Raw genomic sequence first — 56,896 nt, 5'->3', positions numbered from 1 at the left:
GCCCAGGCCCAGGGGAACCAGAACGAAGTTGTTCACCACGAAGCACACGGCGGAGGCCAGGCCCATGACGAAGGTCACGGCGATACCCATGCCCACGGCGGTGTCGACCTTCTTGGAGACGCCCAGGAAGGGGCAGATGCCCAGGAACTGGGAGAAGATGAAGTTATTCGCCAGAATGGCGCCCAGCGTGATCGCCAGGAGTTCAAAAATCTGATCCATAAATTTCTCTCCTCCTTATTTCTTGGACTTGGACAGAGCCCACTGCATGGCGGCGATCAGGCAAGCCAGTGTCAGGAAGCCGCCCACAGGCAGAGTCAGCATACCGGCGGGGAACTGAGAGGGCAGGATCTGGATGCCCTTGCCGTCCAGGCCCAGCAGGCCGCCGCCAAAGGTGCCGGCGCCCAGGAACTCACGGATGATGCACATGGCCAGCAGGACCACGGTGTAACCGATGCCCTGGAAGATGCCGTCGAAGAAAGAGGCGGCAACGCCGTTCTTGTAGGAGAAGGACTCCGCACGGCCCAGGATGATGCAGTTCACCACGATCAGGGGAATGAACACGCCCAGGGACTCAGCCAGAGCGGGGACGAACGCCTGCAGGAACAGATCCACCATCGTGACGAAGCCCGCGATGACCACGATGAACATGGCGATACGGATCTTGTCGGGAACGATCTTGCGGATCAGGGAGATGATGACGTTGGACAGGGTCAGGATCACCAGAACGGCGACGCCCATGCCCAGGCCGTTAAAGAAGGAGGTGGTGATGGCCATGGTGGAGCACATACCCAGCACCTGCACCAGAACGGGGTTCTGGGTCAGGAGGCCTTCCATAAACTGTTTTTTCAGATTCATAAGTCAGCTCCTCCTTTCTTAGCCCATGACAGCGGCGACGGCCAGAGCGGCGTTGACGCCGGTGGTGACGCCCTTGGAGGACACGGTAGCGCCGGAGATGGCGTCCACATTGGTGCCCACGGTCAGGGTGCCGTCCGCGGCGCTCTTGCCGACGAACTGGCTCAGCACGCCCACGCCGGCGGCGGTGGGCTCGTTGGCCATGACCTTGGAGCCGATGCCGGCAGTCTCAGAGTTCTTGACGATGGAAACGCCGGTGACGACGCCCTCGGCGTCCACGCCGACCATCATCTCGATGTTGCCCTGGGAGCCGGAGGACACGATCTTCAGCGCGTAGCCCGCGGCAGCGCCGCCAGCCTGGACCTCATAGGCCTCGGTGACCTTGGCGCCGGCGGAAGCGGCGGCATCATTCATGGCAGCGGTGATCTCCAGCGAGTCGGAGAAGGTGCTGCCCTCGGGATCGGCCACGACCTGCTGCATGGCAGCCTCGGTCTTCGCCTTGTTGGCAGCGGTAATGTTGGGTTCCGTGACCTTGTTGACCAGGCCCAGCAGGCCGGCCACAACTACGCAGGTCAGGAACAGGGTAACGGTCAGCTTGATGATGTACTTCGGATCCAGGTTGATCTTTTCCTTGGTCTGCACTTCGTTACTCATTTCGCAGCCGCCTCCTTCTTATCGGATTTCACGACGCCAAAACGAGTGGGCTTGGTGTACTTGTCGATCAGGGCCACGCACAGGTTCATGACCATGATGGAGTAGCAGACGCCCTCGTTATAGGAGCCAAAGTAACGGATCAGGACGGTGAAGAGGCCGCAGCCGATGCCGAAGATCAGCTGGCCCTTCTTGGTGACGGGAGAGGTGGCATAGTCGGTAGCCATGAAGAAGGCGCCCAGCATCAGGCCGCCGCCGAAGACGCTGTACAGCATCCACTCCAGGCTGGAGCCGGCCTTGGGGAACAGGAAGCTGAGGATGGCCACGGTGGCGATGTAGGCCACGGGGGTCTGCCAGTTGATGACCTTGCGCCAGATCAGGTACAGGCCGCCCAGGATCAGCATGGCGGCGGAGATCTCGCCCAGGGAGCCGCCGGTCTTGCCCAGGAACATGTCCATCACGGAATAGGTCTCGGTCAGGCCGGCCATGTTGCCGGTCTTCATGTAGGCCAGGGGGGTGGCCGCGGTGACGATGTCAGCGGTGGAGCCCATCAGGGGAGCCTTGTTCTGGGTGGCGTCGATCCAGGTGGTCATGACGCCGGCATAGCTGCCCAGCAGGAAGGCACGGCCGGCCAGGGCGGGGTTTACAAAGTTCTTGCCGATGCCGCCGAACAGCTGCTTGACCACGATGATGGAGAAGAAGCCGCCGATGATGATCATCCAGTAGGGGGTGGTGACGGGGCAGACGAAAGCCAGCAGCATGCCAGTGACGACCGCGCTCAGGTCGCCCACGGACTGGGGCTTCTTCATCAGCTTGCGGTACAGCCACTCCCAGAACATGCAGCCGATCACGGACACGGCGGTCAGGGTCAGGGCCTTGACACCGAACCAGATGACGGCCCACACCAGAGCGGGCAGCATGGCGATGATGACGTCCAGCATGATGGAACGGGTGGTCTCACTGCTACGGATATGAGGATTGGAAGTGGCAATGAGCTTCAGATTCTTATAATCGGTCATTTGTTCACAGCCTCCTTCTCTTCCTTGGCCTTCTTGGCCTCGGCGGCAGCCTTGTCGGCCGCGGCCTTGTCCTTCACCAGCTGCTTGCCGGTCTTGAACATCTGGGTCAGGTGCATGCGGGCGGGGCAGGCGTAAGCGCAGGCACCGCACTCCATGCAGTCCATGATGTGGGCCTCGTTCAGCTCATCCACCATGCCCTTGGCTGCGTACTGATACATGAACAGGGGCTCCAGGTGCACGGGGCAGGCGGAAACGCACTTGCCGCAGCGGATGCACTGGGGATGCTCGACGGTCTGCTCTTCCTTCTCGCAGAAGGCCAGCATGGCGCCGGTGCCCTTGCCCACGGGCACCTCGGCGGTGTACTGGGCCATGCCCATCATGGGGCCGCCGGCGATGATCTTGTAAGTACCGTCCTTCAGGCCGCCGCAGGCGTCGAACAGGCAGGAGACAGGGGTGCCGATGGGGCACTCGATGTTCTTGGGCTCGATGACGCCGGAGCCGGACACAGTGACGATCTTGTTCACCACGGGCATGCCCTTGGTGATGGCCCGGTAGATGGCGCAGGTGGTGTTGATGTTGAACACGGCGCAGCCGATGTTGCTGGGCAGGCCGCCGGGAGGCACCTGCTTGCCGGTGATGGCCTGGCAGAGCTGCTTCTCACCGCCCTGGGGGTAACGGCAGCGCAGAGGCTCCACCACCACGGGGGCGTTGGTCTCGGCGATAACCTTGTTCATGGCGTCGATACCGTTCTGCTTGTTGTCCTCCACGCCGATGATGACCTTGTCCACGCCGAACATCTTGGCCAGATACTTACAGCCGCCGATGATCTCCTCGGGGCGCTCCAGCATGGTACGGTGGTCGCCGGTGATATAGGGCTCGCACTCGGCGCCGTTGATGATGACGGTGTCAACTTTGCCGATACCGCCGGAGATCTTCACATGGGTGGGGAAGGTCGCGCCGCCCATACCCACGATACCGGCGTTCTTGACGGCCTCCACCATTTCGTCAACAGTGAGAGCGTCGGGATCTGCGGGAGCATCAACTTCCTCGCTCAGTTCGTTCTGGAAGTCGTTCTCGATGACCACGGAGGTCATGTTGCCGCCCATGGAATAGGGGCGGGGCTCCACGGCCTTGACCGTGCCGGAAACACTTGCGTGGATCGGAGCGCCCAGACCGCGGAACTCACCGATCTTCTGACCCACCTTTACATGGTCACCCGCCTTGACAAGGGGGGTGCAAGGTGCGCCAAAGTGCATCGACATGGGGATGACCACCTCTGCCGGGGGTGCCAGCTGTTCGATGGCCTTTTCATTGGTCGCGGCCTTCATATCATGGGGATGAACGCCGCCAAAGAAAGCTTGTGCCATTGTCTTCACCTCATTTTTACTCCTGATAGCGCCCGGAACGCGGGGCCGCCCCGTCACCGGCTGGGACGGAAAACACACTCCGGACACACTACCACATACTGCGCTTCATTCTACACCAAAAATCAAAAAATGTCTATACTGTGAACACGGTTTTTTGTCAAAATACGTTGTGATTTTCCCCAATTTTTTAGAGCTTTTCCATGGTGTTCCGCCGCAGGAAACGATTGCTTCTTTCAAAAGTACGCTCCGTTCCCGCTTTTCCGGCCCCGGTTCTCTTTCCGGCCGATGGGATTGCTTCTTTCTCCAAAACATGATAAACTGCTCTCGAATCTGTGTTCATTGATATGAATCGACATATTGTTTTGGAGGACTTCCTTTATGATGGCTTCACTGATCGACCGCAAGCAACTGAAACAGGATATGAAAGACCTGCTGGCAGACGCCCAGGTCTCCCCCAGGTCCATGACGGTTCTGTATTTGGGCCTGAGTCTGGTCCTGAGTATGGTGGATACCCTGGCCGGCAATTCCGGTCTGCTGTCCACCTTCCTCACCATCCTCACCTCCCTGCTGGGGATGGTGCTGAGCGCCGGCTTTGTGCTGTACTGCATGGCCATCCGCCGTGGGGAACGGGCGGAATTCCTGACGCTGTTCGACGGCTTCTCCTTCGTGGGAAAGCTCATCGGGCTCAACATCGTCATGTATTTCTTCATTACCCTCTGGTCCATGCTGTTCGTGGTCCCCGGCATCATCGCCGCCTACCGCTACCGCTTCGCCCTGTACAACCTCTATGAAAATCCCGGCATCAGCGTATTCGAGGCGCTGAACATGAGCAAGCGGCAGACCTATGGCTACAAGTCCCAGCTGTTTATGCTGGATCTCAGCTACTTAGGCTGGACCCTGCTGGCCTCCGCGCCCTCCCTTCTCTACGGCAGCCTGCTCTCCCAGGAAACACTGATAGAGGCCATGGATACCGTGGGCTTCGGCACCATTGCCTTTACCACCGGCTCTCTCAGCACCGCCGCCCTGCCTGTCTGGGGCTGGACCTTGCTGATGGGCCTGTGGCAGCTAGCCGTGGCGATCTTCTACCTGCCCACCTATCAGTGCGTGGAGCTTGGCTATTTCGAGATCGCCAAGAGCACCTCCGGCGTGGGGGAAGGCGCCTCTCCCAACCGTCAGGACACCTGGCGAAACGGCCCCGACGACATGGGCGGCTTCTGATCTTCTAATAACGTACAACGCCCCCGCGGTTTTCAGAACCGCGGGGGCGCCAGCTTGTCGAAAAGACTTTTCGACAAGCTGGCGCAAGTTTTTCTGGCCTGAATGTCCAGAAAAACTTATGATTGAAAACGAAAGACACCCCTCCTGGGTTTCTTTCGTAACTATCTTCCTTCCCGTCGCACAAGTCTTGCGGGACCATTGAAAGTTTACGCCCCCGCGGTTTTCAGAACCGCGGGGGCGCTTATCTGTTCTGTTGTTCTGTCCCGATCTTAACACATTACAGGCGGGGGAACTGCTTGCGGACGTAGCTGCTCTTGCGGAGCGCCAGGGCCAGCAGGGTGGACGCTGCCAGGCCGAAGGCGGCCTGGACCAGATTGCTGGGGATGCCCGTCAGGCCCACGGCCAGGTTGCCCGCCAGGAAGCCGTCAAACAGGGCATAGCCCACCACCATGATGGCCTCCGCCACCACGCCGCAGACCACCAGCGCCCAGCCCTTCTTGTGCAGCGCCTGATACAGCACAGCTGCCGTCAGGCCCATGAGGGCCTTGATGACCAGGGTGGCGGGCACATAGATGCCGTAGCCCCCCAGCAGGTCCGCCAGGGCGGGGCCCGCGCCGCCGGCCACGGCGCCATAGACCGGACCCAGCAGATAGGCGCCCAGCAGCACCACCGTGTCACCCAGATTCATGTAGCCGCCGGTGGGAGAGGGGACCATGAGCACCGTGGTAGCCACGTATCCCAGGGCGATAAAGAGGGCCGTCATCACCAGCATTTTGACCTTGTAAGCGGCGGTCGTTCCAGTTCGTTCCATCACATGTTCCATTTTGAAGCTCTCCTTTCGGATGATCTTTGGTGTTGCTATCATATCCCGAATGTGATATGTTTGAAATATCCAATTCCCGTCTTTTTTATAAGGTCAGATCGGAGGACCTCATATGTTGACCTATTCTATGGAAGACCGGGGCGGCCTGTCCCTGTATGAATACCTGTACCAGCGCATCCGGGCGGACATTCTGGAGGGCGTTCTGGCTACCGGCGAGCGGCTGCCCTCCAAGCGGGCTCTGGCGGAGCACCTGCGGGTGTCCGTCATCACCGTGGAAAACGCCTATCAGCAGTTGGAGGCCGAGGGCTACGTCCACACCCTGCCCAAGCGGGGCTTTTTCGTCAGCCCTGTGGACCGGGTCCCGGCGGCCGCCGCACCCGCCACCATCGCGCCAGAGCCCCCCGCCCCCGTCTGGCGGCTGGACCTGAGCCGCAACCGGGCCGACACCTCCCGGTTTCCCGTGGCAACCTGGGCTCGCCTCACCCGGCAGGTGCTGTCGGAGGGCGTCTTTCTGGCCCCGGCTCCCCACCAGGGGCTTCTGGAACTGCGGCAGGCCATTGCCGGCGACCTGCGGGACTTCAAGGGCATGGCGGTGCGGCCGGAGCAGATCGTCATCGGCGCCGGTGCCGAATATCTCTATTTGCTGCTGGCGCAGTTATTGGCACCGGACGGCAACGCCGTCTTCGCCGTGGAGGACCCCGGCTACCCCAAGATCCGCCAGGTCTACGGCAAATGCGGTGTCCGCTGCCGCCCTGTGCCGCTGGACCGGCAGGGCATGGACCCGGAGGCTCTGACCGCCTCCGGCGCCGCCGTGGCCCACATCTCCCCCGCCCATCACTATCCCACCGGCCTGGTGACGCCCATTGGCCGGCGGCAGGCCCTGCTGCGCTGGGCAGAGGACCGGGGCGGGTACATCATCGAGGATGACTACGACAGCGAGTTCCGCTTCACCGGCCGTCCCATCCCCACCCTCCAGAGCATCGACAGCGGCGGCCGGGTGATCTACATGAACACCTTCTCCCAAACCATCTCCCCCTCCATGCGTGTGGGCTTCATGGTTCTGCCGCCCCGGCTGCTGGAGCAGTACCGGCGAGAGCTGGATTTCTACGCCTGCACCGTCCCCGTTCTGGACCAGCACATTCTGGCCCGGTTCCTGTCCGGCGGCCATTATGAGCAGCACCTCTCCCGGATGCGGAAGGAATACCGCACCCGCCGGACCGCCGTCATTGAGGCCTTCCAGAGCAGCGCTTTCGCTGACCGGGTCACCTTCTCCGAGCAGGACGCCGGTCTTCATTTCCTGCTGCGGCTGAACACGCCCAAAAGCGACCAGGCGCTCCGCCAAAAGGCAGAGCGCCTGGGTGTGAAACTAGCTTTTCTGTCGGAATACGCGGCGACCCCTGACCCCGCCTACGCCCACACGCTGGTGGTGAACTACGGCGGTCTGGAGCCCGCCCGGCTGGAGGAGACCGTCTCCCTGCTGGAGGCCGTCTTCTCTGAGGACTGATGCAGTCAGTGCTCCTTCCAGAGGAAGATGGGCATGGGCGGCTCTCCCCGCCGGTTGGCCCAGTCGCAGCAAAGCACGGTATATGCCCGGTCATCCACGGTCTTCAAATATTCCAGCACGGTGTCCCGCTCCTCATATCCGTTCTCCCCGCCATAATACAGGGCGATGGCCATGACCCCGCCGGGCCGCAGCAGCCGAAGCCCGGCACCGATGGCCGCCATCGAGGACTCCGCCCGGGTGAAGATACGGGGGTCGCCGCCGGGCAGGCGGCCGAAGTTGAACACCACACAGTCCACAGCCCCCGGCTGGGCATACCGCTCCATGTTGGCGTGGCTGTCCAGAATCACCTCCGCCGTCAGGCCCTCCCGCTCCAGCAGCGTCCGGGTCTGGTCCACGGCCTCCTGCTGGATGTCAAATGCCAGCACCCGGCCGGTTGGCCCCGCCAGACGGCACAGCAGGGCCGTGTCCCGGCCCTTGCCCGCCGTGGCGTCGATGCAGAAAGCCCCCGCTTTCACATGCTGCCGCAGAAATTCATGAACCAGTCCCAGCGTATTCAGCTGCATACCGTTCTCTCCTTATCCGTCAAAATCTCCCGAAAAAAGGGCTCCTGTCAGAACAGGAGCCTTTTCGTATCAGGTCAGCAGTCCCCGGTCCCGGGCCAGGGCCTCCACGCTGCGGTCATAGGTAGCCTCCGCCTCGGGGGAGAAGAAGCAGCCGGGAACGCCCTCTCCGTGGTCCCGGTGGTGGGCGACGCACTCACAGCATTTGCCATGCCGGGGACAGGCAGCGGTACAGGGGCAGGGACGGGTGTTGTCACAGCTCATAGGGAAGCCTCCTTTTTTTATGTGCTCCCAGTATAACACGGCCAGTCCAAAAAAGGAAGAGCGTACCTGTCCGGCACGCCCTTCCTTTTTTAATGTTTACAGATTGCTGTCCAGCACGGCGGTGAAGGCGCCGGCGGGCATCAAGCCTACCTTCCGGTCGAACTCCCGGCCGTTCTTCAGAAATACCACGGTGGGGATGCTCATGACCCCGAAGGCCCGGGCCAATTCCGGCTCCTCGTCCACGTTGACCTTGGCCACCAGGACCTTGCCCTCGTACTGCTCCGCCAGGGCCTCCACCGTGGGGGAGAGCATCTTGCAGGGGCCGCACCAGCTGGCCCAGAAATCCACCATAGCCAGAGGAGCCGCCTCTACTGCCGCCTCAAATTCCGCTGTCTTCAAATGCTTGATCGCCATAACGATTCTCCTTTATTTTCATAATTTTATTGGTTTTTTCTTGCCAGCTCCGCCGCGAAGGCCGCCGCGCTCTGTCCGGCGACCAAGCCCTCGCCCACCGCCTTGGAGACCTGCAGCGGTCCGCCGGTGCAGTCGCCCGCCGCGAACACGCCGGGCAGGTTGGTTGCCATTTTCCGATCCACTGTCACATAGCCCTTGTCCACCGCCAGCCCCGGAAACAGGTCCGTGGGAGCCATGGTGGGCCGCAGAAGAAACACACCGTCTGCCCGCACCGTCTCGCCATCGCAGGTGACCTGCTCCACCGTTTTACCGCCGCTGATGGTACAGCTCTTCGGCTTGTCAAAATAGGTTACATCGCAGCCGATACCGCTCAGGAAGTCGGCCTCCTTTTTGGCGGTGTCGCTGAAGCCCAGAACTGCCACCGGCCGGTTCCGGTACAGCATGCCGTCGCAGGTGGCGCAGTAGCTGACGCCCCGGCCCAGGAATTCGGTCTCACCGGGATACTTTTTCCCCCGGGCCACGCCGCCCGCCAGCACCAGTGCCTTCGCGTTCTCCATGTCGCTGCCGATGCCCACATACCAGGTCTCGTCCATTCGGACGGTGTTCAGCACCTTTCCCTCCAGGAACGCCGCGCCGGCCTCCTCTGCGTGGCGGCGGAACGCTTTCAGCAGCTCCGCGCCGGACAGGGCGGGCATGCCCAGATGGTTGTCCACCTTTTCCGCCCGCCACAGGGGATTTTCCTCCAACGGGTTGGAGACCACCAGAACGCTGCGGCCCCTGGCCCGGACATTCAGGGCCGCGGACAGCCCGGCGGGCCCGCCGCCGATCACCAGTACGTCATAGGACATAGACCGTTTCCTCCTCTCCCATCAGTGCCGCCATCAGCGCAGCCACATGCCGGGACGACGCCCGGTAGTAGACCTCGTTGCCGCTGCGCTCCGCCGTCACCACACCGGCTGCCCGCAGCCGCTGCAGATGCTGGGAAATGCCGGACTGACTCATGCCCAGATGCTCCTCGATGCAGCGGACGTTCCGGCAGCCGGCGGTCAGCAGGCTATGGACAATTTGCAAGCGGGCCGGGTGGGCCAGGGCTTTCAGCAGTTCCGCCTGCTCCTGGTAGTCTATGCGGTTTTCCATGGTCTGCCGCCCCCTTTCTCAGTTTTCTTTTAGCGACATTAGAATATCACGATATTCTAACAAAGGAAGTGACTTTTGCCACAGCCGCAAAAATTATCCCGCCCGGTTGCTTTTGGGGGCGGAGTTTGGTACACTGATGCTGACGCAAAAGGGGAGCCGGCGGGCGGACCCACCGGCTCTCTATATTCAAAAAAGCGGCGGCGCCATGCCCAGGGGCGGACGCTGCGCGGATCAGTTGACTGGGGGCGTCCCGGCCGCTTGCACCATCCTATGCGGTCCCGCGCCCCTCCGCCACCGGGTCCGCGGAGCCTGTCCGGACTCCGCCGCCGCAATACCGACAGAAAAGAGGGCTTTCACATGATCAAAATTGCTCCTTCCATCCTCTCCGCTGATTTTGCCAATCTGGAGAGGGATATCCACCGCATCTCCACCGCCGATTACGTCCATGTGGACGTGATGGACGGCGTGTTCGTCCCCAACATCTCCATCGGTCTCCCCGTCCTCCAGTCCATCCGCAAGGTGACGGACATGTTCCTGGACGTGCACCTGATGATCGTGGAGCCCGTCCGGTACGTGGAGCGGTTCTGTGACGCCGGCGCCGACCTGGTGACGGTCCATGTGGAGTCCGACACGCCGGAGAACATCCACGCCGCCATCGACAAGATCCACGCCAAGGGCAAGAAGGCCGGCATCGTGCTGAAGCCCGCCACCCCCGCCGAGGCGGTGCTGTCCTATCTGGAGAAGGTGGAGCTGATTTTGGTCATGACCGTGGAGCCGGGCTTCGGCGGTCAGAAATTCATGGCCGATATGATGCCCAAGGTCACCGCCATCCGCAAGCTCATTGACGAGAAGAACCCCGCCTGCGAGCTGGAGGTGGACGGCGGCGTGGCCCCCGACACCTGCAAGACCTGCATTGACGCGGGGGCCAACGTGCTGGTGGCCGGCAGCGCCGTCTACAAGGCCCCCGACATCCCCGCCCGCATCGCGGAACTGAGAGGTTAATACGATGAAGGATATCCTCTCTCTGCCCAGACTGCCCCTGGGCGTATACCCCACTCCCTTTTACAAGCTGGAGAACATCAGCGCCAAGTACGGCAAGAACATCTGGATCAAGCGGGATGACCTGTGCGGCGTGGCGCTGGGCGGCAACAAGGTCCGCAAGTTGGAATTCCTGCTGGCAGACGCCAAGGCCCAGGGCTGCGACACGGTGTTCACCACCGGCGGCGCCCAGTCCAACCACGCCATGCTCACCGCCGCCTGCGCGGCCCGCCTGGGCATGCAGTGTATCCTGCCCCTGAAGAAGCGGGGCGTCACGGAGCACAAGGGCAACCTGATTCTGGATGACATCTACGGCGCCCAGGTGAAATTTATCGACACCGACAAATACGATGATATTTACGCCGAGATGGACCGCATGAGTGCGGAGCTGGCCAAGGAGGGCCGCAAGGCCTACCACATCCCCGTGGGTGGCTCCACCCCTCTGGGTGCCCTGGGCTATGTGAACTGCGTCCGGGAATTTACCGCACAGGCCCAGGATGCCGGTATCCAGATCGGCCACATTGTCTCCGCCACCGGCTCCGGCGGCACCACCGCCGGACTGCTGCTGGGCGCCAAGCTGTACCAGCCCGGCGTGAAGGTCACCGGCATGGGCGTGGACGACGACCCCTTCGAGGAGATCGTCCCCACGCTGGCAGCCGGGGCCGCAGAGCTGCTGGATACTCCTTTTGAGCGTACTCCCGACGACTTCCAGATGGTCTACCATCTGGGCCAGGGCTACGCCATCCCCAACGCCGAGGATACCCCGTACATTGAGGAGCTGGCCCGGATGGAGGGCATCCTGCTGGACCCCGTCTACACCGGCAAGGCCTGGACGGGCATGCTGAAGCTGCTGCAGGAGGGCTACTTCGACGGTCAGGACAACATTGTGTTCGTACATACCGGCGGCGCCGCAGCGCTGTTTGCAATGAACCTGCCCCGCTGACCAGATTCCAACACCGCATGGTAAGGAGCTAACCGATCATGGAATACTTCCCCGCGCCTCTTGAAAAACTGGTGGAGCAGTTCGCCCGGCTGCCGGGCATCGGCGGCAAGTCCGCCCAGCGGCTGGCATTCCACGTGCTGGGGCTGCCCGAGGAGGAGGCCAAGGAGTTCGCCGACGCCATTCTGGACGCCAAGCACTCCGTCACCTGCTGCCCCGTGTGCCAGAACTTCACCGCCGGGGGGCTGTGCCCCATCTGCGCCTCCCCCAAGCGGGACGGCTCCACCATCTGCGTGGTGGCGGACCCCCGGGACGTGGTCGCCATCGAACGCAGCCGGGAGTACAACGGACACTACCACGTGCTCCACGGCGTCATCTCCCCCATGAACCATGTGGGGCCCGACGACCTTGCCATCAAGCCCCTGCTGGAGCGGGTAGCCAAGGGCGGGGTCCAGGAGGTCATTATGGCGACCAACCCGGACACGGAGGGCGAAGCCACCGCCATGTATCTGGCCCGTTTGCTAAAACCCTTCGACGTGCGGGTCACCCGTCTGGCCTACGGCATTCCCGTGGGCGGGCATCTGGAATTTGCCGATGACGCCACGCTGATGCGGGCCCTGGAGGGACGGAGAGACATCTGAATTCAAACAAAACTGCCGCCCGTCGGGCGGCAGTTTTGTTCCTTTCGTCTTTCGTTTCGATATTCAGGATCCGCCAGTCCCAGATGATTCTTTGTACAATGCTGCGTCTGACGAAAACGGGCTATCCCGCTCTTAGAACGGCCCGACAAACCGGAAGTCATCACTCCTGGAAATAAAATAATTCTTCAAATTTCTTGTCCAAGGCGATACACAATATCAGCGCCAGCTTGGCGGTAGGGTTAAACTGCCCGGTTTCAATGGAACTAATCGTATTTCTGGATACACCGACCAGTTCAGCCAGCTGTGTTTGCGACATACCAGACTGCGCCCGTGCTTCTTTTAACCTGTTTTTCAGTATTAATTCATCATTCATCTGTTTATCCCACCAGTCTGATCAGAAACAATACGGCAAACATGATAAACAACACCGTATAAAGGACTGCAACCCATAATTCGTGCTTACTGTGAAGTTTTACATATTTTACTATGAAGGTCGCAGCCAAAATACTGAAATAAATCATCCAGCTTTCAAAGCTGATGGCGTCAGTAAAAATCACCTGCAGAATTGCCACAATACAGCATACAAGCATCCCGACCTTGGCCGCAATTTTACCGGCAGCAGCCATTACATACTGCTCCATCTCGTCGGGACCTTTGTTCTCCCGTCTGCTCTTTTCCAGAATATCATCTTTGTTCATGGAATGACCTCCTTGCCAAGTTTTATGTGCAAATCAAATGTACCATTGCCAAGTACACTTGTCAAGTCATTTTACCAAGTTTTGTTTGCAGCAAAAAACAAGCTTTATCAAGTCTGCCTTTCCTCTCTTAACCCTCTCTCCATTACGGGATATCCGCATCCGTTGTCCGCCGAAATATAACAAGAGTCCCGGCGCGTTGCGCCGGGACTCTTGTTTTCAAAAATCACATGAGATTATACAGAATCTTCGCCATCTGACCCCGGGTAATGGGGTTGTTGGGCTTGAAGCTGCCGTCGGCGTAGCCGCCGATGACACCCTGGGCCGCCATGGTCTGGATATAGAAAGCGGCGTAGGCGGGGATCTTCCCGGCGTCCGTGAAGGTCAGCTCCACCGTGGCATAGCCCTTCTCCTGAGTGCGGCCGATCATGGTGGCCGCCTGGGCGCGGGTCAGGCTGTTGTTGGGATTGAAATACAGCTTGCCGTCCTTACCGGTAGTGCCGTTGATGACGCCCTCGGTATACAGGGCCTTGATGGCAGGCACCGCGTAGTCGGCGATCTTGTTGTTGTCGGCAAAGGGCAGGACCACGTCGGCGTACTTGCTCTCATCCAGACCCAGGTAGCGGTAGAGCATCACAGAGAACTGGGCCCGGGTGATGTTCTGGCCGGGGCGGAAGGTGCCGTCGGCGTAGCCCGTGGTAATGCCGGAGGTGTACAGGAACTCCACGTAGTTGGCACCCCAGTAGCCCTTGGTATCGGTGAAGGAGAATTCATAATCCTCCGCCACCGGCACGTCATAGGAGGCCCGACCAATGTTGCCGGAGGCATCCTTCGCCGTAATGGTGACGCGGTGGGGTCGTCCGTCGGAGACCAGAGAGGTGGTCAAGGCACCGGTGGAGGTGTTGTAGGAGAAGTCCTGCTCCTGGCCGTCCCAGGTGACGGAGACGGCGGACCAGGGCAGGACGCCGTCCACCAGGTCGGAAACGCTGGCTCCCAGGGTGGTCTCGCCCACCGTCAGGGTCACCTTGGGCGCCTCATTGTCCACGGCGCCGCCGAAGGAAGCCACCATCTGATCCAGATAAAGGGTGCCGCTGTGGGGCGTGTCAGGATACTCCTGGATCAGGTTCCCTAGGCCGTCGTCATAGACCACCGGCTCGGGGGCGCTGATCCGCAGGCCCTGGATGGCAAAGCCGGTGCCCAGCTCCACGGAGACCTGCTTCCAGCCGGTGAAGTCCAGGGTGGCAACGGGCTTGGCCTGATAGCCCAGGTCGCCGTCGCTGTACAGCAGGGACAGGGTATTGCCGGAGTTGTCGCCGTACACCCACAGGTTCACGCTGCTGTATACCTTGGGGCTGACGGTGATGTCACTGTCGGTGGTCCACTGGGCGGTCATATCCGCTTCCTCGTTGAGGGTGTAATCCAGGCGGGCGGCGCCCCGGCCCATGCGGACCTGATCGGCGGCACTCACATGGCTCAGCTTCACGCCGTCTCCGGCGCCATCAGTGAAGACGGTGCGGGCCTGTTCAAAGTCCTCCACAGTCTTGAGGGCCAGGCGGGAAACCGTCACCGGGATGGAAACGCTCCTGCCGCCAGCGGTGACGGTAATGGTGCCCTGGCCGGGCGCGCCGGCAGTCAGGATGCCGTCAGCGCTCACGGTGCCGATATCGCCGCTGACAGACCAGGTAAAGGCCTCCGGGTCTGCCTTCAGGGGCAGGTGCTGATAGGCGGCTGTGGCCGTCAGGGTGGTCTTGGAGCCGGGGGTCACCGTCAGGGAAGTCAGGATAGTGCCGCTGCTGTTGCGGATGGCCACATCGTCCGGAGTCTCAATGGCGTAGACAGTGGCGGTGCCCTTCTTGCTGCCGCTCTTTGCGGTGACAGTGATCTCACCGCCGTGGGCGGGGGTGGTCAGCACATGGCCGTCCAGCTCACCGTCGGAAACGGTCAGATCGTAGCTCTTTGCCATGGGAATATAGTTGGTGTCCACCGCCGCGGCGGAGATGTTCACCTTGCTGCCCGCCAGCACGTAGGTATAGTCGGGATTCACATAGAAGTGGGACAGGCGGCCGGTGGGCTCGCCGCTGGCCACCAGGAAGATCTGGTTGGTGACCGCCCGCTCACTGCCCTCGGAGGGCCGGTTGATGGCCTTGGCAGTCAGCTCGTCCGGCTCCGTGATGGACAGGGTGGTGGAACCGCCGCCGTCCAGGCAGACGGCAGTCTCGCAGCCCAGCTCAATGAGCCGCTGGGCCACCTGGGTCATGGAGGCACCGATGGAGTGGCCGGATTTCCGGCCGTCAATGGTGTAGAAGATCAGGGTGCCGTCCGCCTTCTGGCCCACGGCGGTGCGGGGGTTGGCCCCCGCCTGGAGACCGGAGATTACCTGGCCGTTTTCCACCAAAGCGTACAGGGTGCCCACGGCGTATTCCACATCCTCCCATTCATCGTTGGAGGTCTCGATCTTCAGGGTGATCTCGCCGCCCTCGGACAGGCCCCGCAGGGCGTCCACATGGTAGGCGTCGGACTTCAGATTGACGGACAGCACCACCTGGTCCGGCTGGATGGCGGTGGCCGCCGCAGCCTCAATGACCCGCTCCACCCGCAGGGTGACGGTCTCACCAATGGCGATTTCACCGTTCTCCACAGAGCAGACCACGTCAATGCCCGGCTCCGTATTGCCGGTGGTGTGGCGGTCGTTGAAATCATAGGTATAGAGGTAGATGCCGCCGGTGGAGACCCGGGCCTTGTTGACACCGAAAACAGGGCGCACATACTCCGTGTAATTGCCGAAGCCGTCATTCACACCGTAGCCCAGGCTGGCGGTCACCTTGACGCCGGGCTTGCCCATGACGGCGCTGCCGTCCTTTTTGAAGCCCACCGCGTAATAACCGGCGTCGCTGCTGCGCAGCAGGCCGTCGGTGACCACGATGCCGATGGGCAGGCCGGTGCCCACGTTGTAGAAGTCACCGTTGATGCCGGCCACTACACGATAGCCCTCTGCCTCCAGCGCCTTGGCGGCGGCAGTGACGGTGCTGCGCTGTGTCAGAACGCCGCCGAAGGTGACGATGGGCTTTACATCCCGGTTGGGCGTGTAGGTGATGAAGTTCTCCTGGCGGAGGTCAGAATAGGAGGTGCTCCAGAACACATTGGTGGAGAGCTGGGTCTCCTCGTTCAGGGTGATCTCCTTGCTGGTCAGGTCCTCTCCCAGGGCCTCCGACGCAGCGGCAGGCAGGGACAGGGCGCACAGCAGGGACAGCGCCAGCAGCAGGGACAGGGTTTTGCGGAAACAGTTTTTCATGGGTATCCTCCATCGGTCCGAAACGAAAGGTCTACATAACGCCTATCAGCATAACACAGACGCAAAGCAAAGTAAATGTCAATTTGGAAACAATTTTCCCCAGGCTTTCCTGATCTTAGACGGAAAACTGCCGCAAAAGGTTTCACCGGGACTTGGAGAACGGCTCAAAATGTAGTATCATAGAGAAAAAACGAGGAGGACCCGCCATGACCATCACCGTCGACACCACCCGCTGCATCGGCTGCGGCATGTGCGCCTACGCCGCCCCGGAGGTTTTTCGGATAGTAGGCAAGTATTCCACCGTCATTTCCCAGCCGGAAGGCAGCCGGGACCCCAAGGTCTCCAACGCCGAAAACGGCTGCCCCGTCAATGCTATCTCTGTCATACGCTGAACCCGGGAGGGGCAGCAACGATAAAAAGAGCGGGCCGCTTTCGCGGTCCACTCTTTTTTTGCGTCTAGGGGGAGCCTGCTCCCCCTGGAAGTTCTCAGCACTTCTCCACAACCACGGCGGTACCCATGCCGCCGCCGATGCAGAGGGTAGCCAGGCCCTTCTTGGCCTCGGGGCGCTTCATCATCTCGTGCACCAGGGTGACGATGATACGGGCGCCGGAAGCACCAACGGGATGGCCCAGGGAGATGGCGCCGCCGTTGACGTTGACCTTGCTCATGTCGAAGCCCAGCTCACGGGCCACGGCGATGGACTGGGCGGCGAAGGCCTCGTTGGCCTCGACCAGGTCGATATCGTCGATGGTCACGCCGGCCTTGGCCATAGCAGCGCGGGAAGCGGGAACGGGGCCGACACCCATGATCTTGGGATCAACACCGCCCTGGCCCCAGCCGATCAGCTTGACCATGGGCTTCAGGCCGTACTTCTCAACAGCCTCGCCGGAAGCCAGCACGATGGCGGCAGCGCCGTCGTTGATACCGGAGGCGTTGGCGGCGGTGACACGCTGCTGGCCCTTGTCCTCAGCGTCCTTGCAGCCGGTGGGCTCAAAGGTGTGAACGACCTCGGGGTTGGGGGACTCGGGACCCACGGGGAAGGCGCCGCGCAGCTTGGCGATGCTCTCGGGAGTCACGCCGGCCTTGGGGAACTCGTCCTTCTTGAACTCCACCATGTCCTTCTTGACCTTGATCATCACGGGAACGATCTCGTCGTCGAACTTACCGGCGGCCTGAGCGGCCTCGGTCTTCTGCTGGGAAGCGGCGGCGAACTCGTCCTGCTCCTTGCGGGTGATGCCCCAGATGTCGTTGATGTTCTCAGCGGTGGTGCCCATGTGATAGTTGTTGTAAACATCCCACAGACCGTCGTTCACCATGGTGTCGACCATCTTGTTGTTGCCCATGCGGGCGCCCCAGCGGGCGGCGGGCAGAGCGTAGGGAGCGGCGCTCATGTTCTCGGTGCCGCCGCAGACCACGATGTCGGAGTCACCGGCCAGGATGGAGCGGGCGCCCTCGATGACGGACTTCATGCCGGAGCCGCAGACCATGCCCACGGTGTAGGCGGGAACGGAATAGGGGATGCCAGCCTTGATGGAGACCTGGCGGGCCACGTTCTGGCCCAGACCGGCGGTCAGGATGCAGCCGAACATCAGCTCGTCAACCTGCTCGGGCTTCACGCCGGCGCGGTTCAGAGCTTCCTTGACAACGATAGCGCCCAGGTCAGCAGCGGGGGTGTTCTTCAGGGAGCCGCCGAAGGAGCCGATAGCGGTTCTGCAGCAATTCACGATGTACAGGTCTTTCATGGTGATCCTCCAATTTTCTCATGTTTTTTGATGGCGGCCATTCCTGCCGCCTTGGTTCACATTCCTTGTGCGGATCGTCAAAGTTTGAACAGATTGCTATTTTTTTGACAATCTTATTCCATTCAAATCCTCACGAGTTTGATTATAGTGGGTTTTCAGTTCTGCGTCAATGGAATTTTGCTCGCCTTTTTATTTTTTGTTAAATCTTTGACAAAACCTCTCTTGTTTTCGTCAGATTGACGAAATATTAACAATGGGTCGTTTGCAGAGGTGTTATTCCTCCATCCGCGCCTGTTCCCAGGCATGGTCAAAGGCCTCCGGGTCCAGTTCGTCATAGGCCGGAGCAGTGGTCACCTCCGCCGCCTCCGCCAGATCCAGCAGACAGCTGTCAAAGTACGGTTCTTTCAGCGTCTCCGGGTCCGTCTCCAGCCGCCGCAGGATGGAGAACCCCTCCTGGGATTCCAGAATTCCGGAGCACTGGCCCGCCTGCAATTCCCGGGCGGCGGCCAGCAGCTCCGCGTCCAGCTCCGTGCTGTCGGGAGTCAGAGTGCGGGGGCCCGCCTGGTCACTCCCCTCCGCCGCCAGGGCGGAAAAGGCCGCGCCCTGGTCTTCCGCCCCGTTGAGGCGGGAAAACATCTCCGCTGCCCGCTTCCGGGCCGCCTCCCGGTCCTCCCCGGCGGGGATGAGGATGCGGTCCAGGGTCAGGAAACCCCCGGCTTCTCCGTAGGCCTCCAGCTCCTCCCGGGTAGGAGTCAGGCTTCCCTCCCCGGCGCAGTAGCCGTCATACAGCCAGCCGTACATCTGCCCTACCGCTTCCAGCTGCGCCATCTGGTTTTCGCCCAATCCCATGTCCGGCAGGACCGCTTCGGACACGTCCTCTTCCGATGGGGCATACCCGGCCTGCTCCGCCAGGTTTTCCACCACGGCATACAGAACCGTGTCCGCCAGGGCTTGGTCCTTCACATACTGGGCCAGGGTGCCGCCGGAAACAGGCGTGTCCCAGTCCAGCGCGGTCCCGGAGGCCGCATACCGTTCCCGCATCTGCTGGCAGGTCCAGGCCAGCCAGTAGAGATACCGCCAGGCAGGCACCTCACGCCCATCCACAGTCAACAAAATCGCTTCCTCCTCCAGACCGGCAGCTTCCCCCAAAAGCGAAGTCCGGCCCTGGCTGTCCGGCTCCTTTCCGCCGCAGGCGGTCAGCAGCAGGCACAGCAGCAGGGCCAGACAGGTCATGCGCATCTTCATGGCTCCACACTCCTCCCCAGGTTGTCCTTCCATGTATATGCCCGGAGGAAGGGGACCATGACTGCCTTATGTGGTTTTCCCGGAGGCCAGCTTCAGGTCCTCCACCAGAGTCAGGGCCGTTTCCAGCACATCCTCGCCTGGCTTTAGCTTCAATGTCAGGGCTGGGGTGTCGCCCGCCGCGATGGTCAGGCGGTACTTGTACTTGGCCTGGCCGCAGACGGCCACCAGGGCCTCGGGCCGGAAGATGGCCAGGGTAAATTTCAGCACGTCCTTCTTCTGGGAGATGTCGGACACGCCGGCCTTGGCGGCCGCTGCCCGCAGCAGAGCCACGTCCAGCAGCGCCATGACAGACCTGGGTGCCTCGCCGTAGCGGTCCAGCATCTCGTCCAGCAGGTCGGAGGCGTCCTCGTCGGTGCGGATGGCGGCGATGCGGCGGTACAGGTCCATCCGCTGCTCGGAGGAGGGCACATAGCGGTCCGGGATGTTGGCGTTCACCGTCAGGTCCGCCGAGCACTCGGTCTCGATCTGCTTCTCCTCGCCCTTCTCCTCCAGGACCGCCTCCTCCAGCAGTTTCAGATAGAGGTCGTAGCCCACGGTCATGAGATACCCGGACTGCTCCGGGCCCAGCAGGTTGCCGGCCCCCCGGATCTCCAGGTCCCGCATGGCGATGCGGAAGCCGGAGCCGAACTCTACGTACTCCCGGATGGCAGAGAGCCGCTTGGCGGCGGTCTCCTGCAGCACCTTGCCCTTGCGGAAGGTGAGGTAGGCGTAGGCCCGCCGGGTGCTGCGGCCGATGCGCCCCCGGATCTGGTGGAGCTGGGCCAGGCCCATCTTATCGGCGTCCTCGATGATGAGGGTATTGACGTTGGGGATGTCGATGCCGGTCTCGATGATGGTGGTGCAGACCAGCACATCTGCCTCGCCGTCCACCATGGCCTGCATGACCGCGGACAGCTCCTGCTCGGACATTTGTCCGTGGCCCGTGACGATGCGGACCTCCGGCCCCAGCATCTTCTGGATGCGGGAGGCGGTCATGTCGATGGACTCCACCCGGTTGTGCAGGTAATACACCTGCCCGCCCCGGCTGAGCTCCTTCCGCATGGCGTCCTCCAGAATGGCCCAGTCGTGCTCCAGCACATAGGTCTGGACCGGCTGGCGGTCGGCAGGCGGCTCCTCGATGGTACTCATGTCCCGCAGGCCCGAGAGGGCCATGTTCAGCGTCCGGGGAATGGGGGTGGCGGACAGGGTCAGTACGTCCACCTGTTTACTCATTTCCTTCAGCCGCTCCTTGTGGGTGACGCCGAAGCGCTGCTCCTCGTCGATGATGAGCAGTCCCAGGTCCTTGAACTCCATATTCTTCTGCAGCAGCTTGTGGGTGCCGATCAGCACATCCACGGCGCCCCGCCTGGCGGCGTCCAGGATGCGCTTGGACTCCTTGGCGCTGGTGAACCGGGACAGGACCTCGATCTTCACCGGGAAGTCCTTGAACCGGCCGCAGGCGGTGGCATAATGCTGTTGGGCCAGAACGGTGGTAGGCACCAGGATGGCGGCCTGCTTGCCGTCCAGCACGCATTTCATGACGGCCCGCAGGGCCACCTCCGTCTTTCCGTAGCCCACGTCGCCGCAAAGGAGCCGGTCCATGGGCCGGGGCTTCTCCATGTCCTTTTTGATCTCCGCGATGGCCCGCAACTGGTCGTCGGTCTCCGCGTAGGGGAAGGCCTCCTCAAACTCCTGCTGCCAGGGAGAATCGGGGGAAAAGGCAAAGCCCGGCTGCCGCTGGCGCTGGGCGTACAGGGCAATGAGACCCTTGGCCAGGTCCTTGGCGGCCTTCTTGGCCCGGGTCTTCTGCTTGGCCCATTCGGTGCCCCCCAGCTTGTTGAGCCGGGTCCGTTCCTGGTCCTCGCCGCCGCCGATGTATTTGCTCACCTGGTCCAGCTGGGTAGCGGGGACGTACAGGCAGTCGCCCCCAGCGTAGTCGATTTTGATGTAGTCCTTCTCCACGCCGTCCACTGGCATCCGCTGGATGCCCGCAAATCGGCCGATACCGTGGTGGGTGTGGACCACCAGATCGCCGGGGGACAGGTCCGTGTAGGACTGGATCTTCTGGCGATTGCTCTCCTTTTTCAGCTTAGCCCGCTTCCGGGCGGCAGGGGCCGTCAGCTGGCCCTCCGTCAGCACCGCCAGTTTCAAAACGGGCCACTCGCAGCCGGCGGAGAGAGCGCCCAGGGAGATGCGCACCTCCCCGGCCTTTGGCATGACGGCGTTTTTCAGGTCTACCACTGCGGGGATGTTCCGGTCCTCCAGCATGCGATGCAGGTTGTGGGCCCGGCTCTCTCCGGCGCACAGCACCAGGACGGCGCTGCCGCTGGTCCGGTACTGCTCCAGGTCCGCCACCGCCGTTTCCAGGCTTCCGCCGTAGGAACTGAGCTGCCGGGCGGTCATGCCCAGAAGCCCCCGGGGCTGCAGGGGGTAGCGGGAGGTGGGCAGGGAGTTTGCCATGATGACGGGAAAATCCTCCAGGGCGGCGTACAGTTCCTCCCCGGACAGCAGGAGCCTGGCGTACTCGCCCGCCATGAGCCCCGCCTCCAACAGGCTCTCCATGTCCTGCTTATTCTGCAGCAGGGTGTTCTTCACCCGCTCGTCCACCCGACCGCTTTCGCAGAGGAACACCACCGCGTCAGGGGGCAGGTAGTGGACACCGGCGGTGCCCTCCGGGTAGATGGCGGCCAGATAGCGGTCCATGCCGCCGGGGTCGGCACCATTTTTCAGTTTTTCGCCGTCCTCCCGCAGGCGGGCGGCAGCCGCTTCCGTCTTTTGCTTCTGGGCCAGCTTATCAGCCAGCTTTAAAAGTCTTTCGCCCAGGCCCTCCATGCCGCCCTCCGCGCTGCGGGGCAGCACCTCGGCGGCGGGCAGCAGCAGGGCCGTCTCCATGTTGGCGGTCCGCCGCTGGGTGCCGGGGTCAAAGGTGCCCATGGAGTCGATCTCATCATCGAAGAACTCGCAGCGCACCGGCTGCTCCATCAGGGGGGAGAACACGTCCAGAATGCCGCCCCGCAGGGCGAACTGGCCCACGCCCTCCACCTGGTCGCACCGGGCGTAGCCCGCCGCCAGCAGGTTTGCCGCCAGCTCCTTCAGGTCGGCCTGTCCCCCCACCTCCAGCGTGATGGTCAGGGACCGCAGCAGCCGGGGCGGCAGGGTCCGGGCCATGAGGGCGTCAGCGGTGGCAACCACCACGCCCGCCCCGCCCTGGGACAAGGCATACAGGGCCGCCAGGCGGCTCCGCTCCCAGTCCCGGGAGGCAATGGCACCGGGACGCAGCTGCCACTCCCGGCTCAGCAGCAGCACCGGCTTCTCTCCCAGCAGGGTCTCCAGGTCCCCGAAGAGCTGGCGGGCCTCCCGCTCGTCACCGCAGACGAACACTGCCGGACGGTCCGTTCCCCGGGCCACGGCCGCGCCTACGCAGGCCCGCTGCACCGGCTGGAGACCGGTGACCGCCGCCGGACAGCCGCCCTCTTCCACCCGGCGGACCAGCTCCGCCACCTCGGGGATGGTATTCAGTTGCTGCAAAAACCGTTCCATAGCGTGTATTCCTTGTAAAATTTTGGAAGTTATAGGCATGTACCCCCGCCACGTTCCGAACAAACGGGGGGAGAGGCTGTTTTTCATTGTATGCGCCAGGCCGGACGGCCATGCCCGGTCCGCCGGCGGTGCGGGGCACCGTTCAGTTGAACTGGTTCATGGCCTGCTGGCAGCCGTGCGCAATGATGCACTCCGCCGCCTGGATGGCCTTCTCAAAGCTCTCCACCAGCACCTTCCGCTCTGCCTGGGAGGGGGCACCGATGACCCAGTCCACCATCTCCGCGCCGCCGCCTTCCGGGGCGCCCACGCCGATCTTGACTCGGGGGAAGTCCTGGGTGCCCAGGTGGGCGATGATGTTCTTGATGCCGTTGTGGCCGCCGGCGGAGCCGGTGGGCCGCACCCGCAGCTTGCCCACGGGCAGGGAGATATCGTCGTAGATCACCAGCACATGGTCGGCGGGAATTTTATAGAACTGCACCGCCTCCCGCACGGCCTCGCCGGAGAGGTTCATATAGGTCTGGGGCTTCATCACCAGACACTTGCAGCCGGCAAAGTTCATGATATTGTAAGCGGCCTTGAACTTCACCTTATTCAGCTTCACGCCGGTCTTTTCCGCCAGCAGGTCCACCGTCAGAAAGCCCATGTTGTGGCGGGTGTGCTCATATTTCTGCCCGGGATTGCCCAGGCCCACGATCAGCCAGTCCACGGCTGAGGATTTGTTTCCGAACAGCATAACATGCTCCTTTGAAAACATCACAGTTTTGAAACGCCACAAGGGCGGGGAAGTCGCCTCCCCCGCCTTGTCGGTTTTGATTCAGATCAGGCGTTCCGGTCTCAGCGGAACAGCTTGGAGATGGAGACCTCCTGGTAGATGCGCTCGATAGCCTCGGCAAACATGGGGGCCACGGTCAGATACTTGATCTTGGGGCTGAGGGCGGGATCAATGGCAGGGATGCTGTCCAGAAGGGCCACTTCGGTAATAACGCTGTTGTTGATGCGCTCGATGGCGGGGCCGGACAGGACACCGTGAGAGGCACAGGCATAGACGTGATTGGCGCCGCCCACCTCCACGATGGCCTTGGCGGCGTTGCACAGGCTGCCGGCGGTATCCACCATGTCATCGAACAGGATGCAGTCCTTGCCGGACACATCGCCGATGACGTTCATGACCTCGCACTGGTTGGCCTTCTGGCGGCGCTTGTCCACGATGGCCAGGTTCATGTGCAGCTTCTGTGCGAAGGCACGGGCGCGGGCCACGGAGCCCACATCGGGAGAGACCACCACCATGTCCTCACACTTGTCGCCGAACTTCTTGGCGTAGTAATCCACGAACACGGGGTTGCCCAGCAGGTTGTCCACAGGAATATCAAAGAAGCCCTGGATCTGCGCGGCATGGAGATCCATGGTCAGCACCCGGTCGGCACCGGCAGCAGTGATCATGTTGGCCACCAGCTTGGCAGAGATGGGATCACGGGCCTTGGCCTTGCGGTCCTGGCGGGCATAGCCGAAGTAGGGGATCACGGCGGTGATGCGGCCGGCGGAGGCGCGCTTCAGCGCATCGATCATGATGAGCAGTTCCATCAGGTTGTCGTTGACGGGCTTGCAGGTAGACTGGACCACGAATACATCGCTGCCACGGACCGTTTCATACAGGGAGACAGACACTTCGCCGTCGGCGAAAGACTTTACTTCAGACTCGCCCAGCTTGGTCCCCATGAGCTTGCAGATCTCCTGCGCCAGCTTGGGATTCGAATTGCCGGAAAATACCTTAACATCCTTGCCGTGAGAAATCATTCCAAACGCCCTCTTTCTGTGTTCTATATTGTTATTGTTGTTATTTAATCCAAATTCTTTTATTTTTCAAAACTGCCCGACCTCACGCCGGCGGTCAGCCCCGCTCCCGCAGGATCGGCTCCAGCTCCGCGATGGTCTCCGGCCCAAAGACCGGCAGCCAGCCGGGCACCAGCTCTGCCGCCTGGACAGCGTTGGTCATCTTGACCTTCCAGGCCTCCTGCAGCTCATAGCCGGGTGCGGCGTAGGCAAAGCCCGGCCCAGCCTCCGGCATGGGGATGGCGGAGCGGTTCAGCACCAACACCGGGTCCGGCGTATTGAGGAATGCCGTCAGATCGCTCTGCAGGTCGGACACGGTCACGTCGGCGTCCGCCGGGAAGCAGGTTCTTGCCTCCTCCGCGAATTCCGGGCCGCAGACAACAAAAAACCGCTTCACGCCATCGGCCAGCAACTGATTGCTCATCCGTGTCAAGATTGGGCAAGAGAGAATGGCTTCCAGCATCAGCGGTTTCGCGGTCTCCGGAGAAACGGTCTCTTCCATAAAGAAAACGGCGCGCTCTACGCTTACCATGGACTCTCCCCTCCTTTTCAAACTTATTGCAGGCCTATTATATCAAATATTTCCCGGAAATCCAGTGTTTCCGGCGAATTTATCAAAGAAATTTCCTCCAAATCTCCCGGGGTTTCCGGCGGTTTTTTGTCAGAGCCAACAGAAAGCGTCAAAAATGATCGAAAATGCCGGTTTGTTTTCGGTTTTTTGCGGAAAGTCCCCTCTTTCCATGATCATTTTCTATGAAAAATCAAATTTCTTCACATAATATAGTTGAATTTGCGCAGGTAAAGGATTACAATAGTATCCTCTTGTAGAAAAGGAGGATGTTATGCTCAATATCGTACTGGTGGAGCCGGAGATCCCCCAGAACTGCGGCAACATCGCCCGCACCTGTGCCGCCACCGGCAGCCGCCTCCACCTGATCCGCCCCCTGGGCTTCGACATTTCGGAGAAGGCCGTCCGCCGGGCCGGGCTGGACTACTGGCATCTGGTGGAGGTCGCCGACTACGAAAACCTGGAGGACCTGTTCGCACGCCATCCGGAGGCCGCCGCCGATTTGTGGCTCACCACCACCAAAGCTCCCCAATCCTACGAGGAAGCCCGTTTTTCTCCGGACAGCTGGATCTTCTTCGGCAAGGAGACCGCCGGGCTGCCCCTGACCTTCCGGGAGCGGTTCCGGGACCGCTGCATCCGGCTGCCCATGATCGACCAGGCCCGGAGCCTGAATCTCAGCAATACCGTGGCTGTCTGCGTCTACGAGGCTCTGCGGCAAAACGGCTTCCCCGGCCTGCTGGATACCGGCGAGATGGCCGACTGACCTGGATACCCCGGCGCACAGCGCCGTTATTGTCTCACCAATTTTAACATTGATGGAGGAACTCACATGAATTACAACAAGAAAACTGTCCGCGACGTGGATGTGGCCGGCAAGAAGGTCCTGCTGCGCTGCGACTTCAACGTCCCTATGGCCAAGGACGGCAGCGGCGTCATCACCGATGACAAGCGCATTGTGGCCGCCCTACCCACCATCCAGTACCTGCTGGACCAGAACGCCGCCGTCATCGCCTGCTCTCACCTGGGCAAGCCCGCAGCCACCTTCGAGTCCTACGCCAAGAAGCAGGCGGAAAAGGGCAAGGACGCCAAAAAGGAGGACTGGGAGAAGTCCCTGAAGCAGCTCTCCCTGGCTCCCGTTGCCAAGCGGCTCAGCGAGCTGCTGGGCAAGGACGTGATGATGGCCGCCGACGTGGTGGGCCCCGACGCCCAGGCCAAGGCCGCCGCCCTGCAGCCCGGTCAGATCCTGCTGCTGGAAAACACCCGCTTTGAGAAGGGCGAGACCAAGAATGACCCCGCTTTGGCCAAGGCCATGGCTGATATGGCTGAGGTCTACGTGTCCGACGCTTTCGGCGCCGTGCACCGGGCCCACGCCTCCACCGCCGGCGTGGCCGACTACCTGCCTGCTGTGTCCGGCTTCCTGATCCAGAAGGAGCTGGAGATCATCGGCGGCGCCCTGGCCAATCCCAAGCGCCCTCTGGTGGCGATCCTGGGCGGCTCCAAGGTGTCCAGCAAGATCGGAGTCATCAACAACCTGCTGGAAATTGCCGACACCATCATCATCGGCGGCGGCATGGCCTACACCTTCTCCGCCGCCGAGGGCGGAAAGGTGGGCAACAGCCTGCTGGAAGCCGACTGGATGGACTACTCCAAGGAAATGATGGAAAAGGCCAAGGCCAAGGGCGTGAAGCTGCTGCTGCCTGTGGACACCGTCTGCGCCGACAAGTTCGCCCCTGACGCCAACAGCCAGGTGGTGAAGGCCGGCCAGATCCCCGACGGCTGGGAGGGGCTGGACATCGGCCCCGAGACCGTGAAGCTGTACTGCGAGGCCGTGCAGGATGCCGGCACCGTCATCTGGAACGGCCCCATGGGCGTGTTTGAGTTCCCCGCCTTCGCCAAGGGCACCGAGGCCGTGGCCGAGGCTCTGAGCAAGACCTCTGCCATCACCATCATCGGCGGCGGCGACAGCGCGGCTGCCGTGCAGCAGCTGGGCTATGCCGACAAGATGACCCACATCTCCACCGGCGGCGGCGCCAGCCTGGAATTTATGGAGGGTAAAGAGCTTCCCGGCGTGGCCTGCCTGCTGGACGCTTGAAAATGACCTCTGCGCCGACGACGGTGGAGATCATCCCAGAGGGGACCCCACGAAAAACCAGCGACTGCGCAGCCGTTGGCGGCTTTGCCGTTTACGGATGCGGCGTACCCCTTGCGGGTAAGCGTTTTTCGTGGGGAGAGGAGGAGCCGCGAAATGAGCGAGCTTTCGCCAGAGGGCGGAAGCGAGGGATATGGAGCCCGCTCCGACGAGGCGGCGGCGCCAGCCTGGAATTTATGGAGGGTAAAGAGCTTCCCGGCGTGGCTTGTTTGCTGGACGCTTAAAAGAAGTGGGGGGACTTTCTCCCCCTTCAAATTCCACCGCTTTTCAGTCCAAAAATTTGCGCGGCGATAAAAAAAGCGAAGATTTTGACCCAAAAATGTGTCAAAACTCTTGACAGATACGCATAATTCCGCTATAAATGAATAGGTTTGCGTACAGATCAGAAAAATGTCCGGCCGCAGCCAACATTTTTCTTCCATACAGATCACTCTGATACCCTGTATCAGTATTTTTGCACCATTTGACAGAACATAAAGGAGACAGAAGAACATGAATCGCAGATATCGCAAGACCGTCATCGCCGGCAACTGGAAAATGAACATGACCGCTACCGAGACCAAGAAGTTCGCCGAAGAGATCAAGAAGATCCTGCCCCGCGCCAAGTGGTGCGAGACCCTGATCTGCGTCCCCGCCTGCAACATTTCCACCGCCATGAAGGCCTTCAAGGACCTGCGCATCTCCGTGGGCGCCGAGAACGTCTACTTCGAGGAGAAGGGCGCCTACACCGGCGAAGTCTCCGCCGATATGCTGAAGGACCTGGGCGTCAAGTACGTCATCATCGGTCACAGCGAGCGCCGTCAGTATTTCTGCGAGACTGACGCCACCGTCAACAAGAAGGTCCACGCCGTCCTGAACGCCGGCATGAACCCCATCATCTGCGTGGGCGAGAGCCTGGAGCAGCGCGAGACCGGCATCACCAACGAGTGGATCGCCCTGCAGGTCAAGAGCGCCCTGTACGGCGTGCCCGCCGACAAGCTGCGCCGCTGCATCATCGCCTATGAGCCCATCTGGGCCATCGGCACCGGTAAGACCGCCACTGCTGAGCAGGCCGGTGAGGTCTGCTCCAACATCCGCGCCACCATCCGTTCCCTGTACGGCGCCCGCGTGGCCCGCAGCGTGACCATCCAGTACGGCGGCTCCATGAATCCCAAGAACGCCGCTGAGCTGCTGGCCCAGCCCGACATCGACGGCGGCCTCATCGGCGGCGCCGCCCTGAAGCCCGAGCAGTTCGTGGACATCATCAACGCCGCGAACCAGGAGTAAGATTACTTAGGAGGGGAGCAAGCTCCCCTCCTAACCACCCCACCACCAGTGACTTCGGTCACTGGTGTCGGCGCCCAAGGCGCCTGAGTCAACGTATTTTCGGCAGGCGCATGTCCTGCCGAAAATGATTTCATTTTCTTCATTCGCCTGCGGCGAATGAACTGGGGGAACCTATGGTTCCCCCTAGTCCCCTTCCTCTGGAGGGGATGGGCTTGAGCGAAACGAGGTTTTTATGAACAAAACACCCACTACCTTAATTATCATGGATGGCTTCGGAATGGCCCACGGCGGCAGCACCGCCGGCAACGCCGTTCTGGCCGCCAACACGCCCCGTCTGGACCAGTTCTTCCAGGAATTCGCCCACACGGAGTTGTCCGCCTCCGGCCTGGATGTGGGTCTGCCCGATGGCCAGATGGGAAACAGCGAGGTGGGCCACACCAACATCGGCGGCGGCCGCGTGGTGTTCCAGGACCTGCCCCGCATCACCAAGTCCATTGCCGACGGCGACTTTTTCACCAATCCCGCCTACAACCACGCTATGGACGCCTGCAAGGAGAAGGGCACCGCCCTGCACCTGATGGGCCTGCTGAGCGACGGCGGTGTCCACTCCCACCTGGAGCATCTGTTCGCCCTGCTGAAGATGGCCAAGGACAAGGGCCTGGAGCGGGTCTATATTCACGCCTTCCTGGACGGCCGCGACGTGTCCCCCACCTCCGGCGCCGACTTTGTGGCCCAGACGGTGGAAAAGTGCCGGGAGATCGGCGTGGGCAAAATCGCCACGGTGATGGGCCGCTACTACGCCATGGACCGCGACAAGCGCTGGGACCGGGTGGAGCAGGCCTATGACGCCATGGTCTACGGCGAGAGCGCCCATTTCAATCCCGTGCCCGTGGCCGCCGTGAAGGACTCCTACGCCGCCGGCATCACCGACGAGTTTGTGGAGCCCGTGGTTTGCGACAGCGAGGGCACCATTTCCGATAACGACAGCGTGATTTTCTTCAACTACCGGCCTGACCGGGCCCGGGAGATCACCCGGACCCTGGTGGACCCGGAGTTTGACGGCTTCACCCGTCAGTTCTTCCCCGTGACCTTTGTATGCAACACGGAGTACGACGCCACCATGCCCAATGTAGAGGTGGCCTATCCCCGCGTCACTGTCCGCAACGGCCTGGGCGAGTACCTGAGCCAGATGGGCATGACCCAGCTGCGCATCGCCGAGACGGAGAAGTACGCCCATGTGACCTTCTTCTTCAACGGCGGCAGCGAGACCGTCTTCCCCGGTGAGGACCGGGTGCTGGTGGCCTCCCCCAAGGTGGCAACCTATGACCTGCAGCCGGAGATGAGCGCCTACGAGGTCTGCGACAAGTGCGTGGAACGCATTGAGTCCGGCGCCTACGACGTGATCATCCTGAACTTCGCCAACTGCGACATGGTGGGCCACACCGGCGTGTTTGACGCCGCCGTGAAGGCCGTGGAGACTGTGGACGAGTGCGTGGGCCGCGTGGTGGACGCCACCCTCAAAATGGGCGGCATCGCCATGATCACCGCCGACCACGGCAACGCCGAGCAAATGGTGGAAGCCGACGGCAGCCCCATGACCGCCCACACCACCAACCTGGTGCCCTTCATCCTCTGCGGTGCTGGCACGGAGCTGCGGACCGGTGGCCGCCTGGCGGACATTGCCCCCACCATGCTGGATGTGATGGGCCTGGCCTGTCCCGAGGAAATGGACGGCAAAACGCTGATCGTCAAATAACATGGTTTTTGTAAGTGCCCGGCAGGTCTGCCGGGCACTTAGTCTGTCGATAAACGCGAAAATCTTGCGCGATGTGAAGGAAGGGTGTGCGCGGGGAACCCAGGAAGGGTGCCCTGCGCCATTCAAATCCATAGATTTCAGAACTTTTTGAAAGTTCTGAAATCGAAAGCAGCATGTCGAAAAGACTTTTTCGACATGCTGAGTGCCTGGCAGGTCTGCCGGGCACTTTTTGTATAAACTCTGGAAAATCCGTCCATACTTCCCTCATCAACCTTTGAGGGAGGAGCGATTTCATGCAACATAAATGGGAAGCCCTGCGGGGCAGTATCGGTTTTTACGTGACCCTGGCCGTCTGTCTGCTAGTGGCGGGCATCAGCGGCTACTTCCTGCTGGTAAACCGAGAGGAGCCCCCCGCAGAACCGGAGACGCCGGTCATGGACACAGCCACGGAAGCCCCCGCGCCTGTTGTGGAAGTGGCGGAGGAACCGGAGGTCATCGAGGTCATCTCCTCTGCCCCCAAGGCAACCGAGATCACCTCCATGCCGGAGGTGCCGGTGGATGACACCCCCGTGACGCCGGAGGCCCCCCGCATCATCGTATCACCGCTGAAGGGCGAAGTCCTCACTGCCTTCTCCGTGGACCAGCTGGTCTACAACCCCACGCTGGAGGACTGGCGCATTCACGACGGTCTGGACATCTCCGCTGATGCGGGGACCTCCGTGCTGGCCGCCAGTTCCGGCACCGTGCTCTCCGTGGAGGATGACGCCCTCATGGGCACCACGGTCACCCTGGAGCATGACGGCGGCTATCAGACCACCTACGCCAGCCTCCAGGCGGACCCGGCGGTGGAGGTTGGGGACAGCGTCTCCGCCGGACAGATCATCGGCGCCGTGGGCACCGCCCCCGCCGAAGCCGCCCAGGGGCCCCACCTGCACTTCTCCGTGGAAAAGGACGGCGACGCGGTAGACCCGGAGGAATATCTGAGCAAGTAAAGCAGCAGGCGCCCCGGAATCATCCGGGGCGCCCCAGCTTGTCGAAAAAGTCTTTTTCGACAAGCTGCTGCAAGTTTTTCGAACTTCAAAAAGTTCGAAAAACTTGTGATTGAAAACGAAAGACACCCCTCCTGGGTTTCTTTCGTAACTATCTTCCTTCCCGTCGCTCAGCTCTTACAGGTTTATCAGCAGACTAAGGCGCCCCGGAATCATCCGGGGCGCCTGGTCATATCTCCACGTCTCTCTGTCCGTCGGCTCACGCCTGTGCCGCTTTCATGCGGGCGTTGGCGCTGCGGACAGTGCGGCGGAGGAAGATGGCGCTGAGGGTAACGGAGGCGATCTCCGCAATGGGGAAGGACCACCACACCAGCTCCAGACGGCCTGTCTGGGCCAGGAGCCACGCTGCCGGCAGCAGTACCACCAGCTGGCGGCACACGGAAACCACCATGCTGTACATGGGGTTGCCGATGGCCTGGCACACGGAACCGGCGATGATGCAGAAACCCGCCAGCAGGAAGGAGATGCTGATGATCCGCAGGGCGGGAATACCGATGGCTGTCATCTCCGCTGAGGCGTCAAACAGGGACAGCAGCGTGGCGGGGATGGTCTGGAAGGCCAGGAAGCCCAGGAACATGATGGCGACAGCGGTGAAGATGGTCAGCCGCACGGTCTTCCACACCCGCTCCGGCCGGGCGGCGCCGTAGTTATAGGAGATGATGGGCACCATGCCGTTGTTCAGGCCGAAGATGGGCATGAAGATGAAGCTCTGGATCTTGAAATAGGCGCCGAACACCGCCGTGGCGGTGGGAGTGAACACGAACAGGATCTTGTTCATGCCGAAGGTCATGATGGAGCCGATGGACTGCATGACGATGGAGGGGATACCCACCCGGTAGATCTCCTTGACCGCAACCTTGTCCGGGCGGATCAGGCTGGAACGGATATGAATGTCGTGGTTGCATTTCAGATTCATGATGATCGCCAGGATGGCGCCCACGAACTGCCCCAGCACTGTGGCAACTGCGGCGCCCGCCACACCCAGCTTAGGCATACCCAGCAGACCGAAGATGAAGATGGGGTCCAGTACGATATTGGTAATGGCGCCTGCCAGCTGGGTGATCATGGCCAGGGTGGTGCGGCCGGTGGATTGCAGCAGCCGCTCAAAGCAGAACTGGCAGAAGATGCCCACGGACAGGCCCAGGCAGATGCGGGTATAGGCAGTGCCCATCTCCACGATCTCCGGCACGCTCTTGGCCTGGGCCATGAAGAAGGGCCAGGAGAGGAAGATGCCGATGAGCGCAAACACCACGGCGCTGCACAGGGACAGGAAAATGCCCGTGCCCGCGGCCCGGTCCGCCATATCCTGTTTCTTCTCGCCTAGGGAGCGGGACAGCAGGGCGTTGATGCCCACAGCGGTGCCAGCGCCTACGGCAATCATCAGGCTCTGGAGGGGAAAGGCCAGGCTCACGGCGTTGAAGGCGTTCTCACTGATGCGGGAGACAAACACGCTGTCCACCACGTTGTACAGGGCCTGGACCAGCATGGAGATCATCATGGGCACAGCCATGCCCGCCAGCAGGCGGCCAACCGGCATGACGCCCATTTTGTTTTCCTGAGGTGCCGCGCCGGCGGCGTGGGTTTGATCGTTCATTTCTGATATTCCTTTCTATGGTGAAAACTCGGAAGAAAAAGGACGCGGCTCTTACAGCCGCGCCTTTTCAGGTGCATTTACTTTTTCAGCTCGCCGGTGGCCAGCTGGGTCAGATAGGCGTTCAGGAACCCGTCCAGATCGCCGCACCCCACGCGCCAGAGACGCGCGGGGGCCCCGCATTTGACTCAAATGGCCGGGCAAAGCCCGTCCATTTCAAGGTTTTGCTTCGCAAAACGCTTGGACGCCGCATTCACGGCGGGGGACGGCTCGTTGCTTTCTGTTACTTTTTCAGCTCGCCTGTTGCCAGCTGGGTCAGGTAGGCATTCAGGAAGCCATCCAGATCGCCGTCCATCACGTTGTCGATGTTGCCGGTCTCGTAGCCGGTGCGGGTATCCTTCACCATCTGGTAGGGCATGAACACGTAGGACCGGATCTGGCTGCCCCACTCGATCTTCAGCTGGACGCCCTTGATGTCGGAGATCTTCTCCGCGTGCTGCTGCGCCTTCAGCTCCAGCAGCTTGGCCCTCAGCATCTTCATACAGTTGTCCTTGTTCTGGAACTGGCTGCGCTCCTGCTGTGACGCCACCACGATGCCGGTGGGCTTGTGGGTCAGGCGAACGGCGGAGGAGGTCTTGTTGACGTGCTGGCCGCCTGCGCCGGAGGCGCGGTAGACCTGCATTTCGATGTCCTCTTCCCGGATCTCAATGGAGTCGTCGTTCTCCAGCTCCGGCATGACCTCGATGGCGGCGAAGGAGGTCTGGCGGCGGGCGTTGGCGTCAAAGGGGGACACCCGGACCAGCCGGTGGACGCCGTTCTCGCTCTTCAGAAGGCCATAGGCGTTTTCGCCCTCGATGGAGATGGCAGCGGACTTGATGCCGGCCTCGTCGCCCTCTTCATAGTCCAGAATTTTATAGACAAAGCCGTGGCGCTCGGCCCAGCGGGTGTACATGCGGTAGAGCATCTGGGCCCAGTCCTGGGCCTCGGTGCCGCCGGCGCCGGCATGGAACTGCAGAATGGCGTTGGAGTTGTCGTACTCACCGGAGAGCAGGGTGGTCATGCGGGTCTCCTCAACCTTCTCTTCCAAGTCTGCGAACTCACTCTTTAGTTCCTCCAGGATGTCGGCGTCGTCCTCCTCCTGGCCCATTTCGCACAGGGTGGTCAGATCCTCCCAGGCGGAGACCAGCTTTTCCTGGCGGGCGATCTTGTTCTGCAGCTGCTTCAGGCGCATCTGCACCTTCTGGGACCGCTCCAGGTCGTTCCAGAAGCCATCCTGGGCAGTCTCGTCCTCCAGGCGTGCAGCCTCCTGCTTGGCACTCTCAATGTCCAGGGCAGCGGCCAGCTTTTCCAGCTCGGGGCCCAGCTCCCGGAGCTTCTGCTTATAAGAATCATATTCGATCAAAGCCATGACATGTTCTCCATTTTTCGAATTTCATTAGCCATAGTATTATATAGGAAGTGTGCGGATTTGTAAAGGGAAACCTGCGGTTTTGCGGTCCTTTTGTGACGTTTCCGTTCAGGTTTCCCGGAAGGCATGTATGTTCATAATTTGTTCATGATTGCAGCGCCGCTTTCAGCTATGTTATAAGAAGGTATATTATGTAACCACGATCCGACTTTTTTATGGAGGGGATTTTATGAAACGATTTTTGAGGAAGCAGCTGCCGGCAGTCCTGCTGGTCCTGGCCATGATGGTCAGCCTGATGCCTGCGGCGTTGGCGGCAGTGAACTGTGAGTCTCTTGGAAAGAGCCATCAGTGGGGGCAATTTACGACCACTACTCCGGCAACCTGTACTGAACAAGGCGTACAAACCCGTCATTGTTCTGAGTGCGGAAATGCTGATACCGCTTATTTAACTGCCCTTGGCCATGACTGGGGCGAATGGGTAGGCACCGAAGCCACTTGTACAGCCGACGCTAACCGTACTCGCACTTGCAAAAGATGTTCGGAGAAAGAAAGCGATACCACAAAGGCAACCGGACATGACTACACGTGGACGGTCAACACGCCTGCAACCTGCGTCTCCACTGGTTTGAAAACAGGCGTCTGCAGTCGGGGTGATAATACAACTACTGAGCAGATCGATATTGACCCCAACAATCACGATTGGGGCAGCTGGACAACCGTCACTCCCGCTACCTGTGGTACTGCCGGCAGCAAAACCCGAAGCTGCAACCGTTCTGGCTGTACTGCTAAAGAGACCGAAACCATCCCTGCTACCGGTAACCACACTTTGAATGCAAACGGAGTCTGCACAGTCTGCGGACAGCAAATTACCAGCAAGGTGACCGTCACCTTCAAAAACGGCTCCAGCACCTACTGGTCCACCAGCATTACCAAGGGCAGCAAGCCCGCCAATCCCGGCACGCCTGTCTACCCCTATAGCGGCAACTATAAGTTCTTGGGCTGGACCACTTCCAATCCCGGCACTTCTGCCGCATGGGACGGCCGCACCTATTATTACTCCTCTTCTGCGGTGGCAAACACGACCGTAAATTCCAATGTCACCTATTACGCCGTCTATGATGTGACGAGCACTTCCGACATCACCTACACCGTCAAGCCCGGCAAATCCGTGAGCTTCGATGTCAGCGACTTCAAGGCCGCCTATGATTCCGAGTGCTCCGGCACCTTCCGCTATGTGAGGTTCAGCGTGACCAGCACCGCCTACTCCGGTTTTGAAGGCGTTGTCACCTGCGACGGCGATGATCTGACCCGCTCTGCCTTCATCGGCAACGACTTCTACTACAGCAGTTCCAGCTATGGTGATTACCCCCTCAGCGATCTGGCCCTGAAAGCCCCCAGCAGCGCAAAAGACGACACTCTGTCCGTCACCTACACCGCCTACGGCACCAACAGCAACAGTATGACCGGCACCCTGAAGCTGGTGGTGGATGGCGACGGCTCCGGCAGCGACATCACCTATACCGTCAAGCCCGGCAAGTCCGTGAGCTTTGATGTCAGCGACTTCAAGGCCGCCTATGACTCCGAATGCTCCGGCACCTTCCGCTATGTGAGGTTCAGCGTGACCAGCTCCGCCTACTCCGGCTTTGAGGGCGTTGTCACCTGCGACGGCGATGATCTGACCCGCTCCTCCTTCACCGGCAAGGACTTCTATTACAGCAGTTCCAGCTATGGTGATTACCCCCTCAGCGATCTGGCCCTGAAAGCCCCCAGCAGCGCAAAAGACGACACTCTGTCCGTCACTTTTACCGCCTACGGCACCAACAGCAACAGTATGACCGGCACCCTGAAGCTGGTGGTGGGAGAGGACAACTCCGGCGGCAACATCACCTACAAGGTAAATCCCGGCGAGGAAGTGGAATTCGACAAAACGGACTTCAACAAGTTCTTCCGGGATGAGACCAACTCCACCTCCACCATCAAGTATGTGGAGTTCTCTACCACGGACACCCTCAGCACCTCCACCGGTACGGTCTATTATGACTACAAGGGCTCCGGCGAAAAGTCCTTCAACAAGACCAGCATCGACGACTACAAATTCTATTACAGCTCCGCCTCCGACGGGGACTATGCCCTGGCGGACCTGAGCTTTGTGGCTCCCAAGAGCGCCGCCAAGCGCACCGTGGAGCTGGACTTCACCGCCTACTACAATACCACCCGGAAGGCCAGCGGCACCCTGGTGATCGAGATCGGCGACGGCACCACCGGTGAGGGCGACATCAACTACAAGGGCACCGCGCAGAAGGAGACCGTCTTTGACGAGGACGATTTCAACGACTATTTCCAGGAGACTTACAAGAACTACACCCTGAAATACGTGGTCTTCACCGGCTCGGACAACCTCAGCTCCACCACCGGCTACATGTACTATAACTACGGCCGGTCCTCTCAGGAGCGCTTCACCGCCGGCGGCCTGGAAGACGCCACCTTCTACTATGACACCAGCGCCATGCCCGACAACGACGACACCGCCTATCCCCTCAGCAAGCTGAGCTTTGTGGCGGGCAGCGGCTTCGACAAGGCCGTGACCCTGGAATTCCGGGCCTACTACAACAGCAGCCGCTATGTGGACGGCACCGTGGTCATCGCCCCTGAGACCACGACCACCACCGGCACCGCGGCGGGCGACATCCTGTACCAGACCACCAGCACCACGAAAGTGCAGCTGAAGGCCAACGACTTCTCCCGCTTCCTGCGGTCCAAGTACCCCACCAGCACCCTGCAGTATGTGAAGCTGCTGGGCGTGCCCAGCGTGGGCGGCCTGTACTACAACTACTACAGCGCCAGCCAGTACGGCACCACGGCCCGCCTGCAGCTGACGGCGGCCAACTGCACCACCCAGGCCTACTACGTCAGCCCCACCTCCGCCGCGCAGTACACGCTCTCTGAGCTGACCTACGTGCCCTCCGGCAGCAACTACTGCGCCGCCATTCCCTTCACCGCCTACGGCACCGGCGGCGTGGCAGTCACCGGTATCGCCATCATCAGCGTGACCGCCTCCGCCACCGTGCCCGAGGTCTACGGCGTCATTACCAAGGGCACCTCTGTCAGCTTCCCGGCGCCCTCCATCGCGGCAGCGGTGGCCAAGAGCGTGGGCACCTTCTACGGCATCCAGCTGCTGAGCCTGCCCGCCAGCGCCAAGGGCACCGTGTACGTGGGCACCGGCACCACCCGCAAGGCGGACACCAGCACGGTGTACGGATACAGCAGCGGCACCTGGACCATCAGCCAGCTGCGGTTCGTCCCGGCGGCGGGCTTCACCGGCAACGTGGAGATCCCCTACGCGGTCTGTGACAGCACCGGCAAGGCCCTGGGCGTGGGCAAGTTCAGCCTCGGCGTGGTGAACACCCAGAAGAAGTTCAGCGACGTGACCGCCTCCACCTGGTGCTACAAGTACGTGGCGGAGCTGTCCGACGCAGGCGTCATTGACGGCTACACCGACGGCAGCTTCAAGCCCGACAACAAGATCTCCTACGGTGCGGCCCTGAAGCTGATCATGCTGGCGGCGGGCTATCCCGAGCAGAAGCCCACGGACAGCAATCCCTTCAGCGGCTATCTGGCCAAGGCCCGGGCGGAGGGCATCATCACCCGCAGCAATGTGAACCTCAGCGCCCCCATCACCCGCCTGCAGGTGGCCCAGCTGGCCGCCGGGGCCATGAAGCTGGATACATCCAAGGTCTCCAGCGTGAAGCCCTTCACGGATACCACGGACGCCAGCGTCCAGGCCCTGAACGAGGCGGGCATCGTGGAGGGATACTTCTCCAACGGCACCAGCACCTACAAGCCCGGCAACACCCTGACCCGCGGTCAGGTCTCCGCCATCGTCTGGCGGATGGGGCAGTACAGAAAATAAGTGATCCGCAAAGGGGAGGGGCCGAAGCCCCTCCCCTTTGGATGCTCCTCCCCGACAGGGGAGGTTTTTTTCTTTTTGTTGCACGGCCACGGGCAACACACGATGCCGCGCCTCCTTTTATGTTACAACTATGCATCAAATAAATAACCATTTTACAAGGAGGTCACTCATGGAACAGACAGCAAATTACGGACTGAATCAATGGGACGCCGGGGACCGCATCATGATGGAGGACTTCAACGCGGACAACGCCAAAGTGGACCAGGCGCTGGCGGAGCAGCGGGACGAGCTGGTGGCCATGACGGCAGCACTGGCGCTGTGCGGCAACTGTGAAATCGTCACCGGCACTTATACAGGAACGGGCACCTATGGAAAGGACGGTCCCAATACACTGGCCTTTGAGAAGGAGCCTGTTTTGCTTTTCATTTCGGACAAAAGCAGTTCCCTCTTGATGATGCACCGTGGGTGCGAAACCACCCATCAACCCGGCAGTTCTTACTATTGTTACGTGAACTGGAACGGCGGCACAATCTCCTGGTATAACACAAGTTCCTATGGCACACAGCTCAACAACCCTGGTCAGACCTATTACTATTTTGCGCTTTTTGCAACCAAATAACTGGAAAATGCCCCCGGACCGAAGTCCGGGGGCATTTTTGCTGCTTATTCAGAGATTCAAGCGAAACTCAAATCAAGCAGGAACCACAACAGTGGTACCATTAGCCTGATAGACAACCACGTCGAAGGTGACCTCGGAGTTGGCAGACAGGCCAGCCTTGGTGGCAGTCACAGCCATATTGTTCCAGCCGGTGACGACGTAACCATCATCCTCCAGAGCCACGCCAGCAGCAGCCTTGGCGGCAGCGGGAGTAATAGCGGTCTTGCCCTCAGCCAGAGTCAGGGTGACGGTGGTAGTGGCGGTAGAGATCTCGACCTTGGCAACATCAGTGATGATGGGGGTGGTGCCCTCAGCATCCTTGGTGGTCCAGTTGTCGGTGCACTTGATGATGACAGAGGTAGCAACGCCGTCCTTCATGACGAAGTAGACAACGCCGTTGAAGTCGTCGCTCTCCATCATCTTGATGGCGGCGGCCACGTTGCCGCTCTCCTCGTTGAAGAAGGCCTTCTTGCCGTCCTTGCCGTCCTTCTTGTAGATCAGGACCGCGTCAGCGTCGGGCATGATGTCGATACCGTAGTCGTGAGTGGGGTCCTCGCTGACGTACACGGTGTGGCCCTCCAGGGTCAGCTTGGTGCTGCCAGCAGTCATGTTCTGACGGACCAGAACGACATCTTCCTTGTCGTAGCTGGAATCGGCCGGAGCGCTAGAGATACCGTTGTTGAAGTACACAACGTGGTCAACAGCGATGGTATCCTTATCCAGGCCGGCACCGGTATCCCAATCGGTGACAGGCTCAGCGCCCATGACATAGCCGTCAGCGTCGTAGGACATCTTGTACCAGCCATAGGTCTGCATGTTGCCATTGTCGGCATCCTTGCCCAGGTAGGTCAGGGAGGTGCCCTGCTCCTTCAGGACAACTTCCTTGCCGTCGATAACGGCGGAACGGTGCCAGGTCCAGACATCCTCAGCAGAGTCATAGTCCTCCTGGGACACGCTGCCGATGATGTAAGCATAGTTGCTGGAAGCAGCCAGATCGTCAGCCACCACGACAGCGGCGATGATGTAGCCGTTCTTGCCATACAGGAAGTAGGCGCCCTCGGGATTGCTGGTGCCGTCCAGCTTCAGGTTGACGTTCTTGATGCCGGTGGCAACAGCAGCCACACCGGTGATCTGCTCACCCTTACCAACATTCTTAACCTTGGCGGTCAGGAAGATGGTGTCGTCGTTGGCGTAAGCATGATTCTTATCGCCAGCAGTGTCCTTCAGAGAGACATGGTTCTTGTTCAGTTCCTTATCGTTGGTCTGATCCCAGCCCTGAGCAACCTTCACATCGCCAGTGATATTCTGGGCAACGGGCTCCAGGGTGTAATAGCCGTTCTTGTCGGTCTTGTAGGTGTACCAGGTGTTCAGTTTTTCATTACCGGTAAGGGCCTTCCAAGCAGTGCTGTTATCGCCTTCCTTGGTCTTGGCAGCGTCCTTCACGGTGATGGTCTCAGCGGTGCCGTCCATGAAGATGGCGAAAGCCTCGGCCTTGGCGTTGCTCAGAACGCTGTTGAAGGTCTCATAGCCAGTCACGAAGACGTAGTTCTTCACGTCCTCAACGATCTCGATGCCGATCAGGTGACCATAGGTATCCAGATACACCTTGTAGGTGGTCTCCTTCATGTTGTCCTGGTCATACTCATCCAAAACCTCGACATCATAGGTGGCGGAAGAAGAATACTTGTAGGTGTCGCCCTCGGTGGTGGTGACGCTGCTGGTCTTCTTGAAGGACTTCAGGGTCACGTCCTCAACGATCTCGGGCAGTTCCATGGACTGAACAGCGTCCTTGGCATAGGTGACCAGGAAGAAGTCGCCATCCTCGGCGTCCTCGACCAGAGCGAAGTCGTCAGCGGAAACGTCAGCGTCGTCATCCTCCTTAGCGGTCTTCACACCACCTTCCAGACCGTAAATGGTCAGGCTCAGGTTATCCATCTTCTCGTTGTAATCAGCATCGGCCTCAGCCAGGTAGGTGTTGATGACAGCGATGGTGAACTCACTGTTGTCCTTGTCAAAGTAGACCTCGGTCAGGACACCGTTGTCGGTGCCATACAGAGCTTCGGTCTTGTTCTTGCCCAGAGCGGCAGCGTTGAACTTGCCGTCCTTGCCATCAATGAAGACATAACCAGTGTTGTTCTTGATGGTGGCAGCGGTCAGAGCGTTGTACAGGTCCTTGCCGGTGACTTCGCCCTCGAAGGAAGTGACCAGCTTGGTGTAGTCAACAAAGGAACCAACAGCCTTCTTGTCATAGGTCCAGTCGTTGGTGGGACGCTCGAAAGCATCGGTGGAAGCCTCGACGCTCAGCTTGGTGAAGTACTTCTCAGCAAACTGCATCTTGTTGTCTTCCTTGATGCCCTCAACGCGAGCGTTGTTGGAGACCTCGTAGGCTCTGGAGCCAGCGATGGTGACGTTGCCTACGGTGATGGTGGTGTCATAGTCGACCATGGTGGCCTTCAGGGTGTTGAAAGCAAACAGGGCAGCCTCTTCACGAGTGGCATACTTGCCGCCGTCGAAGTCCTCGGTCAGACCGGCGTTCAGGCCGATACCGATGGCCTGCTTGGCAACGTTGATGAAGCAGTTGCCGCCGACATAACCTTCGACCTCAGCGTTATAGCCCAGGGCGCCCAGCAGCATCTTCATGAAAGCGAAGTTGGTCAGGGGAGCGGCGGGACGGAAGCTACCGTCGGTGTAGCCGGAGATGATGCCCTGCTGAGCGCAGTAAGCAATGTAACCGGCAAAGGTGTGGTCGACAGGGACATCCTTGAAAGGAGCGGTGTCGGCACGGAGAGCAGCGGCAGTGGTGGGACCCAGGATCATGTTGCAGATGATCTTGGCAGCGGCACCACGGGTCAGGCCGCTCTGGGGCTTGAAGGTGCCATCGGTGTAACCATCGATGACGCCGATTTCGGACATCACGGCGACGGCTTCTTCATAGGTGACCTTGTCGTCGTCGGTGAAGTCCTTGGCGCCGGCGCTGATGGTGACCAGGGACATGGTCATAATCAGAGCCAGAACCAGAGAAAGGAACTTCTTCATATGGGTTTCCTCCTTGTAGATTAGCGGAAATTACCGCCATTTTTGTCAAAGCAGGTCCCGCGCCGGATGTGCCGGCCCACATACAGTGGCTAGCCGACCCTGTATCTACGCCGGAGTCGTCCATTGCGTTTCCCACTTTGCAGGTTGATGATACCACGGGAGGAAAACGAAAGTCAATTGATTGCATTGTTTTGTAACGTGACTGTAACATTATACGGTTTTGTTTTCTCAAATCCATTGCAGTACAAGATATCTGACCGCATCAATACCATATATAATATGTTACGAAGTGTAACGAACCTCAGGCGCCGGGGCCGGGGGAGAGGGCAAAAAAAGAGACACGCCTTTCAGCGTGTCTCTCTCTTTTGGAGCGGCTGAGGGGAGTCGAACCCCCCTATGCAGCTTGGGAAGCTGCCGTTCTACCGATGAACTACAGCCGCATCTGGGAAGTATTATAGCAGACGCTCCCCAAAAATGCAACACGAAAAATGTCGCCGGTCAGGTCTCCTGCCGGTACGACAGGGGCGACAGCAGCCGCAGCCTGCGGGACTCCCGCCAGAGGGCGGGCTCCAGCGTCAGCAGATAGCCCGTGCCGGGGGCCGTCTGCCAGTCAAAATAATCCTTCTCCGGCAGGGCCAGCCCCTCCATGGCCGCCATCAGCACGCCGCCGTGGGCCACGATGACCAGCTCCTCCCGGCCCTCCGCCAGAGCACGGTCCACCAGGCGCTCCACCGCCGTCCGGGCCCGCAGGCAGAAGCCGGGGCGGTCCTCGCCGCCGGGGCAGCGGCCCCAGCAGCCGCCGTCCACCCAGGCGCGGTAGGCCGGGTCGTCCTCCATGTCCCGGTAACTGCGGCCCTCGAAGGCGCCGAAGTCCATTTCCACCAGGTCCGGCTCCACCCGCTGCTCCGCGCCGGGGAACAGCAGCTCCGCCGTGCGCCGGGCGCGGGACAGGGGAGACACCCACACCAGTCCTGGGGCGAAGTCCGCCTGCCGCAGCTCCGCCTCGCCCTCCGGGGACAGGGGAATGTCCCGGCGGCCCTGGTAGCGGTGCTGCTCCGTCCAGGCCGTGCGGCCGTGGCGCAGAAGATACACGTTCATTAAAGCGCTCCTTTCAGCACCATGGGCAGGCCGCAGAACACCCGGATCACCCGGTCTGCCCGTTTGGCCAGCAGGCAGTTCAGACGGCCCGCCGCCTCCCGGGCGGCGCGCTCCGCCGGGTCGGTGGGCACCACGCCGCCGCCCACTTCGGTGGAGATGACCACCTCATGGGCCGACAGCTCCGCCGCCAGGGCCTCCAGGTCGGAACAGGACCCAGCCAGGTCCTGCACGTCCCACACCGCCCGGCGGGACAGTTCTTCCTCTCCGCAGCCCAGCAGCTCCATGGCGAAGCGGCGCTTTCCGTTGAACAGGGGACCAACGATCAGTGTCATACCAAACCCTCCAGGGACTGGCAGGCCACCAGGGCCGCCAGCATCCAAAATTCCGCCTTCTGCAAAAACCAGCCCGCCAGATCGCCGGAGAGACCGCCGAACTTCCTCATGGCGGTGTGGTGATACCACCACAGCACCAGCAGGGCCGCTACCAACATGGCCGCACCGTGCCAGCCGCCCGCCAGGCACATGGCCGCCATCAGCAGCGCCGCAGCGCCGCCCAGGATCAGCCGCCCCCGGGTCTTGACGCCCTCCGTGGCGAAGGCGTGGGCCAGGCCGGTGTTCTTGGACAGGGGGAACATGGCGATGGCAAAGCCCGAAAGGGCGCGGGACAGGACGAAGCTCAGGCCCATGCAGAGCAGTTCCCGGCCCTCCAGGCGCACCGTGCCGCAGAGGGCAAAGTAGCCAACGAAGTACATGCACAGGCGGATCACCGCGAAGGCGCCGCAGTTGGGATCGTCCAGGATCTCCTTTTTTTTCTCCGGAGAGGCGCAGCTGGCCAGGGCGTCGCCGGTGTCGGCGTAGCCGTCCAGGTGGATGCCGCCGCTGACCGCCGCCGGGAGCATGCAAAGTCCCGCTGCCCGCAGGAGCGCGGGCAGGTCCAGCCAGCCACAGAGGGCCGACCAGCCCCACCAGCAAAGGCCCGTGACCACGCCCACCAGGGGAAAGGCGCACAGGGCGTAGCGCATATTTTTGTCGTTCCACACCAGCTGGGGCACCGGTAGGGCTGAAAACATGGCAAATGCCACGGCGATCGTCTCAAACAAGATCATAGAACCGCTCTCCTCCTTTGTACCAGCAGGGAATCCCGCAGACCACCTCGCAGACATCGTCCGCCATAGCTGCCAGTTCCCGGTTCACCTGGCCCAGCACCTTCAGATACCGCAGGGTGTCTCCTTCATATATGCTGCCGCCGGAGAACAGCTCGTTGGACACCACGATCAGCTCCCCGCACCGGCCGCGCAGGTGCTCCACGCCTCTCCGGATGGCCTGCGCCGCATTCTCGCCGCTGCCGTCGGGGCTGTAAATCTCGTTGGCGCAGAGGTTGCTGACACACTCCAGCAGCACCGTGCTGCCTGCCGGGACCTGCGCCGAGGCCAGATTCGTGTAACACTCCAAAGTCTCAAAATGCTTCTCCGCCCGCATCCGCCGGTGCTTGTCAATGCGGCGCAGGCTTTCCTGATCAAAGGGCTGCATGGTGGCAATGTAGACCCGGGGAGTCTCCCCGGCATGGACCACCAGCCGCTCCGCGTATTCGCTTTTTCCGCTGGCGGCACCGCCCACCACCAATGTCATCATCCGCTGTCACTCCATTTCAGCCGGTTCTCCGGCCGTGCAAAAATCCTCTGTCTAATTCATTCTAGTGTAAGGTTTTTTTTATGGAAAATCAACCACTTTAGAATTGCCTCCTTCTCTCCTGGTCCATCAGCGTCATACCCTGGGTTGTCAGCGGGAAGACTTCGTGATATAATATTTTATCTGATCAATTTTTCCTCAGACTTCGAAAGGAAGTGTCCGCCGCCGTGTCTGCCTGGAAACCAGCCAAGATCACCCCCTCGCAGATCATCATTCTTGGCTTTCTCGTTCTGATCGCTGTGGGGACCGTCCTGCTGATGCTGCCGGTCTCCACCAGGGAGCCGGGAGGCGCGTCCTTTCTGGACGCCCTCTTCACCGCCACCTCCGCCACCTGCGTCACCGGTCTGGTGGTGCGGGATACCTCAATGTACTGGTCGCCCTTCGGACAGACAGTGATCCTGCTGCTGATCCAGATCGGCGGCATGGGCGTGGTCACCATGGGCATGGCGATTTTCATGTTCTCCGGTCGGAAAATCAGCCTGAAGCAGCGCTGGGTCATGCAGGAATCCATCGCGGCGCCCCAGGTGGGCGGCATCATCCGCCAGACCCGGTTCCTGCTGACGGGCTCCCTGTTGATCGAGGTCATCGGCGCGGTCCTGCTGGCTATCCGCTTCTGCGGACAGCTGGGCTTTGGCAAGGGGCTCTGGTACGCGGTGTTTCACTCCATCTCCGCCTTCTGCAACGCGGGCTTTGACCTGATGGGCACGGTCAGGGGTGCCGAATTCTCCTCCCTGACCGGCTACACCTTTGATCCCCTGGTGAATGTGACGGCCTGTTTGCTGATCGTGGTGGGCGGTCTGGGCTTTCTCACCTGGCGGGACATCCGGGAGCACGGACGCCATCTGCGCTCCTACCGGCTGCAGAGCAAGCTGATTTTATCCACCACCGCCATTTTGCTGGTGCTTGGCTTCCTCTATTTCTTCTTCTACGAATTCCGCCAGCCTCAATGGGCGGCCATGAGCGAGGGTCAGCGGCTGATGGCCGCCGCCTTCCAGTCCGTGACGCCCCGCACCGCCGGCTTCAACACCGTGGACCTGGCGGCCATGAGCGAGACCAGTCAGCTGGTCACCATCTTCCTGATGCTGGTGGGCGGCTCTCCGGGGTCCACGGCAGGCGGCTTCAAGACCACCACCCTGGCGGTGCTGCTGCTGAGCGCCCGGGCCATCTTCCTGCACCGGGACAGCGCCCAGTGCTTCGGCCGCCGCATCCATGAGTCCGCCCTGCGAAACGCCGCCGCCCTGTTCGTCATCTATCTGCTGCTGTTCGTCACCGGTGGCTGCCTCATCGCCTGCATCGACCAGATCCCCCTGATGGGCGCCCTGTTTGAATCCGCCTCGGCGGTGGCCACTGTGGGCCTGTCCCTGGGCTACACCTCCACGCTGTCCACTGTCTCCCGGCTGATCCTGATCTTCCTGATGTACTTTGGACGTGTGGGCGGTCTCACCATGATCTACGCCGTCACCGCCAACAAGACCCCCAGCCTCTCCCAGCTTCCCCAGGAGCAGGTCATCGTGGGCTAAAGAAAGGAGCACACCTCTATGAAATCCATTCTGTTGATCGGCCTGGGCCGCTTCGGCCGCCACATGGCCATGAAGCTCCAGGAACTGCACCACGAGGTGCTGGCCATTGACAAGGACGAGCAGCGGGTCAACGACGCCCTGCCCTTTGTCACCAACGCCCAAATCGGAGACAGCACCAACGAACAGTTCATCGCCTCCCTGGGGGTCCGGAACTTCGACCTGTGCGTGGTGGCCATCGGCGACAACTTTCAGAGCTCTCTGGAGACCACAGCCCTGCTGAAAGAGCACGGCGCCCCCTTCGTCCTTTCCCGGGCCGCCCGGGAGGTCCACGCCAAATTCCTGTTGCGCAACGGTGCCGATGATGTGATCTACCCCGAAAAGCAGACTGCCGAGTGGGCCGCGGTCCGGTACAGCCGCAGCCACGTGTTCGACTATGTGGAGCTGACGCCGGACTACTCCATCTACGAGACTGCCGTGCCGGAGTCCTGGGTGGGCAAGACCATCGTGGACCTGCAGGTGCGGCAGCGGTACCGCATCAACATTCTGGCTGTAAACCACGACGACCAGCTGGAGCCCCTTCCCGGCCCCGCACACTGCTTCCAGCAGGATGAGACCATTTTCATTCTGGGGAGCAACAGGGATGTGGAAAAGTTCCTGCGGGAGTGAGCCGCCGGCACCATTTATTCTCCATAAAAAGTGCTTGTTTCTTTCGGAAGCAAGCACTTTTTTGCGCGCATTAAAATTTTTTCTTACATTCCGGCAAAAAACTATGGTACAATAAAAGCGCAGCGCGCAGTCCCGCTCGACGTAAGTCCAGTTGCCGGGGCCGCGCATTTTTTATTTTTAAGGAGGGCAACCAATGTTTCAGCCAGGAGAACTGGTAGTCTACGGTGCCACCGGCGTGTGCCGCGTGGAGTCCATCCAGCAGCCGGAGCCCCACAGCGCCCTCCAGGGCAAAACCTGTTATCTGCTCAAGCCTCTGTATCAGGACGGCGTCATCTACACTCCGGTGGAAAACGCAAAGGTTCCCATCCGCCCGGTCATGACCCGGGAGGAGGCTGACGCCCTGATCGGCCAGATCCCCACCATGCAGACGGAGGCCTGCCGCGCCCCCACCATCCAGGCCCTGACCCAGCACTATCAGGCCGTCATCCGCAGCGGCGACCGCCGGGACCTGATCCGGCTGATGATGTCCATTTACGCCAAGCAGAAGCAGGCAGAGGCCCAGAAGCGCCGTCTGGGCATGGTGGACGAGCGCTACATGAAACAGGCGGAACGGCTGCTGTACGGCGAGCTTGCCGCAGCCCTGAACATCCCCTTTGACCAGGTGCAGGCCTACATTGCCCGTCTGGTAGAAGAGCAGACATCTCTCCAGACATAAAAACACCGGGAAGTTTTGCTTCCCGGTGTTTTTGCTTTATTTTCTGACGGCCGTTGCCATAATCTCGATCTTGCAGCCATCCGCCAGGTCCGCGCCGCCAAAGCACAGACGTGCCGGCTTATGGGCGGGATCGAAGTGCTTCACGTATTCGGCGTTCATGGCGTCCCGCTCCGCGAAGTCCGCCAGGATCACCTCAATGCGGACCACATGGTCCATGTCGGAGCCGTACCGCTCCAGGATCATGGCCAGATTTTTCAGGGCCTGCCGGGTCTCGGTGACAATATCGCCGGAGACCAGCTCCCCGGTCTCAAAATCCTCGGACACCAGGCCGGAGAGGAACAGGAACTTGCCGTCCACGACCACCAGGTCGGAATAGGGGCCCTCGTTGGGCTCCTGCAGGTTCAGAAATTCACAGCTCATGGGATCTTCACCTCATCGCAGATAATTCAGCGGGTTTTTGGCCACGCCGTTGTACCGCACCTCAAAGTGACAGTGGTTGCCGGTGGAGTTGCCGGTGGAACCCACCTTGGCGATCTGCTGGCCCTTGTAGACCTTCTGGCCCACAGACACCAGCAACCGGCTGTTGTGGCCGTAATAGGTCTCGTAGCCGTTGCCGTGGCTGATGCGGACCAGGTAGCCGTAGCCGCTCATCCAGCCGGCGTAGGTGACGGTGCCGCCATCGGCGGCGTAGACCGGCGTGCCCTTGGGCGCCGCGATGTCGATGCCCTTGTGGTTGGTGGAGCCGATGCCGCCGGGGGACCGCCGCCCGCCGAAGTAGGAAGTAATGCGGCCGGACACGGGCCAGCGGAAGGTGCCGGTGGGATACCAGGTGGGCCGCGCCTTGGTGCCCCGGAGCCGCTCCTCGGTGACAGGCTCCTTCAGGGTCACGGAGGACAGGATGGTCCGCTCCGTCTCCTCGCCGTTGACGTAGGTGACGTTGGCCACCACGTCCGCCGCACCGAACTGGCCGGCAGAGGTGACCTTTTCATCGCCCTTGTACATGTTGGCGCTGTCGGTATACTGAATGTCGTACATCACGTCCTCCACATACCGCTCCTGCTGCACCACCGTCATGGTCAGGTAGGGCACGGAGGCGGACAGGGTCAGGACTTCGCCGATCTGCAGCTTGTTGATGTCATAGCCGGGGTTCAGGGCCAGCAGCTCCTTGCTGGTCAGGCCGTGGTTTTCAGCGATCTGGGACCAGGTGTCGCCCTTCTTGACCTCATAGGTGACCTCGGCGGTCTTGGTGCTGTACAGCGTCTCCGCCAGGTATCCCAGGTTCATGATCTCCTCGGTAGCCACATACTCCTGCTTGATCTCCACTTCTTCCTTGAAGGAGCAGGAGATGGTCTCCTCCGTGGTGGCGGCCTGCTGCAGCTGCTCCAGCAGCTCCTCCAGGGCACCCTCATAGGGGGTGGCACCGATGCGCTCGCCGTCCACATACAGGCAGTAGGCGGGAGTCACCAGGCCGATCTCCTCGGACAGGTCCTCTTCCACCACATCCCGTTCCTTCACCTCCTGGCGCTTCAGCCAGCCGGTGGAGTACTGAACCAGATCGCCGTCGATCTGGTAGCTGCGGCCCAGGGTCCGGGTGGTGACGGTCTCCAGATTGGACACGATGGCCTTGGCCGTGGCCTCGGAATCCACCACGCCTACCACGTCGCCGTCATAGGTGACGGTGGTGCCGCGGGTATAGGTGCTGCCCAGCAGGATCAGCACCGCCAGCACACAGGCGGCTCCCAGAAAGACTACCGGATGGCCCTTGCGGTGCTCCAGCCGGGACCACATGGCGGCACCCCGACGCAAAAGCTGCTTTCTGCGGCCCCAGGTGTGCTCCCAGAACAGACTGGCCCACATGGGGATCATGTTCCAGAGCAGCAGCGCCAACTGAATGGGGAGCCGGTCCGACTCCGGAAAGTTGCGTGCCTTCTGTTCCCGGACGATCATATGGATCCGGCGACGGATCCGCCGCAGCTGGCTGACCACCCGGCGGGTGCAGCGGGTCAAAGCATCCGAAGGCTCCTCTTCACGCCGTTCCGCCACAGCCCGACGGGGCACCCGCTGTTCTTCCCGCACGGCGGTTGCAATCGCTCCGGAACGCTTCTCCCGACTCTCCGCCGGCTGAGCGTTCAGGCGTTTGCCGCCCTGCGTCTGCTTTTTCTGTTTCTTCTGCTCTTGACTCATATGTCTCCTTAAAAGGTCACAAAAAAGTTACAAATTGTTACCATTCCTATGATACCGCGTTTCCGCAATTACGTCAACCCCTCATTTTGTTCAAAAAATGTTCATTTTCTTGGGTTTCGGCCCATTCGGCCTACTGTATATGGGGTTTTCTTTGTGTCTTTTGCATATTTCACCCAAGAGGGCCCTGTCGGTCCGGGAATTTTTGTGCGGATATTTTCGCTTTTTTGCATTGACCCTGTCCACCAAGCGTGTATAATAATTTCAGTACGGAATTTTTCCCAAAATCGTTTATTTGGAGGAAATCGACATGTTTGAATTTCTGATCAAAAAGCTGAAGGCGCATCCCCGCAAGATCGTCTTCACCGAGGGCACCGATCCCCGCATCCTGGAGGCTTCCGCCCGTCTGCTGTCCGGTACCTTTCTGACCCCCGTCCTGGTGGGCAACGAGGCCGAGATCCAGAAGGCCGCCGAGGAGATCGGCTTCAACATCCGCGGCGCCATCATCATTGACCCCGCCACCTTTGCGGACATGGACAAGATGGTGGACACCATGGTGGAGCTGCGCAAGGGCAAGATGACCGCCGAGCAGTGCCGCAGCGCTCTGATGCAGGCCAACTATTTCGGCACCATGCTGGTGAAGATGGGCTATGCCGACGCCCTGTTGGGCGGCGCCACCTACTCCACCGCCGACACCGTCCGTCCCGCCCTGCAGATCATCAAGACCAAGCCCGGCAGCAAGATCGTTTCCTCCTGCTTCATTCTGGTGCGTGACTCCGCCACCGGCGACCGCGAGGTCCTGGCCATGGGCGACTGCGCCATCAACATCAAGCCCAGCGAGGACGAGCTGGTGGAGATCGCTCTGGAGACCGCTTCCACCGCCAAGGTCTTCGGTATCGATCCCAAGGTCGCTTTCCTGAGCTACTCCACCCTGGGCTCCGGCAAGGGCGAGGACGTGGACAAGGTCCGCAACGCCTGCGCCAAGGCCAAGGCCGCCGCTCCCAACCTGGCCATCGACGGCGAGCTGCAGTTTGACGCCGCCGTTTCTCCCACCGTGGCCCGTACCAAGTGCCCCAACTCCAATGTGGCCGGCCATGCCAACACCTTCATTTTCCCTGACATCAACGCCGGCAACATCGGCTACAAGATCTGCCAGCGCATGGGCGGCTTCGACGCCTACGGCCCCATCCTGCAGGGCCTGAACGCCCCCATCAACGACCTCTCCCGCGGCTGCAACGCCCAGGAGGTCTACTCCATGGCTATCATCACCGCCGGTCTGTGCGAGGACTGAGTTTTTCCTACATCGCTGCAAGGACGCCCAAACGGGCGTCCTTGTTTTTTTGACATTCCCTTCCCGCCGTGCTACACTGTGGCCAGAAGAAAAGAGGTGGACCTTTTGTACGACTATCTGATCCAAAATGCCCGGGTCCTGGACGGCTCCGGCGCTCCCGCTTTTCAGGCGGATGTAGCCCTCCAGGGCGGCGCCATTGCTGCCGTGGGGCATCTTGAGGCGGCATCCGCCGCCCATGTCATCGATGCCGCGGGGCGGTATCTGACACCGGGCTTTATCGACGTCCACCGCCACGGTGACGGCGCCATCTTTCTGCCGGACTTCGGCCGCCCCGAGCTGGCTCAGGGCCTGACCACGATCCTGAACGGCAACTGCGGCCTGTCCCTGGCGCCGGTCCGCGGCGCTTATCAGGAAGCTCTGCTGCAATATCTGGCTCCCATCGTGGGCGGCCTGCCGGAGGGACTGGACGTATCCTCCCTGGGGGCGTACCAGCGACAGCTCCGGGCTATCCCCCTGCGGCTCAACACAGGAATGCTGGTGGGCATGGGCACCCTCCGCGCCTGCGTCACCGGCTTTGAGGACCGGGATCTGACGGACGAAGAATATTACCGCCTGCACCACCTGCTGGAAAACGCCCTGGCGGACGGCGCCGCAGGAATCTCCCTGGGCCTTGGCTACGCCCCGGAGTGCTTTTACGACACCGACGGCCTGATCCGTGCCCTGGCACCCCTGCGCCGGTCCGGCGTCACTGTGGCCGTCCACATGCGGCAGGAAGGGGACGGCGTGGTGGAGGCCCTGCGGGAGATGCTGACCGTGGCCCGGGCCCTGGAGACTCCGGTGCAGATCAGTCACCTGAAAGCCATCGGCAAGCGGAACTGGCGGAGCGCGGTGCCGGAGATGCTGGCCTTGCTGGAGGATGCCAGAAGGGAAGGGCTGGACATCACCTGCGACGTATACCCTTATCCCGCTGGGTCCACCCAGCTGATTCATGTGCTGCCGCCAGAATTCCAGGCCGGGGGCATGGAGGCCCTGACCGCCGCTCTGCGGGACCCGGAGCGCCGGGCACAGATGCGCCGCCGCATGGAGACCGCCCAGGACTTTGAAAACATCTCCCTGTTAGTGGGCTTTGAAAACATCCGGCCCACCTCCCTCCAGCAGCCGAAAAACAAGCGCTTTGAGGGCATGACCGTGCCGGAAATCGCCGCCAGCCAGGGGAAGGACCCCTATGACGCCCTCTTCGACCTGCTGGCCAGCGAGCACTGCGCCGCTTCCATGATCGACACCATCACCCACGAGGAAGACGTGGACGCCATTGTCCGGGCGCCCTTCGCCGGGATCATCTCCGACGCCACCTATCCCATGGGCGGACTGATGCACCGCCGGGTCTTCGGCACCTGCACCCGTATCCTGGAGACCTACGTGCGGAAGCGGGGCATCCTGACCCTGCCCGACGCCGTGCGGAAGCTGACCCGCCTGCCCGCTGACCGCTTCGGCCTGCAGGGAAAGGGCAGGGTGGAAGCGGGCGCCGACGCGGACCTGTGTCTGTTTGACCTGGAAAACATCCATGAAACGGACACCTGGCTGGCCCCGGAACAACTGGCCCAGGGCATGGACTATGTGTTTGTGAACGGCGTCCCCGCCATCGCGGAGGGCCGCTTCACGGACGCCCGCAATGGCCGGGTCCTTTGACAGAGTTGCTTTTAGCGAAAACTGAACAGCGTTTTACAATGGCTCCATGATATCATGGAGCCATTACTTTAATCTTTTGTAAAGGAGGTCTTCATGAAAAACACCCTGAAAACACAGCTTCGTACCCTGCGGCCCCTGTTCTTTGTCCTGCTGCTGGCCGCGGGCATCATCAACGCCGTGGGCGTCACCATGTTTCTGTCCCCCGTCCACCTGTACGACAGCGGTATCTCCGGCACCTCCATGCTGCTGTGGCAGATCACCCCGGAGGCCTACACCCTGTCCCTGTTTCTGCTGGTCCTGAACGTCCCTCTGTTTCTGTTCGGCCTGAAAAAGCAGGGCATCGTGTTCACCATCTATTCCCTTTGGGCGGTATTTGTCTACTCCGTCGCCTCCTATGTCATCACCAACATCCTGCCGGTGGATGTCTCCACCGCCTCTCCCTTTGCGGGGAAGGACCTGCTGCTGTGCGCCCTGTTCGGCGGCCTGATCTCCGGCATTGGCAGCGGCATGACCATCCGTTTCGGCGGCGCCATTGACGGCATTGAGGTCATGGCGGTGATCTTCGCCAAGCGGCTGGGTCTTACCGTGGGCACCCTCGTGATGATCTACAATGTGCTGCTGTACATTGCCATCGGCATCCTGTTCCGGAGCTGGGTGCTGCCCCTGTACTCCATCATCACCTATTGCGCGGCCACCAAGGCGGTGGACTTCATCGTGGAGGGCTTGGACAAGGCCAAGTCCGCCATGATCGTCACCAGCAGGCCCGACGATATCAGTGAGGCCCTGTCGGAGGCCTTTGGCCGGGGCATCACCCATATCGGCGCCCGGGGCTACTACTCCGGCGCTGACCAGACCATCATTTACTTCGTGGTAAACCGCTTCCAGATCGGCAGACTGAAAGCTCTTGTAACGGAGATCGATCCCGCCGCCTTCATCACCATCTCCGAGGTGTCGGACGTGCTGGGCCGGAGCGTGCAGAAATAAGATGAAAAGGATGCCCGGAGTCGGACTTCGGGCATCCTTTTCATCCAGCATACGGTTTTTGTCTCATTTTCCCCTGGGCAGGCCATGGAAATAGACATCCTCTGGATGCACAAAAAAGCGCCTCCCGGCATAAACCGGGAGGCGCTTGCTTCACGTTCAAAGCATGGGTTCAGTTTTACATATCCTCGCGCTTTTTCCGGCCCAAGATGGACACACCTGCCAGACCGGTGCCGGACAAGGCGCTCAGCGCCAGCCACAGAACGGACATATCGCCGGTCTTGGGCACGGCAGCCAGGGGAACCTCTTCCTCGGGGATCTCAGACAGAGGAACCTCGGTCAGGGGGACTTCAGCATCAGGGAGCGCGGTCAGAGGCACATCCTCATCGGTGATAGTCACATCGTCATCATCGTCGCCGGTGTCTTCAACGGGGGTAGGCTCAGGCTCCTTCTCGGGCTCCTTCTCAGGCTCCTTCTCGGGCTCCTTCTCGGGGTCTGTGGCAGGCGTATTGGACTTCAGCTGTGCATCATAGCCATGTTGACCTTTGCCCTGCTCTTGATGCACAGAAATCGTATACTCCTTAGAGATGGTCTCGCCATCATTACCCGTAGCGCTTATGACAATCGTTTTCTCAGTATCCAAGGTGTTATCCTCGGTTCCAAGATCAATGTTAACGTGGTTGCCGCTGCCCTTTCCGGAACCCACTTCTTTACCGTCGACCGAAACCGTAACGTCTTTTCCGTGGAAGGGATTGTCATTTTCTCCTTCAGACACAAATATTGTTACATCAGTTTTGCCCGCCATCGCACTGACGCACAGCATGCTCATGAGCAGGCTGACGGTCATCAGCGCGACCAGCAGTTTCTTCATTCTACGAATCATCTTCTTCATATTCCTGTTCTCCTTTCATCTTGAAAACCCGTCCCGGCTGCTGCCCGGATCTTGTTTTCTGATATACAATACACGTCCTCCCGCTTGGTAGGTACCAGGGTCATTTCCACCCTCTCCCCTTGAGGACAGCTATATCATATCATGCGCCGGTTACAAAACCGCTAACAAATTGCCATCTCACTCGCAAAATATAGCTGTCGCTTTGCACAAATTTGCCACTGTTAATTTATTCGTTTTTGCATATAGAAGCGCCCCCCGGCGTGAACCGGGGGGCGCTTTGCCTCATTTCAGAAGCGGGGATTCAGTTTTGCTTATTCGTCCCAGACGCGGTCGGCGGTCAGAGCCGTCCAATCCTCCACCAGGGACTTCTTGCTGCGGCGCTCCCAGTCGTGGGAATTGGTAGCTTCCATCACGATGTAGTAGCACCAATCGTCAGGCGTGCAGTCGTTCCAGCTGGTGGCGTCCTCCAGCAGGCCGTCCTCGTCCACCTGGCGCTCCAGCACGTTGTTGATCAGCTTCATGGCTGCCGCGCGGGTGATGTTGGCGGTGGGCCGGAAGGTGCCGTCGGGATAGCCGTTGACCCAGCCCAGGTGGGCCGCGTAGGCGATCAGGTCCTCAGCCCAGTAGCCCTCGGGCACGTCGCTGAAGGGATTGGGCAGGTCTTCCGTCACCACGGAGAACCGGGCGGCGATGGCCGCGAACTGGGCGCGGGTGATGAAGGCGTTGGGCCGGAAGGTGCCATCGGAGAAGCCGGTGATGATGCCGGCGTTGCTCAGGGTGGAGATGGCCTTGTTGGCCCAGTAATCAGCGGGGACGTCGGAGAAGTCGTTGGTCTCGCTGAAGCACAGCATCCGGGTCTCGTCGGTCATCAGGCGGTAGAAGATGGTGGCCACCTGAGCGCGGGTGATGAAGTTGTCGGGACGGACGGTGCCGTCGGCGTAGCCCTTGATGTAGGCGAAGTGGTCGTCCTTGTTCAGCTGCAGGCCGCCCAGGGGCACCTCGGGATCCTTGATGTCCTTGCCATCATCATCGTCATCGTCATCATCGTCGTAGACGGGAATGCTGCTGAACTTTGCGGTGAAGGTCGTATTAGCAGTGATCACCAGTCCGGCAAAAGGAGTCTCGGGGCTCCAGGTCAGAGAGCTCTGACGATAGCCGCTGTTGGCGGTAGCAGTAGCAACCTGGTTATCAGCCAGCTTTGCCGTACCCTCAGCAGAGGGATTGCCGGCATTATTCAGCTTCGTGACCACGGTAGAGGAAATGCTGACCTTACCATTCGTTGCCTTGTAAGTCACAGTGAACTGATACTTGTCAGGGATGCGGTCGCCGGGCTTGTTGGGGTCAGTCCCCTCGGGATCCTCGGGGCCGATCTTGTCGGTAGCGTAGTAAACCTTAATCACATTGGTCGCAGTGTTTTCCGTAATAGTCAGCGGCAACCCCACGACCTTTTCAAGCACGAAATCAGTGACGACCTTGTCAGGATAAGTATCAATCACGCTCTGATAAGTCGCACTCAGATTCTCGGTCTTACCATCATCCTTTACGTCATCATAATAGTACTCAACAGTATAGCCAAATGTGTCCTTCACATAATAGACCTTGATCACGCCGCCGTTGGCAATACTCACGGGGATCGTTCCAGTCGTGGCGCTGTCCAGCTTATAGCCATTGTACTTGTTTGTCGTGTTGATCTTGCTGGCATCCACCGTCAGAGTGGAAGCGTTGACCCACACCTCTGCACTCTCGATCTGCGTATCTGCATCGACCTTCACGTTGTCCTTGTAGTACTCAACCGTGTAGCTCAGGGTCTTGGTCTGGCTCTCGTCCTTCACGTAGTAGACCCTGATCACGTCGCCATTTTTAGCCGTGGCAGGAATCGTTCCGGTAGCAGTGCTGTCGAGCTTATAGCCATTGTACTTGTTTGTCGTGTTGATCTTGCTGGCATCCACCGTCAGAGTGGAAGCGTTGACCC

At 60.7% G+C, this 56,896-nt stretch carries 50 protein-coding genes and 1 tRNA gene (1 of these 51 cut by a window edge); 19 read left to right on the top strand and 32 right to left on the bottom strand.

The genetic code is table 11. The features are described from left to right. The 5 genes in view from rsxA to rsxC are tightly spaced (at most 18 nt apart) and all read right to left on the bottom strand, a layout consistent with a single transcriptional unit that may run on beyond the window. Positions 1-219, bottom strand: partial view of an electron transport complex subunit RsxA gene (gene rsxA, locus JQM66_RS00255; RefSeq protein WP_235227813.1) — the start only. It extends 372 nt beyond the left edge of the window; 219 of the gene's 591 nt are visible here — the first part of the coding sequence; it begins with the start codon at positions 217-219; the stop codon falls past the left edge of the window. Positions 220-234: 15 nt separating this feature from the next. Further along, the gene (gene rsxE / locus JQM66_RS00250) at positions 235-855 is read right to left on the bottom strand and encodes an electron transport complex subunit RsxE (protein WP_235227812.1); all 621 of its coding nucleotides are present in this window, start codon (positions 853-855) and stop codon (positions 235-237) included. An 18-nt stretch (positions 856-873) separates the two neighbouring features. Then, positions 874-1,506: an FMN-binding protein gene (locus tag JQM66_RS00245; RefSeq protein WP_235227811.1), complete on the bottom strand. Its 633-nt coding sequence runs from the start codon at positions 1,504-1,506 to the stop codon at positions 874-876. Beyond that, complete coding sequence (locus tag JQM66_RS00240; RefSeq protein WP_235227810.1) at positions 1,503-2,522, bottom strand: RnfABCDGE type electron transport complex subunit D; 1,020 nt, start codon at positions 2,520-2,522, stop codon at positions 1,503-1,505. Before JQM66_RS00240 ends, JQM66_RS00245 begins: the two co-directional genes overlap by 4 nt. Further along, positions 2,519-3,889: an electron transport complex subunit RsxC gene (rsxC, locus tag JQM66_RS00235; protein ID WP_235227809.1), complete on the bottom strand. Its 1,371-nt coding sequence runs from the start codon at positions 3,887-3,889 to the stop codon at positions 2,519-2,521. The genes JQM66_RS00240 and rsxC overlap by 4 nt, the downstream gene beginning before the upstream one ends. Positions 3,890-4,267: 378 nt before the next feature. On the opposite strand from rsxC, the gene JQM66_RS00230 reads away from it, so the two are divergent. After that, positions 4,268-5,107 carry a DUF975 family protein gene (locus tag JQM66_RS00230; RefSeq protein WP_235227808.1) on the top strand — a complete coding sequence of 280 codons (840 nt, stop codon included), beginning with the start codon at positions 4,268-4,270 and terminating at the stop codon, positions 5,105-5,107. Positions 5,108-5,384: 277 nt separating this feature from the next. Here the strand turns inward: JQM66_RS00230 and JQM66_RS00225 are convergent, their stop codons facing one another. After that, positions 5,385-5,930 (bottom strand): ECF transporter S component, encoded by a 546-nt coding sequence (locus JQM66_RS00225; protein ID WP_235227807.1) that lies wholly within the window; start codon positions 5,928-5,930, stop codon positions 5,385-5,387. 112 nt (positions 5,931-6,042) lie between these two features. Here JQM66_RS00225 and pdxR point away from each other — a divergent pair, with 112 nt between their 5' ends. Then, complete coding sequence (pdxR, locus tag JQM66_RS00220; RefSeq protein ID WP_235227806.1) at positions 6,043-7,434, top strand: MocR-like pyridoxine biosynthesis transcription factor PdxR; 1,392 nt, start codon at positions 6,043-6,045, stop codon at positions 7,432-7,434. Between the two features lie 5 nt (positions 7,435-7,439). On the opposite strand, the gene JQM66_RS00215 is transcribed toward pdxR, so the two are convergent. From JQM66_RS00215 to JQM66_RS00195, 5 genes are all read right to left on the bottom strand, one after another. After that, on the bottom strand, positions 7,440-7,997 hold the full coding sequence (locus tag JQM66_RS00215; protein WP_235227805.1) for a tRNA (mnm(5)s(2)U34)-methyltransferase: 558 nt from the start codon (positions 7,995-7,997) through the stop codon (positions 7,440-7,442). Positions 7,998-8,066: 69 nt separating this feature from the next. Beyond that, the gene (locus tag JQM66_RS00210; protein ID WP_235227804.1) at positions 8,067-8,258 is read right to left on the bottom strand and encodes a hypothetical protein; all 192 of its coding nucleotides are present in this window, start codon (positions 8,256-8,258) and stop codon (positions 8,067-8,069) included. 96 nt (positions 8,259-8,354) lie between these two features. Continuing rightward, positions 8,355-8,672, bottom strand: coding sequence for a thioredoxin (gene trxA / locus JQM66_RS00205; protein ID WP_235227803.1), 318 nt, complete (start codon positions 8,670-8,672; stop codon positions 8,355-8,357). A gap of 26 nt (positions 8,673-8,698) precedes the next feature. Beyond that, on the bottom strand, positions 8,699-9,520 hold the full coding sequence (locus JQM66_RS00200) for an NAD(P)/FAD-dependent oxidoreductase (RefSeq protein WP_235227802.1): 822 nt from the start codon (positions 9,518-9,520) through the stop codon (positions 8,699-8,701). Further along, on the bottom strand, positions 9,510-9,809 hold the full coding sequence (locus JQM66_RS00195) for an ArsR/SmtB family transcription factor (RefSeq protein WP_235227801.1): 300 nt from the start codon (positions 9,807-9,809) through the stop codon (positions 9,510-9,512). The genes JQM66_RS00200 and JQM66_RS00195 overlap by 11 nt, the downstream gene beginning before the upstream one ends. Positions 9,810-10,166: 357 nt before the next feature. Between JQM66_RS00195 and rpe the strand changes: the two genes are divergently transcribed. Genes rpe through recR form a run of 3 tightly spaced genes read left to right on the top strand, consistent with a single transcriptional unit; the run spans position 10,167 to position 12,428 of the window. Further along, on the top strand, positions 10,167-10,811 hold the full coding sequence (gene rpe, locus JQM66_RS00190; protein WP_235227800.1) for a ribulose-phosphate 3-epimerase: 645 nt from the start codon (positions 10,167-10,169) through the stop codon (positions 10,809-10,811). A gap of 4 nt (positions 10,812-10,815) precedes the next feature. After that, positions 10,816-11,790 carry a 1-aminocyclopropane-1-carboxylate deaminase/D-cysteine desulfhydrase gene (locus JQM66_RS00185; protein ID WP_235227799.1) on the top strand — a complete coding sequence of 325 codons (975 nt, stop codon included), beginning with the start codon at positions 10,816-10,818 and terminating at the stop codon, positions 11,788-11,790. A 38-nt stretch (positions 11,791-11,828) separates the two neighbouring features. Next, a complete protein-coding gene (gene recR, locus JQM66_RS00180; protein ID WP_235227798.1) occupies positions 11,829-12,428 on the top strand; it encodes a recombination mediator RecR in 600 nt (199 codons plus the stop codon). A 160-nt stretch (positions 12,429-12,588) separates the two neighbouring features. On the opposite strand, the gene JQM66_RS00175 is transcribed toward recR, so the two are convergent. From JQM66_RS00175 to JQM66_RS00165, 3 genes are all read right to left on the bottom strand, one after another. After that, positions 12,589-12,801 (bottom strand): helix-turn-helix transcriptional regulator, encoded by a 213-nt coding sequence (locus tag JQM66_RS00175; protein WP_235227797.1) that lies wholly within the window; start codon positions 12,799-12,801, stop codon positions 12,589-12,591. A gap of 4 nt (positions 12,802-12,805) precedes the next feature. Further along, entirely contained in the window at positions 12,806-13,126 is a 321-nt protein-coding gene (locus tag JQM66_RS00170) for a DUF6442 family protein (RefSeq protein WP_235227796.1), read from the bottom strand. A 223-nt stretch (positions 13,127-13,349) separates the two neighbouring features. Then, a complete protein-coding gene (locus JQM66_RS00165) occupies positions 13,350-16,415 on the bottom strand; it encodes an S-layer homology domain-containing protein (protein WP_235227795.1) in 3,066 nt (1,021 codons plus the stop codon). A 206-nt stretch (positions 16,416-16,621) separates the two neighbouring features. Here JQM66_RS00165 and JQM66_RS00160 point away from each other — a divergent pair, with 206 nt between their 5' ends. After that, on the top strand, positions 16,622-16,807 hold the full coding sequence (locus JQM66_RS00160) for a ferredoxin (RefSeq protein ID WP_235227794.1): 186 nt from the start codon (positions 16,622-16,624) through the stop codon (positions 16,805-16,807). Positions 16,808-16,901: 94 nt separating this feature from the next. Here the strand turns inward: JQM66_RS00160 and JQM66_RS00155 are convergent, their stop codons facing one another. The 6 genes from JQM66_RS00155 to JQM66_RS00130 form a co-directional block, all read right to left on the bottom strand. Next, positions 16,902-18,158, bottom strand: coding sequence for an acetyl-CoA C-acetyltransferase (locus tag JQM66_RS00155; RefSeq protein WP_235227793.1), 1,257 nt, complete (start codon positions 18,156-18,158; stop codon positions 16,902-16,904). Between the two features lie 273 nt (positions 18,159-18,431). Then, positions 18,432-19,403, bottom strand: coding sequence for a peptidylprolyl isomerase (locus tag JQM66_RS00150; protein WP_235227792.1), 972 nt, complete (start codon positions 19,401-19,403; stop codon positions 18,432-18,434). 66 nt (positions 19,404-19,469) lie between these two features. Further along, positions 19,470-22,982: a transcription-repair coupling factor gene (gene mfd, locus JQM66_RS00145; protein WP_235227791.1), complete on the bottom strand. Its 3,513-nt coding sequence runs from the start codon at positions 22,980-22,982 to the stop codon at positions 19,470-19,472. A 142-nt stretch (positions 22,983-23,124) separates the two neighbouring features. Continuing rightward, positions 23,125-23,715, bottom strand: coding sequence for an aminoacyl-tRNA hydrolase (gene pth / locus JQM66_RS00140; RefSeq protein ID WP_235227790.1), 591 nt, complete (start codon positions 23,713-23,715; stop codon positions 23,125-23,127). A 101-nt stretch (positions 23,716-23,816) separates the two neighbouring features. Then, positions 23,817-24,776 (bottom strand): ribose-phosphate pyrophosphokinase, encoded by a 960-nt coding sequence (locus JQM66_RS00135; RefSeq protein ID WP_235227789.1) that lies wholly within the window; start codon positions 24,774-24,776, stop codon positions 23,817-23,819. A gap of 94 nt (positions 24,777-24,870) precedes the next feature. Continuing rightward, a complete protein-coding gene (locus tag JQM66_RS00130; protein WP_235227788.1) occupies positions 24,871-25,344 on the bottom strand; it encodes a hypothetical protein in 474 nt (157 codons plus the stop codon). A gap of 310 nt (positions 25,345-25,654) precedes the next feature. Here JQM66_RS00130 and JQM66_RS00125 point away from each other — a divergent pair, with 310 nt between their 5' ends. The 5 genes from JQM66_RS00125 to JQM66_RS00105 all read left to right on the top strand — a co-directional run bounded on the left by JQM66_RS00125 (position 25,655) and on the right by JQM66_RS00105 (position 31,543). Beyond that, entirely contained in the window at positions 25,655-26,143 is a 489-nt protein-coding gene (locus tag JQM66_RS00125) for a tRNA (cytidine(34)-2'-O)-methyltransferase (protein WP_235227787.1), read from the top strand. Positions 26,144-26,209: 66 nt separating this feature from the next. Beyond that, positions 26,210-27,472 carry a phosphoglycerate kinase gene (locus tag JQM66_RS00120; RefSeq protein ID WP_235227786.1) on the top strand — a complete coding sequence of 421 codons (1,263 nt, stop codon included), beginning with the start codon at positions 26,210-26,212 and terminating at the stop codon, positions 27,470-27,472. Between the two features lie 549 nt (positions 27,473-28,021). Continuing rightward, positions 28,022-28,795, top strand: coding sequence for a triose-phosphate isomerase (tpiA, locus tag JQM66_RS00115; RefSeq protein WP_235227785.1), 774 nt, complete (start codon positions 28,022-28,024; stop codon positions 28,793-28,795). Between the two features lie 232 nt (positions 28,796-29,027). Continuing rightward, entirely contained in the window at positions 29,028-30,551 is a 1,524-nt protein-coding gene (gpmI, locus tag JQM66_RS00110) for a 2,3-bisphosphoglycerate-independent phosphoglycerate mutase (protein ID WP_235227784.1), read from the top strand. Positions 30,552-30,844: 293 nt separating this feature from the next. Then, complete coding sequence (locus JQM66_RS00105; protein ID WP_235227783.1) at positions 30,845-31,543, top strand: M23 family metallopeptidase; 699 nt, start codon at positions 30,845-30,847, stop codon at positions 31,541-31,543. Between the two features lie 256 nt (positions 31,544-31,799). On the opposite strand, the gene JQM66_RS00100 is transcribed toward JQM66_RS00105, so the two are convergent. Continuing rightward, positions 31,800-33,194 (bottom strand): MATE family efflux transporter, encoded by a 1,395-nt coding sequence (locus tag JQM66_RS00100; protein WP_235227782.1) that lies wholly within the window; start codon positions 33,192-33,194, stop codon positions 31,800-31,802. 280 nt (positions 33,195-33,474) lie between these two features. Beyond that, positions 33,475-34,599, bottom strand: a complete 1,125-nt coding sequence (gene prfB, locus JQM66_RS00095; protein WP_235227781.1) for a peptide chain release factor 2 — start codon at positions 34,597-34,599, stop codon at positions 33,475-33,477. Between the two features lie 229 nt (positions 34,600-34,828). On the opposite strand from prfB, the gene JQM66_RS00090 reads away from it, so the two are divergent. Together JQM66_RS00090 and JQM66_RS00085 are read left to right on the top strand one after the other, a co-directional pair. Further along, positions 34,829-38,509 carry an S-layer homology domain-containing protein gene (locus JQM66_RS00090; protein WP_235227780.1) on the top strand — a complete coding sequence of 1,227 codons (3,681 nt, stop codon included), beginning with the start codon at positions 34,829-34,831 and terminating at the stop codon, positions 38,507-38,509. Between the two features lie 169 nt (positions 38,510-38,678). Next, complete coding sequence (locus JQM66_RS00085; RefSeq protein WP_235227779.1) at positions 38,679-39,128, top strand: hypothetical protein; 450 nt, start codon at positions 38,679-38,681, stop codon at positions 39,126-39,128. 72 nt (positions 39,129-39,200) lie between these two features. On the opposite strand, the gene JQM66_RS00080 is transcribed toward JQM66_RS00085, so the two are convergent. From JQM66_RS00080 to JQM66_RS00055, 6 genes are all read right to left on the bottom strand, one after another. Beyond that, on the bottom strand, positions 39,201-42,203 hold the full coding sequence (locus JQM66_RS00080; protein WP_235227778.1) for an S-layer homology domain-containing protein: 3,003 nt from the start codon (positions 42,201-42,203) through the stop codon (positions 39,201-39,203). 366 nt (positions 42,204-42,569) lie between these two features. Continuing rightward, positions 42,570-42,643, bottom strand: a tRNA-Gly gene (locus tag JQM66_RS00075). A gap of 58 nt (positions 42,644-42,701) precedes the next feature. Continuing rightward, positions 42,702-43,301: a histidine phosphatase family protein gene (locus JQM66_RS00070; protein WP_235227777.1), complete on the bottom strand. Its 600-nt coding sequence runs from the start codon at positions 43,299-43,301 to the stop codon at positions 42,702-42,704. Next, positions 43,301-43,633: a bifunctional adenosylcobinamide kinase/adenosylcobinamide-phosphate guanylyltransferase gene (locus JQM66_RS00065; protein WP_235227776.1), complete on the bottom strand. Its 333-nt coding sequence runs from the start codon at positions 43,631-43,633 to the stop codon at positions 43,301-43,303. Before JQM66_RS00065 ends, JQM66_RS00070 begins: the two co-directional genes overlap by 1 nt. Next, positions 43,630-44,406, bottom strand: coding sequence for an adenosylcobinamide-GDP ribazoletransferase (locus tag JQM66_RS00060; RefSeq protein ID WP_235227775.1), 777 nt, complete (start codon positions 44,404-44,406; stop codon positions 43,630-43,632). Before JQM66_RS00060 ends, JQM66_RS00065 begins: the two co-directional genes overlap by 4 nt. Then, positions 44,393-44,932, bottom strand: coding sequence for a bifunctional adenosylcobinamide kinase/adenosylcobinamide-phosphate guanylyltransferase (locus JQM66_RS00055; RefSeq protein WP_235227774.1), 540 nt, complete (start codon positions 44,930-44,932; stop codon positions 44,393-44,395). The genes JQM66_RS00060 and JQM66_RS00055 overlap by 14 nt, the downstream gene beginning before the upstream one ends. A gap of 224 nt (positions 44,933-45,156) precedes the next feature. Between JQM66_RS00055 and JQM66_RS00050 the strand changes: the two genes are divergently transcribed. The 3 genes from JQM66_RS00050 to JQM66_RS00040 all read left to right on the top strand — a co-directional run bounded on the left by JQM66_RS00050 (position 45,157) and on the right by JQM66_RS00040 (position 47,890). After that, complete coding sequence (locus JQM66_RS00050; RefSeq protein WP_235227773.1) at positions 45,157-46,509, top strand: TrkH family potassium uptake protein; 1,353 nt, start codon at positions 45,157-45,159, stop codon at positions 46,507-46,509. 18 nt (positions 46,510-46,527) lie between these two features. Beyond that, a complete protein-coding gene (locus JQM66_RS00045) occupies positions 46,528-47,175 on the top strand; it encodes a potassium channel family protein (RefSeq protein ID WP_235227772.1) in 648 nt (215 codons plus the stop codon). Positions 47,176-47,368: 193 nt separating this feature from the next. Beyond that, on the top strand, positions 47,369-47,890 hold the full coding sequence (locus tag JQM66_RS00040) for a CarD family transcriptional regulator (RefSeq protein ID WP_235227771.1): 522 nt from the start codon (positions 47,369-47,371) through the stop codon (positions 47,888-47,890). 36 nt (positions 47,891-47,926) lie between these two features. Here JQM66_RS00040 and JQM66_RS00035 read toward each other — a convergent pair whose 3' ends face one another. After that, on the bottom strand, positions 47,927-48,310 hold the full coding sequence (locus JQM66_RS00035) for a RidA family protein (RefSeq protein ID WP_235227770.1): 384 nt from the start codon (positions 48,308-48,310) through the stop codon (positions 47,927-47,929). Between the two features lie 12 nt (positions 48,311-48,322). Continuing rightward, a complete protein-coding gene (locus JQM66_RS00030; protein WP_235227769.1) occupies positions 48,323-50,074 on the bottom strand; it encodes a peptidoglycan DD-metalloendopeptidase family protein in 1,752 nt (583 codons plus the stop codon). A gap of 307 nt (positions 50,075-50,381) precedes the next feature. Between JQM66_RS00030 and pta the strand changes: the two genes are divergently transcribed. From pta to JQM66_RS00015, 3 genes are all read left to right on the top strand, one after another. Beyond that, positions 50,382-51,362 carry a phosphate acetyltransferase gene (gene pta / locus JQM66_RS00025; protein ID WP_235227768.1) on the top strand — a complete coding sequence of 327 codons (981 nt, stop codon included), beginning with the start codon at positions 50,382-50,384 and terminating at the stop codon, positions 51,360-51,362. A gap of 105 nt (positions 51,363-51,467) precedes the next feature. Next, a complete protein-coding gene (locus tag JQM66_RS00020; protein WP_235227767.1) occupies positions 51,468-53,051 on the top strand; it encodes an N-acyl-D-amino-acid deacylase family protein in 1,584 nt (527 codons plus the stop codon). Positions 53,052-53,144: 93 nt separating this feature from the next. Continuing rightward, a complete protein-coding gene (locus JQM66_RS00015; RefSeq protein WP_235227766.1) occupies positions 53,145-54,035 on the top strand; it encodes a YitT family protein in 891 nt (296 codons plus the stop codon). 175 nt (positions 54,036-54,210) lie between these two features. Here JQM66_RS00015 and JQM66_RS00010 read toward each other — a convergent pair whose 3' ends face one another. Together JQM66_RS00010 and JQM66_RS00005 are read right to left on the bottom strand one after the other, a co-directional pair. Next, positions 54,211-54,924, bottom strand: coding sequence for a doubled motif LPXTG anchor domain-containing protein (locus JQM66_RS00010; protein WP_235227765.1), 714 nt, complete (start codon positions 54,922-54,924; stop codon positions 54,211-54,213). Between the two features lie 311 nt (positions 54,925-55,235). Beyond that, positions 55,236-56,896, bottom strand: a 1,661-nt coding sequence (locus JQM66_RS00005; protein WP_235227764.1) for an S-layer homology domain-containing protein, incomplete at its 5' end; no start/stop codon positions are given.

The organism is Oscillibacter valericigenes, from assembly GCF_021531915.1.
GTDB lineage: Bacteria > Bacillota > Clostridia > Oscillospirales > Oscillospiraceae > Oscillibacter > Oscillibacter valericigenes_A.
The sequence above is the reverse complement of the archived record's forward strand: the minus strand, read 5'-3'. Positions and strand labels throughout refer to the sequence as shown.

Excerpts from the sequence above, each read along its gene's own strand:
- mfd (WP_235227791.1), bottom strand. The coding sequence starts at position 22,982 with ATGGAACGGTTTTTGCAGCAACTGAATACCATCCCCGAGGTGGCGGAG.
- JQM66_RS00065 (WP_235227776.1), bottom strand. The coding sequence starts at position 43,633 with ATGACACTGATCGTTGGTCCCCTGTTCAACGGAAAGCGCCGCTTCGCC.
- pth (WP_235227790.1), bottom strand. The coding sequence starts at position 23,715 with ATGCTGTTCGGAAACAAATCCTCAGCCGTGGACTGGCTGATCGTGGGC.
- JQM66_RS00200 (WP_235227802.1), bottom strand. The coding sequence starts at position 9,520 with ATGTCCTATGACGTACTGGTGATCGGCGGCGGGCCCGCCGGGCTGTCC.
- JQM66_RS00015 (WP_235227766.1), top strand. The coding sequence starts at position 53,145 with ATGAAAAACACCCTGAAAACACAGCTTCGTACCCTGCGGCCCCTGTTC.
- JQM66_RS00035 (WP_235227770.1), bottom strand. The coding sequence starts at position 48,310 with ATGAGCTGTGAATTTCTGAACCTGCAGGAGCCCAACGAGGGCCCCTAT.
- JQM66_RS00085 (WP_235227779.1), top strand. The coding sequence starts at position 38,679 with ATGGAACAGACAGCAAATTACGGACTGAATCAATGGGACGCCGGGGAC.
- JQM66_RS00130 (WP_235227788.1), bottom strand. The coding sequence starts at position 25,344 with ATGGTAAGCGTAGAGCGCGCCGTTTTCTTTATGGAAGAGACCGTTTCT.
- JQM66_RS00100 (WP_235227782.1), bottom strand. The coding sequence starts at position 33,194 with ATGAACGATCAAACCCACGCCGCCGGCGCGGCACCTCAGGAAAACAAA.
- JQM66_RS00245 (WP_235227811.1), bottom strand. The coding sequence starts at position 1,506 with ATGAGTAACGAAGTGCAGACCAAGGAAAAGATCAACCTGGATCCGAAG.
- recR (WP_235227798.1), top strand. The coding sequence starts at position 11,829 with ATGGAATACTTCCCCGCGCCTCTTGAAAAACTGGTGGAGCAGTTCGCC.
- JQM66_RS00195 (WP_235227801.1), bottom strand. The coding sequence starts at position 9,809 with ATGGAAAACCGCATAGACTACCAGGAGCAGGCGGAACTGCTGAAAGCC.
- JQM66_RS00170 (WP_235227796.1), bottom strand. The coding sequence starts at position 13,126 with ATGAACAAAGATGATATTCTGGAAAAGAGCAGACGGGAGAACAAAGGT.
- JQM66_RS00125 (WP_235227787.1), top strand. The coding sequence starts at position 25,655 with ATGCTCAATATCGTACTGGTGGAGCCGGAGATCCCCCAGAACTGCGGC.
- trxA (WP_235227803.1), bottom strand. The coding sequence starts at position 8,672 with ATGGCGATCAAGCATTTGAAGACAGCGGAATTTGAGGCGGCAGTAGAG.
- pdxR (WP_235227806.1), top strand. The coding sequence starts at position 6,043 with ATGTTGACCTATTCTATGGAAGACCGGGGCGGCCTGTCCCTGTATGAA.
- JQM66_RS00055 (WP_235227774.1), bottom strand. The coding sequence starts at position 44,932 with ATGATGACATTGGTGGTGGGCGGTGCCGCCAGCGGAAAAAGCGAATAC.
- gpmI (WP_235227784.1), top strand. The coding sequence starts at position 29,028 with ATGAACAAAACACCCACTACCTTAATTATCATGGATGGCTTCGGAATG.
- JQM66_RS00080 (WP_235227778.1), bottom strand. The coding sequence starts at position 42,203 with ATGAAGAAGTTCCTTTCTCTGGTTCTGGCTCTGATTATGACCATGTCC.
- JQM66_RS00175 (WP_235227797.1), bottom strand. The coding sequence starts at position 12,801 with ATGAATGATGAATTAATACTGAAAAACAGGTTAAAAGAAGCACGGGCG.
- JQM66_RS00210 (WP_235227804.1), bottom strand. The coding sequence starts at position 8,258 with ATGAGCTGTGACAACACCCGTCCCTGCCCCTGTACCGCTGCCTGTCCC.
- JQM66_RS00045 (WP_235227772.1), top strand. The coding sequence starts at position 46,528 with ATGAAATCCATTCTGTTGATCGGCCTGGGCCGCTTCGGCCGCCACATG.
- JQM66_RS00165 (WP_235227795.1), bottom strand. The coding sequence starts at position 16,415 with ATGAAAAACTGTTTCCGCAAAACCCTGTCCCTGCTGCTGGCGCTGTCC.
- JQM66_RS00010 (WP_235227765.1), bottom strand. The coding sequence starts at position 54,924 with ATGAAGAAGATGATTCGTAGAATGAAGAAACTGCTGGTCGCGCTGATG.
- JQM66_RS00120 (WP_235227786.1), top strand. The coding sequence starts at position 26,210 with ATGAATTACAACAAGAAAACTGTCCGCGACGTGGATGTGGCCGGCAAG.
- rsxE (WP_235227812.1), bottom strand. The coding sequence starts at position 855 with ATGAATCTGAAAAAACAGTTTATGGAAGGCCTCCTGACCCAGAACCCC.
- JQM66_RS00230 (WP_235227808.1), top strand. The coding sequence starts at position 4,268 with ATGATGGCTTCACTGATCGACCGCAAGCAACTGAAACAGGATATGAAA.
- JQM66_RS00185 (WP_235227799.1), top strand. The coding sequence starts at position 10,816 with ATGAAGGATATCCTCTCTCTGCCCAGACTGCCCCTGGGCGTATACCCC.
- rsxC (WP_235227809.1), bottom strand. The coding sequence starts at position 3,889 with ATGGCACAAGCTTTCTTTGGCGGCGTTCATCCCCATGATATGAAGGCC.
- prfB (WP_235227781.1), bottom strand. The coding sequence starts at position 34,599 with ATGGCTTTGATCGAATATGATTCTTATAAGCAGAAGCTCCGGGAGCTG.
- JQM66_RS00105 (WP_235227783.1), top strand. The coding sequence starts at position 30,845 with ATGCAACATAAATGGGAAGCCCTGCGGGGCAGTATCGGTTTTTACGTG.
- JQM66_RS00240 (WP_235227810.1), bottom strand. The coding sequence starts at position 2,522 with ATGACCGATTATAAGAATCTGAAGCTCATTGCCACTTCCAATCCTCAT.
- tpiA (WP_235227785.1), top strand. The coding sequence starts at position 28,022 with ATGAATCGCAGATATCGCAAGACCGTCATCGCCGGCAACTGGAAAATG.
- JQM66_RS00030 (WP_235227769.1), bottom strand. The coding sequence starts at position 50,074 with ATGAGTCAAGAGCAGAAGAAACAGAAAAAGCAGACGCAGGGCGGCAAA.
- JQM66_RS00135 (WP_235227789.1), bottom strand. The coding sequence starts at position 24,776 with ATGATTTCTCACGGCAAGGATGTTAAGGTATTTTCCGGCAATTCGAAT.
- JQM66_RS00060 (WP_235227775.1), bottom strand. The coding sequence starts at position 44,406 with ATGATCTTGTTTGAGACGATCGCCGTGGCATTTGCCATGTTTTCAGCC.
- JQM66_RS00040 (WP_235227771.1), top strand. The coding sequence starts at position 47,369 with ATGTTTCAGCCAGGAGAACTGGTAGTCTACGGTGCCACCGGCGTGTGC.
- JQM66_RS00090 (WP_235227780.1), top strand. The coding sequence starts at position 34,829 with ATGAAACGATTTTTGAGGAAGCAGCTGCCGGCAGTCCTGCTGGTCCTG.
- rpe (WP_235227800.1), top strand. The coding sequence starts at position 10,167 with ATGATCAAAATTGCTCCTTCCATCCTCTCCGCTGATTTTGCCAATCTG.
- JQM66_RS00160 (WP_235227794.1), top strand. The coding sequence starts at position 16,622 with ATGACCATCACCGTCGACACCACCCGCTGCATCGGCTGCGGCATGTGC.
- pta (WP_235227768.1), top strand. The coding sequence starts at position 50,382 with ATGTTTGAATTTCTGATCAAAAAGCTGAAGGCGCATCCCCGCAAGATC.
- JQM66_RS00150 (WP_235227792.1), bottom strand. The coding sequence starts at position 19,403 with ATGAAGATGCGCATGACCTGTCTGGCCCTGCTGCTGTGCCTGCTGCTG.
- JQM66_RS00070 (WP_235227777.1), bottom strand. The coding sequence starts at position 43,301 with ATGAACGTGTATCTTCTGCGCCACGGCCGCACGGCCTGGACGGAGCAG.
- JQM66_RS00225 (WP_235227807.1), bottom strand. The coding sequence starts at position 5,930 with ATGGAACATGTGATGGAACGAACTGGAACGACCGCCGCTTACAAGGTC.
- JQM66_RS00215 (WP_235227805.1), bottom strand. The coding sequence starts at position 7,997 with ATGCAGCTGAATACGCTGGGACTGGTTCATGAATTTCTGCGGCAGCAT.
- JQM66_RS00155 (WP_235227793.1), bottom strand. The coding sequence starts at position 18,158 with ATGAAAGACCTGTACATCGTGAATTGCTGCAGAACCGCTATCGGCTCC.